This is a genomic window from Trinickia symbiotica (assembly GCF_003028655.1).
GTDB lineage: Bacteria > Pseudomonadota > Gammaproteobacteria > Burkholderiales > Burkholderiaceae > Trinickia > Trinickia symbiotica_A.
Genome location: NZ_PYUC01000025.1, coordinates 1 through 57367, shown reverse-complemented (window position 1 = coordinate 57367; position 57367 = coordinate 1). Strand labels below are relative to the sequence as shown.

Here is a 57367-nt window from a genome sequence, read left to right as displayed (position 1 = left end):
GAGCGGCGTCGGGTTCTCATAAGGATGCGCCGAGTTGGCATTAAAGAACCCGCCGCCATTCGTGCCGAGCATCTTGATCGCTTCTTGTGATGCGACCGGACCCATCGCGATGATCTGCTTGTCGGCCTTCACGTCCTGCATCACCGGATTGCCCTTGGCGTCTTTCACTGGATTGCCCTGGGCGTCTGTCTTCGGCACTTGATAGGTCGTCACCTGGACAGTGGAGACTTCCTGATAGGCCTTGAAGTTCTGGATGGCGCCCTGACTCACGAAAACCAGCGCTACCACGATCGATAATGGCGCGAGAATATAAAGCGTGATACGCGTCAAGTCGACCCAGAAGTTGCCGATCGTTTTCATGGTATGACGCGCAAAACCGCGAATCAGAGCGACCACCACTGCGATACCCGTCGCCGCCGACAGGAAGTTTTGCACGGTCAGGCCAGCCATCTGCGTCAGATAGCTGACCGTCGCCTCCGGCGTGTAGTCCTGCCAGTTCGTGTTCGTAATGAAGCTCACCGCCGTATCAAACGCGGCGTCAGGTGTCATTGGGCCGAACCCCTGCGGGTTCGCGGGCAGCCACTGTTGCAGGCGCAGGAAACCATAGACGACGAGCGCGCCAAGCGCGTTGAATAGCAGCACCGCGATCGCGTAATGCTTCCACGACATCTCCAATTGTGCGTCGATGCCGGCGATTTTGTAGAGGAAATGCTCGATCGGTCTGCCGATTTTGCGCACGACGACTGACGAGCCGTCGAGCACGGCCGTCATGTACCAGCCAAGCGGAATGGCGAGCGCAATCAGGACGACGATGAAGAGCACCGTCTGGAAAAGGTCGTTGGCATTCATTCAAGGTCCTCCGCACGCAGCAGGGCGTACACGAGGTAAGCGAGCAAAATCAACGTCGAGGCTCCGGCGAGCCACATCATCCATGCGATCACGGCCGACCTCCTGGCGCACGGCTGCGCAGTTTCTCGCAACCGGCGGCAAGTGCAATGGTGAGCCCGAGAAACACGGCGATGCCTACCATATAAACGAAGTCCATTCTTGTATTCTCCGTAGCGGATTTGGACAGCGTGAAGCATAGACGAGGCGGGATAAACGCCGCGATAAAAGCATAGGCAGCGATATAAAGAACGCGTAAAAATCGACGCTCGAAGCGTTTGTGGGGATCAGCGCACCACGCTCATCGTGAGCTCCTCGGCGAGCGGGCCGAGCGCGAGCGCAGAGCCGCGACGGGTGGAAGCATCGATACAAGGTCCGAGGCTGGCCGGTACGGATTGTCGTCGCCTGCGCGGCCATTGCGATCGCGGCGCCAGTGTTGATCGCCACCGGCGAATGGCTGCAATGCTCTTGTCCTCGGGCGTTTGTTCACCGAACGACGCGAGAGCGGCGAGCCGTTTCAGCTCGTTTTCGTCGGCGGTCCCGAGCGGAACGAAGGCGGACGCGCGGCGACTGCCAACCGTGATCGTGCCGGTTTTATCGAGCACGACGGTGTCGATGTCGCCCGCGCCACCATCTGGCCGGCGATGAACACGCCGATGATGAGCAACAGCAGCAGATCGATCATGCCGGCGCCTTTGCCCCCGAAGACGCAGTTGATCCACATCCCGATCATCGGCGAGAGGCCTGCGAGCGGATTGGGGCTGTCGTGCTTTCGCGAGGCCGAGGGCCTATGCCCAGCGGTGCCCCCGGTTCGGGATCAGAGCCTCGCGAGCGATCTGGATGTTACGGGGGCTGTTGGTCTCGGACCCGCCTGAGTGAGGCCGGGACGATCAGTCCCTGGCGGCCTGACCGTCTCGCCATCGCGCTGCGGTGAATCTACTGGCCTGCGGGATACGCAGGAAGTTCGTCATAACGCTTCACGCGGTAGACGACGAACGACGCCACCCACGCGAAAACGAATACGCCGATGATGATGAAGCCGAGATTATTGAAGTTGTCGTTGAGGGTGCCGATGACGTCCCAGAACGCCCCTTTCAGACTGAACTGGTCGGCAAGCAGACCGAGAGTCTCGATGCCGCCTATCAGCAATGCGACGACGACGGAGACCAGCGTGATCGTGAGGTTGTAGTAGAGCTTGCGGATGGGTCGCACGAAGGCCCAGTCGTAAGCGCCGAGCATCAGGATGCCGTCGGTTGTATCGACGAGCGACATGCCGGCTGCGAAGAGAACCGGAAACACCAGCACCACGCCCATCGACACTCCTTGCGCAGCTTGGCTCGCCGAAATGCCGAGCAGGCTCACCTCCGTCGCAGTGTCAAACCCGAGGCCGAACAGGAAGCCGAGTGGGAGCATCCACAACGGCTTTGAAACGAGACGGAACAACGGACCGAAGAGTCGGGCGAGTAATCCGCGACTGTTCAGCAGCAAGTCGAGGTCGTCATTGTCGTAGGGTTCGCCGCGGCGGACGTTGTCGAACGCCCGCCACACGCCGCGCAGGATGACGGTGTTCATCGCCGCGATGAGAAACAGAAAGAGCGCAGATACGCTCGTGGAGATGACGCCGCCAAGAGATTTCCATGCGTCGATACGGCTTTCCAGGGCGGCGGCTGTCGCGGCCACGGCAGCCGAAACCAGCAGGACCACAGCGGAGTGGCCGATCGCAAAGAAGAAACCGACCGTGACGGGACGCTGGCCGTCCTGCATCAGCTTGCGCGTGACGTTGTCGATGGCGGCAATATGGTCGGCATCGACCGCATGGCGCAAGCCGAAGCCGTAAGCGAGCAGACCGGTGCCGAGCAGCAGAGGGTGCGCATGAAAGGCGATGAACGCCCAGATCCAAGCGCCGATATTGAAGACCGCGAGAACGAAGTAAATGCCGGCGATGCGGCGGCTGAGCGCTCCCGGAGCGGAAGCGATTTTCAGAACGGTGGACATGTGATAGATCCTGAGGTCGGGCTGTCCTTGCAACGGGCGACACAAACATAGTGGCGCTTGCGCACCGGGACACCCCGCCCGTTGCGGCTGCTTGGACCTCGGTTGATGGCAGGTCTCCTGGCTTGCGGGTCGCAGCCCGATGCCGACCTTCCCAGTTGCCCAGTGGTCAAGAATGGCACAGACTCGCCGCTTACAGTTGCGGGGGCAGCCGCAGACTCGAAGCGTCGCCGCTTCTCTACTGCGTTCCCTTTTGATCCCGTCGCCGGGAACCATCAGGGCGCAAGCGTACCGATTTGGGATGTGGTCAGTCAAGCACTATGGCGACTCAGCCTGAGTAGCTGGCGCGATGCATTCTTTCGCAGCTAACAATCCGCAACGAACTTGCATTCGTCTTGCATTCTTCCTACGCCAAGCGTTCACGGCGTGCATTTCAAATGTCGCAAAATCCGAATCTTGAGGGCACCCCGAAACTGAATCGCCCTATGCGGGCTCCCGGCGGACGGTCATGAACGCTTGCGGATCCGCAAACGGGTCGGTATCAGCGCCGTCACTCCTGGCACAGTAGCGTCACACCGGTCGCACGGCGCTGGTTCTTCTATATCACAATAGCTGTTGCGGTTATTGGCCCTTGCTTTCGAGTGCGACGGCAAGCGCTTCTAGCTGCCCGAGCATCCATTGCTGGAAGGTCTTGCCGGCCGGCTGAGTTTCGGTGACGCTGACTCTCGGCACGCCCGAGCTCTGCGCGAGCTTGAGCATGCGCTTGCTCAGCGCCCCGGTTGCCTGGCTGTTGTAAATCAAGACGCGCACGCGCTTGTTGCGCAAGTCGCGCTCGAACGCGGCGATGTCGGAGGCGCTCGGTTCCGTGTCGTTTATCACAGCGAGCTGGAAGCGCGGATTGCGCATCTCGAAGCCGATCGCATCGGCCATGTAGCCGAAAACGGGCTCGGTGGCTGTGACGGGCACCCCTTTATAGCGCTGGCGCAGCGCAGCAACCTTGTTGTCGATCGGTTTCAGCGAGTCAAGGAACTTCGCGAGGTTCGCGTCGTAGTCGGCCTTGTGGGGCGGATCGGCAGTTACGAGCGAGGCGCCGACCGCGCGTGCGACAGCCGGCATCGTCGCCGGGTCGTACCACAGATGCGGGTTGTCGCCGCTCTTTTTGCCGACGAGGCTCGCGGCGACAATGGTCGTGCGCTTCTCGGTCTTCGTGGCGGCAAGGAGCTTATCCATCCAAGGATCGTAGTCGGCGCCGTTGTAAACCACGAGGCTCGCATGCTGTAACGCGCGGGCCGTCTTCGGGCTTGCTTCGAACAGATGCGGATCCTGGTCCGGGTTGCTTAGGATGCTGGTCACGTCGACGTGCCCGCCGCCGAGTTGCTTCACGACATCGCCATAAAAATTTTCGGCTGCGACGACCGGGATGCGTGCTTGCGCGAGCGCAGTGCCAGCGAATACGAGTGCCGTGGCGCCGGCCACTACGAACTTCGACAGTTTCCGCGCGTGGCGTGCGATGCCTTCGAACGACTCGATTGTGTTCATTACTTGCTCCTATGCTTTCTTGTAGCGCGACGAACGCCGCGCATCAGGTTGGATCCTAGGGATCAAAAAACAGGGCACATCGCTCAATCCACATTGAAGTGCACACGCACGTCCTGGTGGCTCTCCACCGGGTGCCCCGCTTCGGTTGCCGGAACGAAACGCCATTCATGCAGCGTCGTCATCAATATTTGGTTGAGCCGCGCGTTCGGTGTGGCCTTGATCAGCTCGACGTCGAACGTTCCGTCCGCGTGAATCACAAAGCGCGCGATTGCAACGAATTGATAGCCTTCTTCCCGCATATCGTCGGGCAGTTCGGGCAGCGGCTGTGCGATGAGGCGGGCGGGCCCGCTTGCCAGCGCGTCCGAACGGCCCGCTGTCGGTCGCTCTGTGGCTGAAGGCGACGGCGCGCTTGTGCTCGAAAGCGCGTCAGCCGCTTCCGCCGAGCGCTGCGACGCGGCGGGCTTCGGGGGAGGCGGCGGCTGCTGGACCGTTTCGGGCGTGCGAGGTGGGACAGGCGCGGCGCTCTTCGGCACCGGCATCCGCACAACGTCGGCTCGGCGTGGCACGACATGCGTGGGTCTTACCGCCGCACGAGCAGCTGGTTGCGGCGCCGTTTTCTGTGGCTTCGCGTTTGTGCTATTCGCGGCAGTGCTTGATTGGTTATTCGGCTGGTGCCATTCGACGAGCCGCACATCGAGCGGTTCATTCCGGTGCGCGACCGGTTCGCTTGCCGAGAGCAGCCATCGCGCGTGCGAGAGGAAGAATGCCCACGCCGCCGCGGCGAGCAACGTCGCACCGGCGAGTCGCCACGCGCTGCTGCGACGTTTCGCGGCAAGCGAAACCAATCGCCTATTCACGATGGACAGCAACGAGAAAATGCCTGGCGCCAGCTTTTCGCGCCCCGAGCATGGCTTGAACGACGATGCCGTGCGATGCGCCGTCATCGGCGGCCACCACGAGGTTACCGTCAGGGCCGATGAAGCGCTTCAAGCTGCCACTGATTTCTTCGAGCGCGACCGGCTGCCGATTGATATAGATCTGATTGGCGCGATCGACCGATAGCGCCACCGGCCGGTCCGCCGGCATCTGCTGCGCTTGCCCGCGCGGCAAATCGATGCGGACCGAGTCGAGGCGATGCATCGCAAGCGACGTCAACATGAACGTCGCGAGCAGGAAGAACATCACGTCGATCATCGGAATGATCTCGATGCGCCCGCGCTTCGAAACACGGGAACGGCGCAGCTTCATGATCGCCCACCAGCGTCGCCGGTCTCGCGAGCAAGACGAATCTCGCTGAGCCGTTCGTTCGCGAACGATTCAATCTCGTCCATCAGCCGGTCGACGCGCCGCGAAAAGTAGTTGAACGCGAAGAGCGCGACGAGCGCGATGATTAAACCGATCGCCGTGGCGACAAGCGCCTGCGCGACGCCGCCCGACACGCCGACCGGGCTCACGAGACCGTCGCCGCCGATCAGCCGGAACGAGCGCATCATACCGACGATCGTCCCCAGCAGGCCGATCAGCGGGGCGGCTGTCACGATCGTTTCGAGCAGCCAGAGGCCGCGGCTCATGTCGCGCTCGATTCTCGTCGCTGCCGTTTCGATTCGCGCTTCGGTTCGCCAAAGCGGCGCCTCGTCGTGATCGGAGAGAAGCGCGTCGATGCGGCTCAAAAGATGTCTTTCCGGCAGCGTGCGGGCGGCCGAGCGGGTCGTTCCGTTCCCACCGTTTCCGCCATTCCCATTTTCGCTCGACAGCAAGAACGCTTCCGGAATGCGCGTATAACGCCAGAAGACATACGCACGGTCGATCATGATGGTCAACGCCGCGATGGCGAGCACGCTGAGCGGATAGACGACCCAGCCACCCGCACGCACCGCTTCGGTGAAACCAGTCCAGTCGTTCATGAGATTTTTGCTCCGGGAGATGCCTTAGAAGTGCTTCGTGATGCCCGCGTAGATCGCGCGTTGCGGGCCGTACTGCGGCGCCTGTACGCCGATGCCGGAGCCGTCGCGCAACTCGTAGACGCTGTTGAACGCGTTGATGAGCACGAGCCGGCCATCGAACTTGCCGATGAGCGGTGCGTTGAAATGCTCGATCACGCCGAGGTTGAGCTGCCAATACCACGGCAGCTTGTCGGTATTGGCAAAGCCGCTACGCAAACCGCTGCCGACGATGCCGTCGAGCGTGAACTTCGTTCTGCCGAGCGCATAGGCACCGCCGAACGAGGCTGTGACGCGCTGATTGTGATCGAGATAGATCCAGTTGCCCGCGGCGTACGCAAGCTCATCAGTGCCGAAGTTGAACTGCGCGGACTCAATGTTCTTGCCCTGCGCGCGGCTCCAGGCGACGTTCGCATAGGCCGAGATATTCTCGTGCTTGTAGTTCGCCGTGAGCTCAAGGCCATAGACGCGGCCGTACTGGTAGTTGAAGGCCGTATAGATGCGTGCGGTTCCGAATTGGCCTTCATCGATGAGGTCACGCGCGATCTTATAGTACGCATCGAGGCCGAGCGTGAGGTCAGACGTGACGCGCTGCGAGATGCCGATATCGAAGTAGTGGCTGCGCTCAGGCTTCACCGGATCGTTTTGCGAGTTCGCTGCTTGATTCGTCGTGCCGTTGAAGAGACCGATCGTCGAATCGGACACGAGCTCCATAGGCGGTGGCGTGAAATAGCGCGCGTAGCCCGCATGTAGCGTCGTTGCATTGGTCGGCTGATAAACGAGCCCAATACGCGGACTCAATTGCCCTGCTTGAACGAATTCGTCCACGCGATCGTAGCGCACGCCGTAATTCAACGTCAGCTTGCTCGTAACCTTCCACTCGTCTTGCAGATAAAGCCCATAGAGGTAACCGGTCCTGCTGTTCGAATCGTTGATCGTAAACGACTGATCCGAAAGCTGATTGCCGTTCGTGTCGACGGGGAACACCGCCACGCTGTTGTTGAAACTGGCGTGTTCCTGCTCGAACATGATCCCCGCGCGGACGGTATGCTTGTCGCCGAGCCGGTACGTCGTATCGGCCTGCAGCCCGTTGGCCTGATTGCTGTGAAAGTCGCTCGACGCGACCCCGTTGAAGATCAGATCGCCCACCCGATCGGGGTTGAACTGCGTGCGCGTATAGCGTGTGTAAAGCGCGACCTGATAGTCGAGCGCGGCGCCGTTCGTGCCCTGCAAGGCGACGACGGCAAAGTTGTTGAGTTCGGACTGCGTTTCGCCGAGGTTCGCCGAATTGAATGCAGGCGTCCCGTTCAACGTGAAGACGGGTGTCAATCCTGGCGTATTCGGAATTTGAAAGTGATTGGCCACGGCGCCGAACATGACGCTGACTCGCGTGAGCGGGTCGACCATGTACGACAGATAGCCGAAGCCGTTACCCTGGTGCGTGTGATCGTGCAGCGGATTGGCGTCGGAAGTGGGCGCTTCGATGCCCAGATTGTTTTCGCCGAGCGTGCCCGTGAAGTAATAGCTGAGCGGACCACTCGAGCCGAAGACTTCACCGCTCGTCTGGATGGTTTGATGGCTGCCGCCGTAGACATCGATCGTGCCGCCGTTGCCCGCGTTGCCCTCCTTCGTGCGAATGTCGACGATGCCCGCCGTCCGGTCGCCGTACTGTGCGGGCAACGCACCGGTTACGAGGTTGACCTGATCGATGATCCGCGAATCGAACGATTGGCCGAAACCGCTGATCGGCTCCGGGATCATGATTCCGTCGATTCGATATTGCAGATTCGCATGCTCGCCGCGCACGTGCAGTTGCCCATACGAATCGTTCGCTACGCCGGGCGCCTGAAGCAAGACTTGATTCAGCGGTGTGTTTGCCCCCTGCGGCATGGTGTCGATATCAGATTGCGTGATCCGGTAGACGCTGCTCCCCACTTCGGGCAGCAGTCCGTTGCGGGCGCGCGATCGAGGCGCTTCGCGTTGACGGTGACGTCGAGGCTCGTTGCATCACCCTGCTGGGTATTTGCATTCGAGGGCATTGTCCGGCCTTGCGTGCCGCTGGCGGCATCGGCCGCCGCGGCCTGCGCATGAGCGACCAGCGTGTGCGACCACAGAAGCTGCGCGACCACCACCGCGCAGGCTCGGGCTATGCGTGAGCGTTCCATCTTCCTCTTCTCGTTGTGCTTTGAATGGGGGGAAGCCCCTTACGTCGAGCGCTTTTCCGGCAATCCCGCACGACGCTCGACGCAGATTGGCAATGATATAACGTATCACTATGGGCGCGAGATGATATAACGTATCAACTGAGGTCGCAAGAACCTGTGGTCAAGAACCTGTGGTCATGGGGGCTGCGGTTTCCCGCGGCCTCTTCGACGCGGGGAGCGGATGGTGGCTTCGTGCTTTTCGCGGAGGAATCACGCGCTTTCGTCGATTCGTAGCAACCTGCCGGCGTTGGCGATCACGACGAACGTGCCGACGTTGTGCAAAATAGCCACCCACACCGCGCTCAACGGCCCTGCCGCCGCGAGTGCGATGACCCCGACCGTCCAGGCGAGGCCAATCGCGGCGTTAATCGTTGCGGTGCGCCTGCATCGCCTGCCTAAACGGATACATGTCGCGATGCGCCGCAGATCGTCGCTGAGCAGTACGACATCGGCAGAAGCCACCGCGATGTCGATACCGCGCTCGCCCATCGCGATGCTGGTCGCACCCGCCTTGATCGCGAGCAGATCGTTGAGGCCATCTCCGACGACGAGCGGACGATGGCCCGCTTTCATTTCCTGCGTGACGAAATCGAGCTTGTCGTGTGGCAAGGCCTGTGACACCACTGTCTCGATTCCGACCTCGACCGCGCGCCGCCTGGCCACTGGCGCGCGATCCCCCGTCAGGAGCGCTTGGCGCGCCAGCCCCAGCGTGCGCAGATCGGCGAGCGCATCGCGCGCTTCGGCGCGCAGGGCATCAGCAAACGCGAACCACGCGAGCAGCTTTCCGTTCAGGGCGAGGCCCACGCAAGGCCCGTCGACGTGCTCGGGAGGTGGCGGCAAGCCCTCGACATGCTGCTCGAGCAGCGCTTGACGGCCGAGCACGGCGACGCCTGCCGGCGTGTCACTCAGGACTCCGAGCCCGCGCAACTCACGAGTGTGCTCGAAAGGCTCGCGATCGAGGCTGGACGGCGCCACTGCCGAGGCATAGCGCACGAGAGCCCGACTCACGGGATGCGCACTGCTTTCGCCAAGCCGAGCAGCGAGTTCGACCACACGCGCCGAATCGACGCCTGGCTGCAAGAGCAGTTCCGCAACATGCAGCTCGCCGTACGTCAGCGTACCGGTCTTGTCGATCACAAGGGAATCGATTTCTGCGAGCTTGTCGAGAAACGCAGCACTCCTAAACAAAATGCCGTGCCGTGCGCCGACGGCGATACCCGCAATGGCCGTCGCTGGCGCCGCGAGCACCAGCGCGCACGGACACGCCGCAACGATGATGGCCAACATCGTCATCGCGTTCGAAGATGTGAACCAGACGATCGCCGCGATCACGAGGACGAGTGTCAAATAGCCGCCCATGTACCGTTCAAGAACCTGCGTGATCGGCGGCTTCGCTCGCTCGGCGCGTTGCATGAGCTCGATGATCTTGCCAAGCGTCGATTGCTTTCCCGCATGCGTGACCTCGATACGCAGCGGCCCATCGAGGTTCATCGCTCCACCGAACACGGCACTTCCTTCGCTCGCGTCGAGCGGCACCGATTCGCCGGTAATTGGCCCATTGTCGACGCTCGACACTCCGTGCCGCACGACACCGTCCGCCGGAATACGCGCACCGGCCACCACTTCGACGAGGTCACCGGCACATAGCGACTCGTACGGCACCTCCTCGACAATGCCAGCGGCGTTCACCCGGCGCACGTTGCCCGAAGTTAGCCGTGCCAGCGCCCGAATCGCCTCTTGCGAGCCGAGCACGCTGCGCTCTTCCAGTGCATGGCCGAACGTCATCACGATCGGCAGCAGCGCCGCCGTCCTCATATCGCCTGTCGCCCATGCGGCGAGAATCGCCAACGCAATCAGGCGATCCGTCACGCCATGCAGGCTGGGGCGTTGGAGACTTATCCACGCACTCGCAAAGACGGGGCCCGCGACGATCAGCGACGCCAATCCCGCAAGCACCTGCGAAACCGACTCTTGCGTCGCGCCCAGGTATTCCGATGCAAACGACAACGCAAGCAGTCCGCCCGCGATCAGTGCAAGAGCGATTCGCCGGGTCACGGCACGGCGTTCGGCCGCCGATAGCGCGATCGACGTAGCTTTTTCCGGTGGCGCCGCTTGCTCGTCGGCTACCCGTTCCAGGATCGGCTCGACCTCGGTGCTCATCGAATATTCCCAGGCAAGATCAGATGCGACGCGTCATGCGGATCGATCGTCGTCACGTGAGCCGCTTTCGCGAGAATCCGCTGGATGCGATCGCGATAGGCGCGTGCGGTCAGTCCGGGATCGCCATGACCTTGCAGCGGGACCTCGAGCTGCTGGATGACGGCCGTGCTGGCTTGAGCCGTGGCGACGCGCTCGGCCCCGCTTGCCCGCGCATCCTCGGCGATCCGGTCGGCGCTTTGCTGCGCCTCCTGTCTTCTGTGCTCGGCCGCCGTACGAGCTTCCGCGATATCGCGCTCGGCTTGCTGCAAAGACGTCAGCACGGAGTTGAACGCATCTGCCGCCGCTGCGGGGAACGCAGCTTGCACGTCGACGCGCGATACGTCCACTCCGAGTCCCGCATGCTCCGCCTCGAGCGCACGCAAATGCTGCTCAATCGCCTGCGCAAGGTCGTCGCGCAATCGCTCTCGCTCAAGTGCCATCGTTTGATCCGAGCGCAGCGCTTCAGGGCGCGCGACAAGAATCGCGTCGAGATCGCGCCCCACCACGATCTCTACGGCCGAAGCCGAAACGATCCGCTCAAGCGCCGCGTCGAGCCGGTCCTTCTGCAAGATATAGGCATACGGATCGGCAACGCGGTAATACAACGTCGCGCTCAATTGCACGACGCCGTTGTCACCCGTGAGCAGGTAGCCGGAGCCGGCCAACGCATCGGGCAACAAGCCACTGTCGGTTGCCGTCGTGTTACCGGTCTGTGCATTGGCATCGGGCGATGCATCATCGCCCGGCTCAGTTGCCGGTCCCATCCGTGAATCCTGCAACGCGTCGGCACTTCTCGCCGGATCGGCAGCGCGTGCCCGCGGGTCGCGCTCGAGCGACTGAATCTGCAGCGCGAGCACGCTCGCCCCGCCCGGCACGAGCGCTACGCTCTCGAACGGGCGCGGCCACGCGATCACGAGACCGGCATCCTGTGTCCGCACGAATGCACCGAAACGCGTGACGACAGCACGGCTATCGGCGGGGATGCGGCGCACGTTCGACGTGCCCCACGCAAGCGCCGCAAGCGCCGCGAGTGCGACGATGAACCAGAAAGTCAAGCGTACTGCCTGCGCGCCGGGCCCTAGCTGCGACGTATTCGCATCGGAGCTCATGGTCTATGCCCGGCTCGCTTGGTTGCCGGCGATGCGCCCGCCGTCGCAGGCGCCTGCGGCGTATCGGCGCCCAACGGGCCTCGAACGAGCACGCTGAACGGTGCGGCATCGGCGCGCAAGACCAAATTGGTGTTTGCATTGATGACCGAATCGAGCGTGTCCAGCGAACGCAGCATCGTATAAAGCTGCGGATTGCCGGCGTAGGCTTTGCCGTATATCGCCGCCGCATCCTTGCGCGAAGCCGCTTCGATGTTGGCGGCTTCGACTGTCGCGTCGGCCACTTTGATTCTGGCTTCGCGGTCCGCGTCCGAGCGAATCTGCGCCGCTTCGCGCTTGCCATCCGCCATGCGCTGCGCAGCGACCGTTTCGCGCTCGGCGCTCATACGCTCGACAGTGGCAGCAAGCGTCACCGCAGGCAGCGTCAAGCGCTCGAGTCCGACTTGAACGACCTGAACCCCGTAAGCCGCGTGCAGTTGCGCGTCAATCTGGCGGCGCAATGCGTCCTCGAAATCGGCGATCCGCACCTTTCCCGGATCGGTGTTCACGAGTGAGCGAAGCTCAAAGCCGGCAGAGGTCGTCTGCAACGCAGAGCCAACGAGCGAGCGGATCTGTCGCGCGGCTTCATCGGGCTCGTTACGCACGGCGCGCACGAAGCGGCCGACGTCGTCGGGATCGGCCCCGACGCGCCAGGCCACATAGGCCTGAACGATGATTCTCGAGCCGTCGCGCGTGCCAACATCCTGCAGGCCACTTGAGGTCGTATGCAAGCGCAGATCGACGGGCATCGCGGCTTCGATCGGCGCAGGCAACCGCCACGCGAGACCAGGATCGAGCAGCACGCGAACGGGCTGGCCAAAGCGCGTCACGACAGTGGCTTCGCCTGCGCGTACCTGAATGAAGCTCGCCACAGCTGCTGCAATGACGACACATAGCAATGCAATGGCCACGCGCAGACGGAAACGGTTGCCGCCCGACGGGGCGCCCCGGTGCTCGTGCGCATCGTGCTCGCGATCATGAGCCTGACCGTGCGAATGGGAATGGGCGTCCCAGAAGCTCACGGCCTCACCTCGCTTCCGGCTGCCGGCTGCCCGGCGATATGTAGCGCCTGCGCATGTCGTCGAAGCTCATTCGTTGCGTTGCGCGCCGGCCAGATCGCCGGACGGATAGACACGCAGATCGATGGTAGCGCGATCGCCTTCGGCGAGCCTGTCGTCGATAACCGTGAGATGCGCATTTTGCAGCCCTTTCTGAAGCTTCTGCAGGTAATACTCGAAGAGAAATGCGGGACCGCCGAGCCTCGACGCGTCGAGGTCGGCCTCGAAATCGACTTGCTGCACGCGAGCGCGAGCGAGCGTATCCGCGGCCTCGGCGCCTGCGCGCGCGACGTCTTGCAGCGCCTGCTCCTGCGCATCGCCGAGTTCACTGGCGGCATAGGCGCGCGCGAGCGCCACACTTGCCTGCGCGCTCAGCTGCGCGGCTTGCACGCTGTGGTAAGCAGCGGCCGCGCCCGCCGGCGGATGAATGCTTTCGATCACGACAGCCAGGACTTCGACGCCGGCGCCGAGCCTGTCGAGCTGTCCCTGCACGCCCGCGCGCACGCTTGCCGCCATGGCGGTCTGACTCGCTTCGAGCAACGACTCGAGCGTGTGCGAAGCGAGGTATCGCACGACCTCGCGATTGGCAATTGAGCGCACCGAGGCCTCGACGTCAGCGGCGCGATAAAGCGCGGCGCGCGCGTCGGCGTCCGAGGCCCCGACTCGATAGTCAAGTCTGACATCTGCACTGACGACCTGAAAGTTCTGCTGCTCACCGCTCGCGCCCGCGATGACCTGAGTCGTCTCCCACGGATGGGCGACGTCCCAGAGCCGGTTCAGTTGCTCGGGTGTACGGTCGTCGGCACGCGCAAAAGGCGCGGCGATGCTGCTGTCGTCGGCACTTCCCGAAACGATGACCTGATGGACCGCGCCGTTGTCGACGAGTCGCGCCGCACCGAACGGCCATGGCAGCCCGACGTGCAGGCCCGGCTGCAAGACGGCGACGGGTGCGCCGAATCGTTCGTAGACTGCGCGCTGATCGGGCCCGAGGATAACGACCGAAGTGAGCAACCACGCGCACGCGCCGATTCCGGCTAACGTCGCCGGCAAGAGGCGCACGAAGCTCTGCAGCACCCAGTTTTGCCGGAAATCAACGCCGTACTGGTTGCGTAGTCCGGCCGCAAGCGCGGCGAACGGCGACGGATGCAAGCGAAGCATGCCGGCCAACGCACTCGCCGGCACAGGCGGCGAGCCTGTACGCGAGGCCTTCGGCAAGAACCAGAACAGCGCGGCGCGCACCGCCAGCTCGAGCGCGATCACCGCATTGAACGCCGCAACTGTGCGCAACGCCCAATCGAGCGCGGTGTGGCGGTACGCAAGCCATGCGCTCGCCGCGGCGGCGGCAAGCGAGGTCAAAAGCACAACACGCAGCATGCGCGCAAGCGATGCCGCCATCGGCGACCCCTCCGCTTGTGCCTGAAAGAAGCGTTCGGCAACGAGCACGAGAAACGCGTGAACGAGCAGGAATGTGCCGGCGACGACGGCGGGCGCCGGCGAAATCGCCGCGCGAACCAACGCAGCAGGGCCGAAGAGCCGCCAAGCCACTGCAGCGATCGCCACCGATGCGCACGCGAACGCACATGCACCCCATGGCTGCCAAGGAATCGAACGAACAACGACGAAGAGCGCCACTCTGCCGCGCTGGTGACGTACGGATCGCCACAGCGCCTTAGCGAGAAGGCGCCAGTCGCGCTTGCGTGTCGGTCGCGCAACGCGGTGGAAAAGCGCAAGACGCGCGCCGTTTGCGACGACGAAAGCATTGAGCCACGCGCTCGCGAGCGGCGCGCCCCAGCGGACGTCGACCGGCAGAGCGCCGGCGAGGCTTGCGAGCGCGAAGGCGACCCCAAGTCCGGCCGCTATTCGTCCGGCCCACTGGTAGTCGGCGATCTGCCGATGCTCATGCGTTCGTTCATGCCTCGCCAGTAACGACATCCCATCCCCTTTGCCAACGTTGCAAACGGTGTGCTTCGCGGCGCCGGAAACCGCGCGTGACGCCGAATGTAGCTTGCCGGCAGATGGAACTCAAGGTTCGGAGCGAGCTGGTTACTCGGAGCCCAGGATTGTAACGTCGCTCGATCAGCCTCCGAAATCGACGAGCGCGCACAGGATTAAGCGTTCGGCCTCGTGCGGTATGTACGCTGCTTGGTGGGCGCCTCAATCGTTATCGGTGCGCCGGTGTTATACATCGTTAGCAGCATCGCATGATCACGTCGTTAGCACGGGTCGAGAGGTCAGGAGCAACAAGAATCGCTTGAATTTCGGGCCGCGACACTGCAAGGATCAGACGACGATCGACACGTTTGGTTGGGATCGACAGGACGGACGTGTCCAAGCCGGCAAAAATCCCGACTGGATTTAGTGAGCCCGCCGCCGTCGGCATAGTACCCAGGATCGATTTCGCTCGCGACGCGCAGAGCGCTGAGGGGATGCAGTTGTCTGGACCGGCCCGCCTCTCCCCCAACACGAGATCCGCAAGAGCGAGGTTGTGGGCTCTTCTCGATAAGCCGAACGCCCTCACCAGCCCGGCGCGGCTCCTCTGCCCGAAGGTTTGCTCACGAAGAACGGACACTGTACTTTGTCCTCGATCCGAACGCGAATGCGGCCAACACGGACGATTGACAAACCGTAGCCAGTAGACTACAGTTTGAACATGATCGAACTGCGCAAGACCCCTGAATTTGCCTGCTGGCTTGATGACTTGCGGAACCTCCGCGCGCGTGCCCGCATTCAGGTCCGTCTCCAGCGGCTCGCGGACGGCAATCCCGGCGACGTCAAGCCGGATGGCGAAGGCGTTTCGGAGTTGCGCATCGACTACGGCCCCGGATACCCCGTGTACTTCACACAGCGGCGCGGCGTCTGGATTTTGCTGCCGTGCGGCGGCGATAAGCGCACACAGGACAGCGACATCAAACAGGCGCTCCGCATGACTCGCGAACTGGAGGTTTGAAACATGGCAACTACGACTACGCGATACGACGTTGCCGAACATCTGCGCAACGAAGAGGAAATGCGTCTATACATCGAAGCCGCATTCGAAGAGGCGGGCGACGATGCCGCGTTCATCGCCAAGGCGCTCGGCGACGTAGCCCGCGCGCGTGGTATGACGCAGGTTGCCCGCGATGCGGGCCTTTCCCGCGAAAGCTTGTACAAGGCGTTATCCGGCGAGCGAAGCCCCGACTTCTCGACCATGCTCAAGGTTATACGCGCACTCGGCTTACGTCTGCATCCTGAGCCATTGTCCGCGTGACGTGCTGCAGAACGCCTACGCACGAGCACTCGTGAAAGCCGATAGGCCTATGACGAGAGCGACTAGTGCATGCCTGTCGCACGTCCGATTCCGGGATGCGGCGGAAGTGAGCACCGGCTTGCGCTATGTGATTGGTATTTTCCTAGTCGCAAATCGCGATGATCTGATTCAACTGCTCACATGCAGCCGCGAACACCTCGTCCGGCACGCGCTTCCAAGGATGCGCTTTCGCGCCCCGCGCTCGCCAGTCGAACGACTTCGGCTGATGGCCTAGCACGTAACTTGTGACGTTTTTCGGCCCTTTGAACTTGATCGCAAACGGGTTCGTGTCGTTGAACTCGGCGGTCGTCATCGGGAGTCCGATGACGATGCCCGTCCGCTCGTTGAACACCTTGGGCGACAGGACCAGCATGGGATGCAGATCAATCATCTCGCGGCCCACGTGGGGGTTGCAGTCGATCCAAATGATGTCGCGACGATCGGGCGCCCACAAAGCTCCCGCCATCAGAACACCTCCGCACCGATGCGGCCGGTGGCCATCGCCTCGCCACCATGCTTCACGGGGTCGAACTTCGCCAGCTTCTCCTCGAGCGTCAGCTTGCGCGGCCCCACTGGGCGCACCGTCACGCCGATCTCATCCGCCGAAACCTCGACCTCCTGATCCACCTCGAAATGCGCAGACCGCGCGACTGCCGCAGGAATGCGGACTGCCAGGCTGTTTCCCCATTTCTGGATCGTAAGCGTTGCCGTTTTTGCCATGATGCAAACCTCCTTGTAACGTCTAAACAAGTCTAGCAACGCGTCTAAACGTCATTCGTAGCGACGTCGCGACCATGGCGGCCACACGCAATCTCTACCCCCAACTGATGGGGCGATCGTGCGAGTGGCGCTGAGAGGAAGCAAGAAGATCGCCCCCCCAATTCCCCCGTCCGGCAAGGGTTTGAGAGATTGTCTGGGATTTGGCGAGAACGCCTGAGAAGCTTGACTGGCGGAGAGAGGGACAGTCAAGTAACGTCCGGAAAGCCCCGTCAGTTATGGATTCCACTTCAGGCAGACGCCCTTACCCACAAACCTACCCCCAAACCCAAAATCGGCTCGCGTCTTGCGGAAATTGTGGGAAAAGCGCTGACTGATTTGCGTTTGGCGACGACCGCGCTGCTGCCGCGTTCATGGCAAGGCGCCTGGGTATGTCCCTGGCGCGATGTGAGCGAGCACCGCGGCGGCAGACAGGGCGCCGAGCATAGCGATCGCCTCGGCCCTTAAGATGATCAAGAACGAATTAGTGGCGCCTCCTCCTACGTTTCCTCGTATGCGCGGTAGATAGACGTACCTATTGACGCCGCCCAAGACGGTCGCGACCGCGACAAGAACAAGTTTGACGTCGAGAATGATGCCCCACTCGCTCCGTCCGAGTGGCGCGAGAGAGCCCCCAAGCCCGCGATCGGCATTGTAAATGCCCGTCACGATGACCAGCGAGAAGGCAACGAGAGCGACGCGGGACAATTGCCCGACGAACCGAGAGAGAGCTTCGCCGGGCGACGCCGCGCGTAGCGTGGGCAATATGGAATACCCACTGGCGATCACTAGCCCGGCCCAGGCAGCGGTTGCGCAGAGATGCACCCAGTGAATCCACTCCGGCATAGCGAAGTCGCCGGCATCGGCCGCATGGCTCGACGCCGCCTTGCTGAACGCGAAGACTGCGGCGGCGAGCAGCGCGACGCTCATCGGGGCTGGCCGTCCAAACCACGGTGACACGGCCAGCAACCCTGCCCAGACGATGAGCGCAACAAACCCGGAGAGCCACGCTGCGCCAAAATGCGATTCAGTCAACACCGGCACGATCAATGCAAACGCGACACGCAACGCCGACCCACTCATCAGTGCTGCTTCCAGGACCAAATTGGCGACATCCGCAACGATCAGGATCGCGACGCCAACGATCGCAAACCATCGCAGCCCCCCGCGCGTGAGCGGCGACGCGCCGTGCAACATCAGTCCGATGAGACACGCACCAACGGCGAATGCAAACGACATGTTGGCAGCGGCCGCCATGATCGACGCGAACATCGACGCCGCATCCATCACTTCACTCTGAACGAATAGTCGCCATGCGTTCGATGCCCGTCCGAGGCGACGGCCACCCAATACACGGTGTACTTGTCGGGCGGCAACGCTGGTGGCGCAACGCTAATTGACTTCTTGTCGTTCGGGTCAATTGCGGACTTGGCCGTGTTGACTTGCTTGCCCGTCGAATTGCTGACCGTCAGCGAACTGAATGTGGGCTCGAGTGTACCGTCAAACACGATCGTCACGTTTGGGGGCGCCGCCACTTCCGCGCCGGCCGGGGGCGTCTGCGTTTGCGGGAACACATGCGCGAAAGCTGATGACGCGGTCAGGATGCCGATTGCGATGGCCACTGCGCATGAGCCGCGACGAAGACGCTTGAATTGAGGCATCGCTATTCTCCCTTTCCGAAAAGCGGTTTGCCGATGGTGTTGGGGAACACGTCATCGAGGTAAAGATGCGCCTGCAGCAGGACGCCGACGCCCGTTCCGCTTGCATGATTGACCGGAATCTGCGCCTCCACGCCGAACTGGCCCCAGCGATTGAGCCACATCACGCCGGGATTGATCGTCCCGGTCGTGTGGCCCGAACACGGGCTGGCGGTACAGGTGCTCATCGGAAACTCGACGACCGGGATCAGGTACTTGAACGGCGCCTTGAGTCCCACGTCCTGCACGAAGGTCTGCAGATACGGCAGGCTGTATTGCACGGTGACGCCCCAGCTCAACGAATTCGGATCGGCGCTGTTCAACGTTATGCGCGGGCCGACGGTCCCCGTGATTGCCAGCGGCTTCAGGTATTTCAGGCTATCGGGCAGGTCGCCGAATCCCTTGCCGAGGTAAAGCGTCGGCGTCACGGCCGAGTGCGGATTGGCGATCGAATGTGCGCCGGTCCCGCCAAGCTCCGCGAACGCACCGAGCGAGGCCATGAACTCGTGTTTTTCATTCACGTAGAAGCGGTACTTGGCGCCGACTTGCCAATTGTCGAAGCCGCGCGCCGAGCCGCCATTCGGCGCGTTGATATTGACGTAAGTGCCTGTCACGGAAAGCTGGAAACTGGGCGTGATCCGCTTGTCCCATTCGAGCGTCGTCGTGTTGTTGTTCTGCTTGTCGCCGTCACCCGTGTCGGATTGGAGGTGGCCGAAATCGAGGTTGAGTTCATCCCCGACGCCGGGATCGTCGACCGCCATGGTGGCCGGGAATACGCGATCGCCTGCCACCGCATGGGCTGAGGCATCGAATGAAAAAAGGCAAGGAGCGAGCGCGCACAGCGCTGCGGCGCCCCGTTTGAGAGTGGTTCGCATGTTCAAGTCCTGATTGAATGAATGACATGTCGCCGCGAAAGACGCGCGACGGCTCCGAGATGTCGTTTGCCGACCTCGCGGGAAAGGCGTCACCAAAGATCAGGACAAGGCGGGTGGCGCGCGCGGTTGAGCCGTCGTCAGGACCGTGTACGGACGGAATGCGGCGGTTGTGACGGGCGGGGGGAACTCAGTGCGCTGCGCCGCAGCGCTGAGCGCCACGCGCACGCCTGGCAACGCGGGCGTGTGCGTGATGAATCCGCAATATGGGCACGCGTCGCAAAGCGACGACGAATCGGAACCGTGATGGTGAGTAGGGGACCCTGCGTGGCCAAGCGGGGTTTGGGCCGCCAGATGATGCGCGTGATGCCAGTGATGCGAGGGGCGCTCAGTGTCGGCATGCGCGCGAAGCAGCACCTGAGATACCGTCGGCGCGGCCATGCTCAGCAGGATGGCGAGCATCCCGAGTAAAGCCCCGATCTTCTGACGGTGGCGGCTGAGCATGACGGGTCAACGAGATGTCGACGGAAATACTCTGGATAAAATTCCCGACAGCTTAGCTGCGGCTTACGACAGATAAAACAGTGATATCCCGCCTCGCAATACCCGTGAATTGCTCTCCGGTCGATGGGGGTTCCAGTCCGACGAACGGTTACCGTGTCGGTCACGATGTCGGCTTAGTACGGTCGATCTCGACAGCGCGCCGGAGGGCTCTGGATCGGCGCCCTCCGGCAACGCCGGTTACTCAAGGACTCACAATACGTGCGATTGCGGTTTGAAATGTGAGCGACAACGGCATACCGCGCTCCGAGCGACAGGCCGTCCGTGCTGTAACGCTGATCGGCAAAGCGCTCGTTGTTGTAACAGAAGCCGAGCTTGTACGCACCCGGCAATCCGCCCGCCTGCGCGGGTGCGCGCTTGCCGGCGGCTGATTGATTGCGTAATGCACTTGGATATGACATCAGGAATATGGCGGAGCTGTGAAGCCCGCCCCGCTTCGTTAAAACCACCAGCTCAGACGTAACGCCCCGTCGAGTTCGCTACCGGTCGACGTGGCGACCAACATCGCGACGAGCGCGACGGCTACGACGATCACCGCAAGAATGGCGTAGCCAGTGGGCGTCAGCGGACCACCGATATAGACAGCCCGTAGCGCGGCACGTGCCGCCGTCTTGGCGGTCCCACAGACGACAGACGGCGCAACCAGAAGATGCGCGCGGGCGGCATATCCGACGATCCGCGCGGCCCAATCCTCGCGTGCACGCCTCGCTTTAGTCGGGTTTGTCACCTTCCGGCATAAAGGAGCCGGGTATTTCCGGCATATAGGCGCCAGTAGAAGCGGGTAGAAACGAGCATCTTTGTGGGTTCAAGAATGGGTGGTTTAGCTGCCGTTTGCAAGGTTCAAGTGATGCTCTGGAAGGTGCCGCGGGCTTCGCTCGCATCTCGGGCGTCTCTTTATCCATGGCGCTAGCAGTTCCTCGCCGCTGAATATGGGCAAGTTGTCCCGCCCCGCTCGAGTCTCGCCACACCTTCCGCTACGTCAGCAGCCAGCCGTCCGCCCGCGTCATCGTCATCTTTTTCATTCTTCTACCCTCGTTGAGTCGCAATGCATTGTCCTGCACGACTCAGCGTACGTCGAGCGCGTTGGCGGTTATGTCAAATTCGTTACACGCCGCACACCCGGCGCACAGTCCAACAACGCTCATCCGCCCGAGCTTCGATGCGCCTGTGGCATCGGCTTGACTTTTACTCAATATTGAGTAGATTACTCAAGATCGAGTGAGGCGGCCATGGGCCTGAAAAAAGCACGTACCGAACTGCGGTTGACGCAACAAGATATGGCCAAGCACCTGGGCGTATCACAGCAATCGATCGCCCGATGGGAGGGACCGGGGGGCAAGATCCCGGCAAACCATCTCAAGGACCTTGCCGTACTTATTGGATGCAGCGTAAATGACTTGCTGGGCAAATCGCGCAAGACATTGGTTGACGAGGATTCGGACATCCCATATGGGACGCTTCATATTCGGTTCCGTCCATGCGCAGCATCTTTTGATCTGCGACGCAGGCGCGATCCCGAGGCGTCAGCTAGCGAAGTTTCCGAGCGGGACCGCTATTTCCCGATCACCGCTGGTGAACGACGGCGGCTTTCGTTGGTCCTCAATGGTGGAGGGGTGAGTTCAAAGGGTGTCGGCTGGTTTTGCTTCACCAGCCTCGACAACCGACAGGTATTCGTCAACGCCCGTCAGATAGAGCGGATCGCACTGGTTAGCGACGATATTGAAGCAATGCCTTCGTACGAACACGAAGAAGTGTATAAATTGGCGCGCGAGCTCGCCATCGGGGACGAACTGAGCGAAGAGGAGCTAGAAAATGAGTCATCGCCTTATTCGAAGTCGCTCTTACAGAAGGCCCGCGGCGTACTTAATGCACTAGGTGGCGAAGACAAGGCATGGCTCTGGTTTGACGGAGTTGCTGTCGACACTGCTAGGGGCGAGCGCGCGTTTTTTGGGCTAGAAAACGAGACACTCTCGGATTTGCATTGCCTTGAACTCGAGGGCGAACATGCCCACAGCGATACATTCGTGAACCTGTACTCACAGGGCTACCGTCGAAGCACTCTCTTTCGGCTGGGGTCGCTCAGGTCAATTGATGTGGCTTGGAATCGGTACTCCGAGTGGCTGGCAGAGAATGACTGATATGTACTCAACTCAAAGCCCCTCTACTTCGGCGCCGTGCTCGGCAAGCCATGTTTTTCGTCGGTCAAAGTCCGGCATCGCTCGTTCAACTCGCCGCCAGAACTCGGGGGTGTGATGGGGCTCATGCAGATGGGCCATTTCATGCACGACGACGTACTCGGCAATGCGCGCGGGCAGGAGGATCGTCTTCCAGTGAAAGTACAGTCGTGAGCCCTTGCCGCATGAGCCCCAGCGGTAGCCGAGATCCTGTACGCGCACGCTGGCCGGGTTCACTTCCATCCGGGCCGCATACTCCCCCACCTTCTCCGACAGCCAACGTGTCGCCCGATCGCAATACCAGCGGATCAAATGCTGCCGGCCTTCCGCGACGAGCCGACTAGACATCAAGAAGCGACCGCTCTGTAGCTTGACTGCTACATCGAGTTCGGGAACCAGACGCAGCCGATAACTGCGCCCGAGATACAGAAATCCCTCGCCGTCCGTGAATTCTTTGCGTCGTACCTCGCGGCTGAGCGCCTCCCTGCGCGCCAATTGCTTGTAGACCCACATGCGCTTGCGCAGTACGAAGTCGCGGAGTGCAGCCTCGTCAACTCCCGGCGGGGCAGAGAGAATGAGGTCACCGTCACGATCCAACGTAATTTCAAGCGATCGCCGCGCAGCACTGCGGCGCACTTGAAATCGCAGATCGTTCACCGACAACGTCTTCATACGCTTACCAACTGAGCGTGGTTCGCGCGGGCCAGTTCCATGAGCTTGTCGACCAGCGCTTCGATCCCGGGTGTCGGTAATAACCGCGACCGCATCAGTAGCTCGAAGATACGGCTGCTCAACGCATCCTGTGCTGGGCGTCGCGTCGGGCGCCAAAAGTTCGGCGTCAACTCGGCCGAGATCATGTCCACGGCCTCGACCGCCAAGTCGACGAGGCGCTGGCGTTCGGCCTCACTCAACTCATCTTCCCCGACGGCCGCGTCCACCATCAGACGCAAAAAGGGACCGTAGTGCTCTGGGAGATCGGGCAAGCGATCGTCATGTGCAGCACGCCCGCTCTGGATCTGATCGATCAAGCCTTGCAGGGCAGCGGCAAGCTCATCCCACTGCTCGCCGACTTGGTCGAGTAGGTCGCGAAGCCGTTCACTGAGCTTCCGATACGTGACCGGGTCCTGATCCATGTGCTCTCGGATATGCGCACGGATCGCATGCTCCATCTCGGACGCCTTGGCGCGGTCGTTGGGTTCCCGGGCGACCTTGGCCGCAAACTCCGCATCGGTCAACGACACCGGTGGGATTTTCGGGTCGACCCCCATCGACAGCACATGATCGTCGATCAGCTTGCGTACCTTCGCCCCAACGTCTTTGCCGAGCACCGGCGTGTCGCGGTAGCGATTACGGGCGCGCGCATAGATGAAGGCGAGCAGCTTGGCGTCAGGGGCGAACGGCAATCCTTCAGGGCGCGGCAGCACGACGTCGAGCATCTCGAGGAACTGCTTGAGCTTCACGGTGAACTCGGCGCGCAGGCGCTCGTCGTTTAGAACCTCGACGCACGACTCGTGATCGGCGAGGTTCTCGATCCCGCGTTGGCGGAACAGATCGACGACGCGGATGTGACGGTCACGCAGCACCGGCAGCTCGTCCTTCAGGCTTTGCAGCGCGCCCTCGATGTCGCCGGCGGCGTACACGGCGAGCGCCTCCTTCAGATGGTGCGCGAGCCCAAAATAGTCAACAACGATGCCGAACCGCTTGCCATATCCAGTGCGATTCACTCGAGCGATCGTTTGAAGCAACTCAGCTTCGCGGATCGGGCGATCAAGGTACATGACGCCTTCGATCGGTGCGTCGAACCCCGTCAGCAACATCGATTTGACGATCAAGAATGCGAGCGTGTCGGTCTTGCTGGGATCGGCATGAAAGAGAGGTCTTTTGAAGCGCTCGATGCGCGTCTCCTGCGCCGAGCCATCGGTCCACTGCTTCCATGCCGGGTCGTCGTTGTTGCTGCCCGAAAAGATGGGGGCGAATTCGAGGGCCTGCAATGTTTCGCGGTAGCGCCATGCCTGCACCTGCGCCTGAATGTCCCGCGGCCGGCTGCACAGCGATTCGTCGTCGAGCGCTTTGTGTTCGGGGCTCAGTGCTTGCGCTTGGACGAGCAGCTCATCGCGCGCGGCCAGGAACGCCTCACGGTATCGCACGACTGCCAGCCGGCTGTATGCGACCACCTGCGCCTTAAAGCCGTTCGGCAAGATGTTGGTGACGTAATGGCGCAGCATGTCGCGCGCCTTGTCCGCGATGAGCGCGGGCGCTTCGAAAATCTGCCCCTTGGTGGCGTATTTCTGCCGAATGGCCTCCAGTTCCTCGGGGGTTTGATCGCGAAACAGGTCTTCGAACAGCTCGTCGAGGTTCGCCCCGTCTTTCACCACGCCATGTGCTGTACGGCCTTCATAGAGGATCGGGACGATCGCGCCGTCGGCCTCGGCCTCGCGAATCGTGTAGCGATCGATAAACTCGCCAAAAATCTCGTGCGTTCGCTTCTTCTCCCCCATCAGGATGGGGGTGCCGGTAAAGCCGATGCGAGCGGCATTGGGAAGGCCCGCTTGGAGGCAGCGTGCAGATCACCCGCCTGGCTCCTGTGCGCCTCGTCGATGAGCACGAGAATGGTGTCGTCGGCGTTGATCACATCCTGCGTCGCCATCTGGGGCACCTGGGCATGACCAAGTGGGTCGTCCGCCGACGCGGAATCGCTCGCCATGTCGCCGCCGCGCTGCTTCTGAATCATCCCGAACACGAGTCCTGGTCCGTGGGCGCGTAGCAGCCGCCGCAGGCCATTCGCGGTCGTCGCCTTCTCTACCGTCTCGTTCGTCAGCGAGGCTGTGCCGGAGAGCTGTTTCTCGAGGTCGGTGCGGTCGGTGACAATCACCACCTTAAAGCGGCGAAGCTTTGGGTCGGTGCGCAGTTTTCGCACGAGAAACACCATGGTCAAACTCTTGCCTGATCCCTGGGTGTGCCAGATGATGCCGTCGCGGCGATCATATTCACCGTCCTCGAGCCGTGTTTTACCCGTGCGAAGACGCTTGATCGCGTGCATCACGGCGCGGTATTGCTGGTAACGACACAACGCCTTGACTGTTTGTCCGTCCACCTGCATGAACAAAATGAAGTGGCGTACCACGTCCAGCAGGGTTCGCTTGTCGAGAAGGCCGGCAATGAGCCGCTCCTGCTCCGACAGCTGCGGTTTGCTGAGCGCAGCAGCGACTTCCTCTTCTGTGCGCGGGACTACCGTTTTCCACGCCGCATAGTGGCGAAACGCCGCGCCAATCGTCCCGACGCGTGCCTCGTCAAAGCTCGTCGCGATCAGCAGCTGGTTCGTGTGAAAGAGCGTCTCGTTGCCTTCGTTGTCGTCGACTTCGTGATCTGCGTGGCGCTGGTTCGTATAGCGTCGCAACTGGTCGACTGCCTCGGCTAGCGGCTCGGGAATCGACGGGCTTTTGCATTCGACGACCACCAGCGGGATGCCATTCACCAGCAGCACGAGGTCTGGCACGATGAATGCCTTGCCGCTGTTGTAGCCGGGGGGACAGTCCACGCGGTACTGGTTGACGACCGTGAACTCGTTGCGTTCAGCATGTTCCCAATCGATGTAATGAATGGTTTGGCCGCGCCCACCATCCCACCCCGGCAGACCCTCGGCCGTCACGCCCTTGATCAGCAGCTCAGTGGCCTTTTGATTGGACTCCATTAGCTTATGTGTCCCGAGCCGAGTGAGGACCGATACAGCTTCGGAGACGCGCGCCTCGTCAAGCCACGGCTGGCCCCCGGGGCCGAGATTCAAGGCGTGCAACTGTTTGCGCAGCACACCTCCTTGAATGACCTCAGCAAAACTGGTCCGACCGCTGAGGGCCGGGTCGTCGATGTCGCCCTCCAGGTGCGTCCAGTTCAGTTGCTTGAGTTGGAGGACGAACGGTTTTTCTACTTCTTCGAGTTCCCAGCCCATAAAGATCCCCGTCGTGTGTTCGTTTTATTGCTGCTCCAGCAGCGGTGTGACACGAACCCGGCCTGTGAGTAGGTCGTCCATTAGGGCGGATTTAAATGCGCGGAGCTTTTGTAGCTCACTTTGCTCCGATGACACCCGCCCGTCCACGGAATCGAGCTTCTCCATAATTCGGTATTGTTCCGGCAAACTCGGACACTCGATTGGAAAGGCTTTCAACTGCGTCGAGTTAATCGAGGCCAAATTCGTGGACTGCTTTGAAGAAAGGACAAAGAACGCCTTGCCTCGCGGCGAGGCCGAATACGCCGCGAGGTAGTCAGGTACTAAGACCTCTCGATTGCACCGAACTCGAAATACGTGGTTCTGGTGAAGGCAAGGATTTATCTGCGCCCGCCAGACAGTTCCGCGCCCAAGTTTGTCGTAGTCGCCGCCCTCATTCATCAGAACATCACCATCGGCAAGCGCGAAGCGTTCAATTTCGTCACGAAGAACCACCACCGTCTTGATATCGCTCAGGTCGACATAGCCATCCTGAACGTTTGCCACTCGAAGGTACGGCAGTTCAATGGCCCCGTGACCGGTTAGACTTCTTCCTAGCGTTACGCCGCTGTTGATAGCAGCGACATCCCCCAGATTCAAAACCCCCCACTCGTTCGGAATCCATCCCAGCGGCGACTCTTTGTAAAGATGCGGCGCCTCGGAGGGGGGCAGGCGCAGTTCCCCGTTCTCGTCGACCCCGCGCGTCAGCAGGTCGTGCAGCAGACCCTGCTTGACGAGCTTGAGCTTATCAATGATCGCATCGGTTTCGCGGATGGCGGTGGCGAGGGTGTCGAGGATTTGCGCGATCTTGCGCTGCTCGCTCGCATTCGGCAGCGGTATTCTCCTTGCCCGAACGGTTGCGCCGTTAATGTTTGCCTGCGTGGTCTGGCCAGAAAAACGGACCCAATCCGGTCTGATGTACTCGAGATGGTGGTACAGGTAATCGGGATGACAAGAAAATGGAGGAATCAGCGCGCACAGCGCTTGATTTGCTGCTAGTTCGCATGCCGTAACTTTGGTCGCTCCGATGGTGCCGTACATAGAGACCAAGATCGTGCCGATTGGGTACCTTTTGGCCGCAGACTCCTTTAAAGCAGAGGCTGTGATTTGAAGCTCGCACTGCTCGAGGTATTTCGATCTAGCCCGAGTTAAATCCTCAGTTTTCGCGAAAGGGATACCGTTGTGCTCGGTGTAGTAACGCGGACTCCCCGACGTCGGAGTTCCCCCGCTCGTGACATGTCGCGCGATATCTGCCAACGGCATAGCTGGCCAGTCATCTGGCCATTGGTGTCGCGGCTCATACATACCCCAGCCCCTTCAAGAATCCTTGCAATGCCGTCGCCGCCGCATCGCGCTCGCTTTCGATCTCGGTCAGGGTCACCCGGTATTTGTCCCACCAGTTCTCGAAAGCAGCGACGATCCCCTTGCGACGGGCAGCGATGTAGCGGTCAACGATCGCATGCATGTCGTTGTGCAGGATGGTCAACAGTAGCGCGCCAGCTCCGGCCTCGTCCAGCGCGTCAACGGCCGAGTTCAGTTGATGCACGAAGCCCTGCTCTTTGGCCTTGAGTTGCTTTTTCAGCTCCGCCAGTTCCCGTTTCCACTCCCTGACCTGCGCTTCATCGACGGTTGGCTCAGCGTCATTGTCGTCAGCCTCATCGCTGTCAGCATCTGAATCCACATCGGCCGTCGCGGACTTGATCTGTGCGTCCAACTCTGCCTTCCTTGCATCCAGTTCCGCGAGCGCTTCGATGAAGTCAGCCATCAGGAATTTCACGAGCTTGTGCTCGTGAGGGTTATCCTTCGACTTGTCGTCATCTAGCGCCGTTAGGATGCTAGTGCGCCACGCGTCGACGACCCCCTTGAAGCCGCGGGCCATCAGCGTGAGAAACTCGTACTTCGCGCTTTCCCAGAAGCCGGCAATGATCCCCGCCACCTGGAATCGATCGAGCATGCCGAGCGGCTCGAGCGCGGCACTGAAGCTTTCCAGGAGATCGTTGCGAACAGCGACGAACCCCTGCCCAGTGGCCAACGAGCGAATGCGCGGGCTATGGTCATTCCACCAGGCATTGAAGGTTTCGCGAACCGCTTTTTCTCGCGCCACGACGCCTGGATGCTGCTCGATCAGGGGTTTGATCGACTGACGACTCGTGAGTTCGGAACGGAAATCCAGGTATCCCGCGCTCTTTCCGTCGTCCCCGCTGGGGATCAGCAGTGCCCCAAGGTCGAGCCCGTGAGCCGCAAAGAGCATAGCTCTTTCTTCGACCTCGGACTTTGGCACACCACCGACAAGATGCGCACGGACGTCATGTGGCTCGGGCTGCGGCGCATTATCCGCGTAGCGACGGATGTTCAGGTTGTAGTCGTTCTCACGCAGCGTCGCGATGCTGACGATCGCCGAGAAGCCCGGCACTTCGGCGAACGCGTCGAATGTGCTGACAATTTTCTCGATGTGCTCGGGCAGTAGGTAGTTCTGCGCACGGCCCTCGAAGTATTCCCGGTCCGCATTGATGAACAGCACTTTGCCTTGGCGGTCCCCTGGCTTGCCGCTTGCGTTCCCGAGCCGCTGACGCAGAACCAGGATGCATGCGGGGATGCCCGTCCCGTAGAACAGGTTGGCCGGCAACCCAATCACCGCCTCGACCAAATCGGCCTCGATCATCGCCTTGCGGATAGCGCCTTCCTCGCCGCCCCGAAAAAGCACGCCATGCGGCATCACTGTGGCGAGCTGCCCCCCGTCCCGCAGCACCGCGACCATGTGCTGCAGGAACATTAGATCCGCCTTTTTGCTGCCGAGCGAGACTTCGCCATACTTGAACCGTTCGGCGCGAAATTTGGGCGCCCAGACCGCTTGACCGGCCCGGTCGGTGTCCGTGGTCCCCCAGTTGATTGAGAACGGCGGATTGCTCAGAACTCGGTCGAACCGCATCAACTCGCCGCCCTCAACGTGCTGCGGCTCAGACAGCGTGTCCTCGTTTCGCAGATCGGCAGTGGCGATGCCGTGAAGCAGCATATTCATCTTGGCGATCGACCATACCGTACCGTTGGCCTCCTGCCCATACAGTTCCGCTCGGCTGCCGTCTTGCCCGTGCTCGTCGATGTACTCCTTCGAGAGGATCAACATACCGCCCGATCCGACGCAGGGGTCGTAAATGCTGTGGTTCTGCTGAGGCTTCAATAGGCGGACCATCATGCGCACGACCGACCGGGGGGTGTAGAACTCGCCGCCCTTTTTGCCCGCTGAGTCCGCGAACTCCCTGATCAGATACTCATACGCCGCACCGAGCAGGTCGGGAAACTCGAAGTCATCGTTGCGCAGCCGATGCACGCTGAAGTGCGTAATGAGCTGACGCAGCTTGATGTCGGGGATCTTCGCCTGCCCGACCTTCCGCGAGAAGTCGATATGCTCAAGCACCTCGCCCAAGCTGCTGTTGTTAGTCTCTAGCCCGGCAAGAGCGCGGTTCAAAAACCCACCGACGTCCTGATGTGCTTCGTTGACGAGGTAGTCCCACCGTGAATGAGGCGGGACATAAAACGACTCGCCGTACCACCGCTTCAGCTCGGCACTCTTGGCGGCGTCGGCCTCAGTCTTGCCTCCCTCGAGTTCGTTGAGGATGACCTGCTCCCGCCGCTGGTCGAAAACGTCCGAACATCGCTTCAGGAACAGCATGCCGAAGATGTATTCCTTGAATTCCGAAGCGTCCATCTTGCCGCGCAGGATGTCAGCAGCCTTGAAGAGATGTCGCTCGAGTTGGGAAAGTGTAAGGGGCATGTCGTTGCTTTGATAGATTTCAACTGGAGGACATTTTGAGATGGCGAAATTGTACCGACTCACGCCGCCCGAATCGACATAGCCGCCACGCGCCAGTTCGGTGGCCGCGCGCGCTTAGCGCACGAAGCGCGTCCCCCGGCACCTGTCATGAAAGCGCGCGATTTTCTGACACCCCCATTCGCCGGAAGCGGCCAGCGCGGAGCGGCTGGTTTTCGCGCTTTGCCTGCTTCGCGGTCAAGCAATGCGCACTGCGTGTATTCAACTGGATTTCCCGAGACAATGGCAAAAACGGCCCTTGCTCTATATGAGGTGCGTCAAGAGGCCCCCGGGGGTACCCCTAGCGGGTCCATACCCGCCCCCTACCCCTGTACCCCACTCTATCAACCGCTACTCCACAGCCCGCGCGGTCGCGTGATGGATCCGGCAACATCAAGGGCATGGCTCGGTATCTCACGGCGGTACGCTAGCCGTGGCGACGTATCAGCCAAAGGCGATCGTCGAGACGCTTGAACTTGCTGAGGGCGAGGTGTAACGTCCCTAAACATCATCGCGCGACCGGAAGCGGCGCGTGGATGGTGGGATAAACGGTGGGAAATGCGAGTCGCTCTGGGTTAGAGCCTTGTCCGACCAGGGGATGACGGCGATTACTGGCGGAGAGAGGGGAGACAAATGTCGGCCGCAAAGGCGCGCCGCGTATGGATTCCAGTTCCGCGATTCCCTTCTACCCACAACACGAGAGCCGCACGAGCAGGGTTCGAGTTGTCGGCTCTTGTCGATAAGCCGGACACCCTCCGCAGCCCGGCGCGGCTCCCCTGCCCGAAGGTTTGCTCGCGAAGAACGGGATGCTGAAGTCTTTCCTCGATCCGAACATGAATGCGGCGAATACTGACGATTGACAGACTGTAGCCACTAGACTACAGTTATGACGATGATCGAACTGCGCAAGACCCCTGAATTTGCCTGCTGGCTTGATGACTTGCGAGACCTCCGCGCGCGTGCCCGCATTCAGGTCCGTCTCCAGCGGCTCGCGGACGGCAATCCCGGCGACGTAAAGCCGGTCGGGGAAGGCGTTTCGGAGTTGCGCATCGACTAAGGCCCTGGATACCGCGTGTACTTCACGCAGCGGCGCGGCGTCTGGATTCTGCTGCTGTGCGGTGGCGACAAGCGCACACAGGATAGCGACATCGAACAGGCGCTCCGCATGGCTCGCGAATTGGAGGTTTGAGACATGGCAACCACTACTACGCGATACGACGTTGCCCAACATCTGCGCAACGAAGAGGAAATGCGTCTGTACATCGAAGCCGCATTCGAAGAAGCGGGTGACGATGCCACGTTCATCGCCAAGGCGCTTGGCGACGTAGCCCGCGCGCGTGGCATGACGCAGGTTGCCCGCGATGCGGGCCTTTCCCGCGAAAGCTTATACAAGACGTTATCCGGCGAGCGAAGCCCGGACTTCTCGACCATGCTCAAGGTGATACGCGCACTCGGCTTACGTCTGCATCCTGAGCCATTGTCCGCATGACGGATTGCGGTGGCGCAAGCGCCAGCGGCATCTTGCGCGCTTTCACGAAACTCAGATTCGCCGGGAACCCTGGTTGAGCGAGGCCTCGCGGGATCTCGCTCCACGTGGCACCCGCCCCCGGCGCAAAACCCCCGCGGGTTGTGATCGTGAGTGGGTGGCTACCTCCCTTCGGAAACGCAACGGCGTAAATTCGCTGCCCCGCCCCCACCTCGCGGCAGCGTCATTGGAAGCACGATCGGGGATTCTAGGCGGCGTCTTGCTCCACAACCTGGCCAGCGGACTCGAGAGTGCCGCCTCGCGATGGTCTTGGCTTCCCAGCCTTATCCGCGAGCCAGTCGTCGATATCGCTCTCGATCCAGGCAGTGCGGCCGCCACCGAGCGAAAACGGCCTCGGAAATTGCCCTTTGCTGATCATGCGATAGATCGTCGATTGTCCAAGGTTGACCTTTTCAGCGACTTGCTTGATTCCGATAGCCTTCATCGCCCACTCCATTCAAAATGCCCTGGCCGTACGCTTGCACTGATGTATAGCGGATGCTTTGGGCTGCCGTCACGGTTCAATCCAATGTGGCAAAGGTTGCCGCGCACGCCGGCATCAACAAGCACGTGCAAGACTTCCTCGGCGCGGCATGCGGCCGCCGGATGCTCGCCCCACGCGCAGATCACCATGATTGCGCGCGTTGTTTCCTCGATGATGGCTGCATCGGTCTCACCCCTTGGCCCGACCGGATCGGGGTGACTGAGCAACTCGATCGGGTCGGTCGCGGACAGCGCAAAGAGGTTCACGACCTGGAGCCGCCCGAACCACGCTTTCATCCCGCGAGCCAGGCATCGAGCAATCGTCGGATCGTTTGTCCGCTCATCTGCCGTCGAAGGGTTGAGCATCATAAACGCGAGCGTTGGACGAGACTCGTCCCACTGGCGGAAGGGGTGATACCGATACGTACGGCACACACTGAACTGCGCGCCACCAACCATCGCCAAATCGCTTGTCTCGGTCAGGCAGGGCATGCTGTGAATATTCCCGCGCCCCCCCGCGGCGTCTTCGCCTGTGCCCGGACGAGATGGCACGCCTACGACAGATGGCGGTCTTGGACCTATAGTTGGCGTTCCCATGGCATCCAACTCAATGAAGCGTGCCGGTCACGCGTGGCCAATCGAGGATCCAGTCCGATTGTTGCCACAGCGCATTACGGTAAAGGATGCGCAGATGTGCTCGGCGGACGAGCCGGCTCTCACTCGTCCAGGCCTGCACCTCCCAGGACAGGTATTGCTCACTCGCCCTGCCGATTGCGACCGCGGTCGAGACGGTGTCCGTGATGAGCGTCTGAAGCGTTTTGAGCTCACACGAGGTCGGATTCTCGATGAGTGTGTTGGCTTCCTGCATGATCGAACTCCCTTGCACAGCAGATGAGGAGGCACCGCTGCGCGCAAACGTATATGTCGTGTCCGGTTTCACGCGTGCCGGTAGTCAACTGTCTCACCCAACGACGGGGCAAAGATGGAAGACGGCCGGCACGACGGCGTCAGCGATCGAACTCGGTTGCACCGACCGATTCGTTAACGGGACCGTCCCGTTCAGTTCCTTCAACCGTGCCGCCAGACTCATTGACGCGGCGGGCACGGAACACCACCTGCTCGATGCGCACGAGGTTCAGCGCGATCGAATCGGCGTCGATATGCACGCCTGACTGCGGATCGTTCTCCCGTGTCACCCAGGGGTTCACGTAAAGATCGCCTTTGACGACGACGCTTGCACCGGTCTTGATGTGCTGCATCACGCGCTCCGTGTGCGGCTCATTCCAGATCGTCACGTCGACCGGAAACTTCTTGTCGTCCTTTTGCTCAAGCGTGCCGTCATCCAGCCGCCGGTATGTGGCCGACATCACGCGCAGTTCGACGATGCGCTTTGGCCCGTTCGGGGTGTTGACCTGTTTCATCGTTGGCGACGTCAGCACGTTGCCAACCAGTTCTGCGTAGATTCCCATCGCTTCACTCCATTCAAAAACGATTCCCACCGCCCAACTGAGCAGTCTTAACCCTGGAGTTTTCGCGCTTCATTGCTGCTTGCCGGGTTATACCCGACTGTTGTCTGTCGCTTCTCGCGATCGCCGTTGGCGTTTTCGAGTGCGGCAAGACTGTTCAGATGCTGAACAGCCTTTCGCTCCTATCGCGTTCATGGCGGTCGCTTCGGCCATCGCTGCCCTACTCGCAGCGCCGTGCCACCGCCATTGAGCTTGACGGTGCCGTGAGTAAGGTACATCTCGAGCTGGCTGGCTGCATACCGAAAGATCGCTTCCATCGCATTGAGCTCCTGCGCACGTATGTGACATGCCTCCACATACGCGTGAAGCGGCGCCGGAATCTGCCGAAAAGACTCGCGCACACGTTCGATGGGCACGATGTGCGCGTCGCCGCGCATGCGCCAGAACAGGCGCTCTCGTACTGCACCGCTGGCAAGACGCACCCGGCGTACTTGAAGCGTAGCCGGCAGCCGCGCTTCGGCAAGTTCGCAAGCAATCTTGTGCATCTCCGCCCGCGCTTGGTCGATGAGGTTGCGGTAGTGCTTGAGCAACCCGCGAAAGGCTGAGCGGCCGGTAAGTTGCCTCACCTCGAACGCAGAGGCTGGAACATTGCGTTTGATTGACGTCATCGCTCGTGCCTCGCCGTGCTCAATGCAACAGGCTCGTCAGGAGCTTGTCGTTCGAGAGCCCCAGATACTCTTCGGACTGGGATTGCACGGCCGTAGTGCGCGAGATGAGCGGTTTCAGGTGCAAGAGGAAAGTGCTCGGCGTATTGCCGCGATGGCCAGGCTCGTAGTCGATGAGACGCCAGACCAGCAGGCGCCGGATGGTCGTCGCAAGACCCCGCCAGCTGCGTGCAGATCTGCCGGTGCGAGGCGCATAGCACCTGCTCGTGCGCGCCACACGCGAGTAGATAGCAGGCGAAGAACGTTGCCTTCAAGTCGAGATCCAACTCGTAGAGCAGCTCCACAAACGGCCGCGGCGTCAGCGGTGGCAGGCCCTCGTCAGCCGGGTGTCTCACTGGCGCAGGCTTCGTTGCCGCAACCGGCCGCTCCGTCTTTCGCAGCAGTGCGGCCTCCATCGTGTTGAACGCGTTGATATACGCCACCTTCCAGGCCATCGCCTTACGCCCTGTAAAGCTCATCGCGATGAGCGCAAACCCGTCTCGCGTCATCCGGTAGGCGCGCACCTGCCGACTAGCTTCCTTGCCGGCGAGAACGCTGCGGATCATCGGCTCAAAATTGAGCCGATAAAAACCCTCCGGCGCCTCTTCAATGGCGCGGTCAATCGCGCGCAGTGCGTTCTTATGCTCCTTCCCGAAGTGCTCGGCCACGACGAGCGACGTAGTCGTGACACGCCCGTCCATGAGTGTGATGTGCGATTTGCAGGCCTCAGCCCCAACATCCATGATTCGCTCCTATCTGATGAAGACGATTCTGCTTCTGTGTAACCCGCCCGTTGCGCGGGCGCCCGTAATGCCCGCTTCGGCCAACCGGGCAAGATTGCATGAAAAACGCAGGCAGGTCCCTTCGTGCCCGCCACCGCTTACCTGAGCTGACATCACACACCGCCCCTTACCCTTAAAGCCTTTGCGACACCAACCAAGATGAAAGCCGGACAGTCGCCAAAACGCGAACGATTTGCCCCAGACACAACAGCCCTGCGCCACGGATTCGTCGCAGCCAACTCCCGCTCGTCGCAATCGGTTGCCGCAGTGCGCGAATCGCATAGAACGTTGCGCCAGGTCGAGGAAGCAGGCCTGAAAGCGGCAAACCCATGCACGTTGCGGCCACTGGTCAGTCCACCAATGGCAGCGACGCGTCCCCTGTCTCCGCCAAGGGCACGTTGTTCAACAGCTGCAGGTCCGCCGCCGACAGTTGGGGCAGTCGGCGCTTGCTGTGGCGCGGTTGCTTCTCACCCACGAGGATCTCCGGCGGTACCATCCCGAGCGACGTGCGCACGCCCTGAACGCGGCACTTGGCCTCGTCGCTGGCATTGGGCAAGAAGTCGGTGCGCGAGAGCCTGACGAGCTCGGGTCGGGTTAAGACGATCTGCCAGCGCACTGCGAAATGAAAGACGGAGAGGCACTGGTGCTTGAAGCGTCGGATTTCTTCGCGGCCAGCGATCGAGCCGATGAGGTCGCGCAACACGGCCGACTTGACCACACGCACGAGGAAATCGAATTCCACGAGCAGCAGCGCCACCATGTAGCCATAGGGCGACGCAAAGCCCAACGTCAGCTCGGCCGGCTCGCGCGACTGCAAAATCGCGTAGTCGAGGCCCTTAGCCTTCATGGCCTCGAGCTGCGCCAGGATCTCCCCCTGTTCGGTTTCGATCTTCCCGCGCAGCTCGGCGACGCGCTCGGTGGCCTCTATCAAGGCCCAGTCCGCATAAGGGTTGTCGTTTGCCGAAAGCGACCACAGCGCACGCAGGGCTGCCGCGACGCGCTTGCCACCGGCCATCGGGTGGCCAGCCTCGCCAGGTTTCACCGAGCGACCGAGAAAGAGCCGCATTGCGTCGCGCGTATGCAGACGCATGCGGTCGCCGCCGTCGCTCGAAAGTTGACCCATGCGCGGGAGCTTCGAGGCTTCAGCAAACGGCACGGCCGAGTCCGCCTCCTGGCGCAGGGCATAGAGCCCCCGCTCGCGTTCGAGCGTCTCGACACGCTCCAGGTACCGCTGGTAGCGCGTAAAGAGCGGATGCGTGGGATCGGGGTCGTCCACGGCGATGAGGTCAGCCAGCAGCGCGCGCTCGGCATCGAGATCGGCGATGTTGGGCAGGGCGTCGAGACGGCTCTCGCGCGTAACATGCGCGGGCGCAGCCGTTTCGTCATGCTCATCACGACGACTATGGGATTTCAGGCGAGGCAAAGTAGCCATCAGGGCCTCCAGGTCCATGAGAAGGCCGGTTCATCGTCGATGCGGCCTTCGGGATGTCGACAGGCATGGATGGTCGGGGTGAGCCCTGCGAACGCGCTGAAAGTCGTGTGTCTTTTTTGGGTTGCCAACGACGGCGCAAGCCGTCGAGCAGTCCGGCCAGTGCCACGCGCGCCGTCTCCGGCGACGAGGCCTCGGTTTCTATGGGCGAAGTGCCCATGGCGCCGGGTGTGCTGCGAGATGCGCCTACCCTTCCAGGCGCGGCTACATTTGCCCGAGTTGTCGCCCCGAGTCGCTGCGCGAAGCTCGCCTCCTGCTCCCGCAGCGCCGCTTGCCGTGCGGCCGCCAGTTGCCGGTGCGCGCGCTCCCGGTGCGCCTTGGCAGCGACAAATTGGCCGGATAGGTATCGCGTAGCCAGTCTGCCGACGTAGGCGACGGGAAAGCGGACCGCTTGCTCGCGGTGGCTGGCTGCCATTTCATCGATAAGGACTTGCCGGTCTGCCGCGGGAATCGGCGCGAGATAGCGCTCGATGCCGGCGCGCTCAGGCGGCGAGATGAATGATGGCCAGACGAGCGCGATGTCGCGGGCAGCGGCCATCTCCCGATTGGACCCGGCGCCATGATCCGAAGCGTCCACCCCTTTCCTGGCGCGCGTAGCGGCCGGCCGGATTTCGTTGGGCACGGCGATCGGTGCGATGTTCGCCGGCGCCTCCCTTTGCGCGAGTTGCACTTGAGGCGCCACACCGCACTTCTCGCAGCAGCGGCTGCGCGGGACCGGCTGCGGCGATGGCATTTGCCCGTTCGGCACGGTGCGGGTTCGGGTCAACCGCTGCACCGCCTGCTCGCGCACGCCATGCGCTTGCCCTCGGCATCGTTGCCGCGACTTCACACCCACCACCACCGACGCGCAATCGCGCGGCTTGCCACTCGCATCCACGCTTCTCGCCTGCCGCACCGGCTGGCAGACGGAATTGGACGAAATGAACGTTGGCGGCAGGCAGGCTGTAGTCGTTGATGTAGTCGTACTTGTAGTCGTATACATAATGGAACTGTACGAAAGTCCCCGCCAAGCGTGCACGAAACCCGCCGACAGCCATGGATGTTTCCCGCCGACTTTCGAGAGCCGCGACCATGAACGTTTATCGCCGACTGTGAGCGCGCACGTCCCTACGTCCGTTTGGCCAGTTGGCGACTTTTGTACAGCGTCGGAAGGTGCACCCGCAGGCCGCGGTTGCGCTTGGGATGCAATCGATCGGTGGGCCTCGGGCCGATGCGCTGTTGTTGCCCGCGACGTCGCATCACTCGCTGGCGCCGGCGCGCGAAAGCTCGAACTGCTCGCGGCAACCGGGCGAACCCGGCGAACTTTGTCGCGGGCGCCATCCTGTTCCTTGCGGACCGCTTCATGCAGATGCCGGTCGATGGCGGGTTCGAGCAGCGTGAGCAATCGGAGTGGATCGACCTGGCTACGCAAGCGTTTGACGCCCTCGCGTAGCGGCACCTCACGTATGAGGCCCAGTGTGCGTAGTCGCGCTTTGGCGTTTTCAAGTTGTCGACGGTGCAAGGCGAGATCGCGTGCCCACTCCTGCGAGGTCACGGTAAACCAATCCCAGTCATCGGCGTCGAGCGTGCTGCGCTGCAACTGGATCATGCGCGATAGCAACAAGGCGGCGTTCACGCTGCCTGTTACTTCCACCAACACCCGGTAGAACGCCATGGTTGCCCCGATCGTGCCCTGGGTGTTGCGCTCTTGCGCTCTCAAGAATTCAAGCGTGAGCTGAAGCGGCTCGCGCACCGCCTCCCGTTTGTCGAGCTCGGCCGACAAGACGTCCGCTTTCAAACGGAAATGCATGCGAGCGGGACGTCCGCCGCGATGTTCCTCGAGGAGGTTCAGGCGCATGAGCCGCCGCCGCGCGTTCTCCTGCTCCTCACGCGAGAGCCCCACCTCCACGCCCCACGCTTCGCGCGTCTTGTGGATCCAGCCTTGCGCGTCCTCGACATCGCGCCCGTGACGCGTCCAGTAGACGAGTTGGGAGAGCATGAGTGCCGCCTTCGGGTGCCCAGTGAGTTGCGCGAAGCGAAGCGCGAAGGCGATCGGCCGACACTTCTTCAATAAGAAGTACGCTCGATCGAATGCTTCGCGATATGCGCGGCTCATTGGTGCTGTCCTTTGTGAGCGTCCCGGCGAGATCAGTGACTGCCCTTGCCCCAACCTATCCCCAGGGGCGTTTCATTCATCTCCGCCTCATGCCGGTCACCCGTTTGACCCATGGCGTAGGATTCATCCAGCCACGCGCGAATTGCACGCCCGACCTCCCGGCTTCGCCCTTGCTCGCACGCGCTCACCCATTGCTCGAGCGTGGTGCGATCACGCGCCTCATCTGTCGTCGTACACGCCGCACGTTGACAGGCTTGGGCAAACCGCTCGAGCGCAGAGCACGAGCCGGTCACGCTGTGATACCGCTCACGGCCAATGCATGCATCGAGCATGACGGCCATCCCCGCTTCGCGCGCGAGATCGAGCACGCGATCCTTGCCAGCCGCGCGTCGCGCCTTCGATGCCGCAGGGTTTCCTGGCCCCGCCCCCGATCGATCAATGGCATTCATGTGTGACACTCCGTCCCTCGCCTGTCTTTCCTGGTAGCGCCTCGCCGCACTCCGTTAGCTTCTCGATGACATTGATCGCGCGCCGCTCTCCGATTCGGCGCGCGCCTTCGTCGACTCTGAGCGCGGCAAAGAGTGTGGCGAGCGTATAGCGCCCGCCACACCGCTCGTGCAATTCCACGTAGCGCTCGCGCTCGTCAGCCACTGTCTTCTGCAACTCACCCCACAGGTCGAATACCTGTGCCAGCTGCACATCGGTGAGCGCAATAGGCTTGGTCGGGGGCACAACGTTGAGCTCCCGGCGCAGCCGCTCGACGCGCGTGCGCGAGACATGCCGAAAGAGCGCCTGAATCATCGCGGCGCTCGCATACGCGCCGACGAAATACTGCAAGAGCGCGTCCTCCCACCACTGGCGCTCGATGCATTCGCAGGCATGCGCCAGCGCATTCAGATCGAGCTTCAGTCGGATGGCGTTGACGGCGACGAGCCGCGAGATCACGTTCTCGACACGCTCGTCCGCAAGCACCACGCGCACGGCCTCGGGCAATGGGAACGCATTGCCGGCTACCCGCCCTTCGCCCGAGATCGATCGCACGTCGCCTGTCTTGGCCCGCTCAATCAATTCGCGAAGCACGGTTCGCTGAAGCTCGATGCCGCACAACGAAGTCAGATGCGCATCCATCTCATCCCTCCAATTCTTGCAACTGATGCTTAATGACCTGCTCTTCGACACCCTGCCTGCGCCAGAACTCGACGTCGAAACGGCTGCGGTTCCGTTCGCGAAATGCGCGCGCAGCACTGAGCAGATCGAGAAACGCCCCGCCCCACTCGTCGTCAGCGTCGAGAACAGCCCGAAGCAGAGAATTGAATCGATCGCCCGACAGCGGCTTGTCGGCCCACGTATGAGAGGCTCGCGCCCATGAGCCCTTTGGCTCGAGCAGGTTCGACAGCGAGCTTTCACGCAGCACAGCCAAGCCCGCCGGCGTCCTCTGTAGCGACAAGTTCGCGAGCCACCACCAGCCTTGATAGCGGCGTCGCGCGCTCAGGTCCTCCGCGGATTGGCCGTTGAGCGCAGTTTCGTCGGCAGACAAGTCGGGCGGCTCGACCCTGAATCCGTAAGGCAACATCAACGCCTCGCGCAGACACGGCTCAAGCCCGCAAATACGGGCAAAGAGCGTGAGCGCCGCCCAGAGAGACTCATCGGCACATCGTTCGACGGCGGAATCAGAGGCCTGGCTACTTCCCCCAAGAGCGGGTCCGTCGGGGCCGCCTGCATACTGACGGGTGCGAACACCGGCCGGATAGCTGGCGCACCCACGCTCAACAGCCAGTGCTGCCGGAGCGCTCGGCGCGCCCTCGAGCGGTTCGCGACTGGAGTCATCGCTTTGAGTCTTGCCCGCGACAACTGAGGCGGCAGTGGTCGTCGGCTCGTCACTTGACTCGCCACCCTTCCGCCCCGCATCGCCGGCGACAACTCTTGCACGTGGGGCTGGCAGGTCGGCCGCCGGGGCTGGCTCATTCGCGGCCGCCGGAGTCAGGAGGCTCGGCTGCTTCGGCGGTGTCACCGTCGCGCGCAATTGCACCGAGGTCACATCGGGCGCCTTCTCCAGGATGCCGAGCATAGTGGTCAGCGCCGATCGATTGACCATCAGTTCATCGGCGCACCGCTCATGAAACCCTTCAACGCATCGTTCAACATCGAGCGCCCCGGTTCGTTCGAAGGCCGCGCGCGCCAGGTCGAGCTCCGGCTCGATGAGACGCTGCTGCACCCATACGTCGCCGTGACCAAACTTGGCCGCGAGGCGCATCAGCGCGCCCACACGCGGTTGAATGCGCGAGGCCACATCGCGACCGCTCAAGAGCGGTGCCGCAGGGCCGAGCGTGCTCAACCGCTCGTGCGCAAATTTGAAGGTCGCGAGTAACACGTGGCCAATCTGTGTGCCCTCGTCGGCCAACATCTTCGAGAACTCGCGTAGCGACAGTGCCCTGCCGGCTTCGCTCTCGAAAACTGCCTTCAGCTCGAGGTAGCCGCGCGACTTGTCCCAGAAGCACAGGTCGGCGCGCTGGTCGTTTTCGCGCAGGTGGGCCGCGAGCAAAGCAGCTTCGCCCGGATAGTCGATCACGAGGAAGTCGCGATACAGATACGCGACGTCCTTCGTCTCGTCGTAGAGCGATTGGGCCGCCAAAAGCCGCGTATTGCCGCCTTTCGCCACGACGTAGCGACCCTCGTTCGGGCGCTTCGTCACCGTGATGATTTGCTCGATGCCATTGGCGCGAATCGAGTCCTTGAGCTCGAGGATGCCCTCGTGCGTCGCCCGCCGCGGATTGCGCTCATAAGGCTTGACCTCCGTCACCTTCAGGCGGATCGTGGAGGCCAGCCCGGCGCCGACTGAGCTCCCACTGCCGAGCGGCGCCCGAACATCGAGTCGCGCGGATGCGCGCTCGAGTTGCTTTTGCGCCAGCTGCCGGACCTCGGCGGCCGTCATCTTGGTACGTGTCGAGGCTGTCATGGCGCTCCCCCGTCTTCGCTCGTGCCCGCCCCATCGTCATGACTGTCGGCACACACATCGTCCACGTAGATCTCGGTGAGCGTCGGAAAGAGCTCCCAGACGAGCCGGTGCATGACATGCCAGGCAGAATTGCTTACCGACAGACGTCGGTCGTAGCGATGCACGGGCAACTGCGCCGTGGCCGCTGCCGCATACGCCGCCGCCGATGGCACGACGGTATCGAGCACCCTCACCTTCTTGAAGCCCGCGAACTTTTGCCGAATCACCGTCGTGAGCGTGCGCGCGTTGTTATTGCGCTCCTGGGCATTGATGAGCGCATAGAGATCGCCCGACTGAAACGTCTCGCCGAAGTCGGCCAGGCGATTGAGGTCATCGAGCATCGCGAGCGTGCCGCTCGAGAACTCGCCGGCCGAAAGCGTGTCGGGCTTGATTGGCGAAATCATGTAGTCGGCGGCCATCGCCGCCGTCTTCTGCAGCTCGCCCACCGCGCCTTGCGTGTCGATTATGACGACGTTGTAGTGCTGCAAGGCGGGGCTGGCCATCGCACGCCGCATGATCATCAGGCGGTCTTCGCGGTCCTTCAGCCACGTCTGCAAGGACCCGTCGGGCGTGTCCGAATAGATAAGGTCGAGGTTGGACAGCGCTGTTCGGCTGATGCAATCGGGTTGGACGTTGCCGCCGCGCATGACGATGGCGCGCAGGCCGCACGGCGCTTGCTCGAGGAGCGGGTAGAACTTCGAGAGGCTCGGTTGGATATCGGCATCCAGCGCGAGCACCCGCATCCCGTAGTCGGCAAGGATGCCGGCGAGATTGGCCGCCAGGGTGGTCTTGCCGACGCCGCCCTTAGTGGATACGAACGAAATAACGGTAGGCATGCGCGTCTCCATGGCCGGTTGCTCCGGACGGCATACTCGCCGCCCGGAGAAAAACCGGCATGCGGTCCGTGAGGTGAGCCTCAGTCGCCTACCAGACGGACTGCAGAAGAAAACGCGCTTTTCGTATAATGGGGTTAGCCATGGGGGGTGCCTCCAAGGTTGCACTCATGGTTAGGCTGGTATCGGTGTTGCACCACCGGTATCAGCCGCTTCTCTTCTCGCAACATCACTGCCGCGCGAGAACCCAATCCCCGATTTCGACGAAGAACGCACGGGCGTTCGGACAGTTTTCCTGCGCGAACGCAATTGCGTCATGCAACTGCCGCCATCCCTTCGTCTCACCGCGCGTTGTGTCGATGTCGTAGACGCGGTGCTTGCCACCAATGTGGACTTCCATCTTCCAAAAGCCGCTCTCCGTTTTTCTTACCCACACGTCGTAGTCGTTCCTGTGCGTTTCGGCAACTAAAGCCAGCTCGCGCTTCGTGAGCCCCATCGATCCCCCAACGGGCAACAAAATAAGCCTTTTTGCCACAAGGCCGGGGAACGCGCTACAGATCGGACCAATCATTCCTCATATTACGAATTTGATCGTCAAAACGCAAATTTGCGATTCGACGGCATGCTTCGCGGTCACGCGCCATAGGTCCTCCCTTCGCGGGCGGTCCCGGCACACGTCGCCGGACGATCCAACGCTCAAATTGTCGAGCGACGACTAGGGCGGTTTGGCGAACGCAAGCGCGTAGCGCGCTCTCGTTTGGAGCCGCCGACTTCCCACCGAAGAACATCGAGCAATCGAACCATCGAGCCATTCCGCCTCCGTCATGTCGCTGCTTGATTAGCCGCGGCCTTGCGCGCGCAGACGCGGAAGAATGGCGCAGTAATGGCCGAGAAGCGCGCAAGATCTCGCGTCACAATTCACGCACTAGCTCAGGCAGGAAGGAGAAGCGAACGACCGCTCAGCACGACCTTGAGACGGCGCGCCGAATGCCCGCGCCGCTGCAGCCCGCGAAGGGCAACAGCGACCATCGACGCATTGCATGCGGTCATTTGCAGCATGAGCCCGCGAACGCTGTCAACTACGCGCGCTCGATGGCTTTGAGAAATGACGACCCTCGGAAACCCGATGTCGCCGACGATATCAGTGGGAAATTGGCATTCCCCACTCAGCTCAAAATGAACCCCGGAGTCCAAAGGACCTGCGGCTTCCAGACATCGGACGGAGACTGGCCGCATGAGTACCGCTGACATCGCCAGAGCGCTATCGACACTCCGAGCATGCTGTCATGCCTGCATAGGATAGGCGGATCGTCCGGGAAATCAAGTGCCATTCACCATCGATTAGCGCGATGCATATTGAAAATAACTCATGCAAGCCATGTGTCGATTAGCATAGTCCGGCTAACCACGAATTCCGCAGGCACTCATAAATGCCTATCGCCACGCGACGCCCCTAACCTTCCATCACAATCCTCCTTTGGCCTCTTATCCGTTTGCTCTGCATGGTCTTCGTAAGGACCATGCAACTGGCCTCACGCTTCCCCTCGCCGAGCAACGACCACGATACGCTTTCGCAGACCGCCGAACCTCTCTACTCATTTCGTCACTTCGCACCAGAAGACACTAGACCCGCGTGCTTCAGCGGCCGAACTGCCACTTTTGCTTTCGCAAGCTCTGCACGAATTTGGCTGGCGAAGCTAACCGCATGCAATCCGTCTCCGTGCAAACACAGCGTCTGAGGCCTGATGCTGACCCAGCTGCCGTCCACTGCCCTGACACGCCCATCGCGCACCATACTGATGGCCTGCTCGCACGCTACCGCCTCGCTTTCGAGCAATGCATTCGGCTGCGAGCGCGGCACAAGTTTCCCTTCCGGCGTATATGCGCGGTCAGCAAAAGCCTCCTCGATCGCATCCAGTCCTTCGTCACGCGCGATCCGCACGAGTTGTCCACCCGCCAGACCGACGATCGCCAGTTTGTGATTCATGTCGCGCACAGCGTGCACGATCGCGCAGGCAAGTGCAGTATCCTCCTCGGCCTGGTTGTACAGAGCGCCGTGCGGCTTCACATGCGTAACACTGCCACCCAGCCCTGCCACGACGGCAGCCAATGCGCCGACCTGATATTGCACATCGGCATACACCTCATCCGGCGAAAGGTCCATTGCCCTCCGGCCAAAATTCTCGCGATCCGGATAACTCGGATGCGCGCCAATTGCGACGCCCTTGTGTATCGCCTCAGTCGTGACACGGCGCATGGTCAGCGGATCGCCAGCATGCCATCCGCACGCGACGTTGGCCGATGTGGCGTAATCCAGCAGTTCGCTGTCATTCCCGAAGCCTTCGCCGAGGTCAACGTTCAAATCAATTGTCTTTTCGGGCATGAACTGTTGCCTCCTTTCCCAGTCCACAACGGCTGCGAATGCGGACCATGCTGTCACCGATAAGCACGCTGTCAAAGTCACACTGACGGTCCCCGATGCGCACGTGCAGGGACCAGACAGGCGCGCCAATGTGCCTCCACGGCAACAAGACATCGGCACGCTCCGCGGGGGACATATGAGCAGTACCTAAAACAAGCAGCAGAGCGTAGACGGTAACAACCGCGATGATGGCTACGGCCTGGCGGGCGCCCGCTGCTATCCGCGAGTGCCGTGACTGGCATCGAGCATGTTGAGTGGACATCTGTCTTGCGCCACAGGCGCCCCTTGATTCAGAAACGCTTTCATGATCCCGGCCTCCTCGGGCGGCGCTCGCGACAGCCATTTCTCCACGCGGGCTTCACCGGCCTTGCGAAGTCGCACGCTCAGCCCGGCATCGATCGACGTGTTGACGACCACGCCCGCCTGCTGCATCTGCGCGTAATTCGCTCGAATTCGTGCTGGCAGTGAAGTCCATTGCTCCCGTTCGGCATCCGCGGCAGCTTCATCCAGCTGGCTCCTGTGCTTTTTGGGCAGCGCCTCATAGCGCGACTGACTCACCACCACGAATGACACTGGAAATGCATAGTGAATGGCATTGAAATTCGACAGATCCGCCTGAAGAGATCTGCCCACTGCCCCATCGCCGGACGAAAGGACCGCATCAAGCCCACCGATGTGCAGGAGCGGCTCGACATCTCGAACAGGCAGCACGACTGCATGGGCGCCGAGCGCCCTGAGCACTTCGGCCGACGCTGCGTCATAGGTTCGTATCCGCAGGGTGGCGATGTCGGCAACCGTCATCACGGGCTGCCGGGACCAGAGCCCCGTAGGTGGCCATGGCGAAATGAACAGCAAGTGAAGACCGGCGCGCGATAACGCGCGCCGGTACGCTGGTTCTGCCAGGCATGCCAGTCGCCGGGCTTCATCAACCGAATGGACTTCGAATGGCAGCGTTGGCAATTCGAAAATCGGATCGAGATGCGTCAGTGATCCAGAATACACGCCCGCCACTTGCACGCTACCATCCTGCACGGCCTCGACCAGATCGGCTTCCACGCCACTGAACCCGAATTCAGTCGCGCCTTTAAGAGCGCCGCCGGTCCGCCTTGACAACGCTGCTGCGAACGAGGCAACCGCTCTGCCTGACACCGTATCGGCCGGATAAGCCGATGCCATCGTCCAAGTCTGTCCTGCGCGCACGCCATGAACGTCCTGAGCGCTGACCAGCGCAAGCGCCAGCACAGTGCGCGCGATAAGCTGTCCGAATTTGGTGTGCATCATGGTCAAGTAAACCGCGACTGGGTCGTGATCGCGCCCAGCGTGAAGCTCCGCCAGGTTCCAGTGTCGAGGTAACTTTAGTGAAGAAAGCGATGTCAAAACCAAACGGGTTTTGACATTCCCAAGGAGGACTTATTTTTCTATAATTACGCGTTGCGCCGCCGAAACTAGCGCTTTCTCATTGAATCAGCCCTCTGGCCGTCGCAGCGTCAACAGCGCGCGCGATATGCGAAACGCCCAGCTTTTGGTTGATTTTACGGAAAATGACGTAGGCGGTTCTCTCCGAGATTCCAAGATTTTCCGCCACATTGCATGCGGTCCGCCCAGCTCTCAGAAGGCGCAACACAGTCAGCTCACGTTGGTCGAGATCGAGCAGGCTGGCCTCTTCCTCACGCTGTGTGGCGATGCCCCAGTCGAGGATTTCGTCCGCCAACGCCCGCAAAAGCACGCGATGTTGCCAAAGCGTAGGCTCACCCGTCGACTGCTGCAGTTCATTGCCGACCTGCAGGAGTCCGATCAGTGCACCTGAAGGCGGATGCGCCGGGCAGACGAGCATGCTGCGAAAACCATACCGGTCCGCGAGTTCGTTGGCCCACTGATGATCCCCGACCGCATCGATTTCGCTGGCAAGCGCTGGGCCGCCGTTCCTACGCGCATAGTCGACGAAAGGATCGTTACGGTACCACTGATGCCTGATATATGCGTGCACCCATCCGGGCTGACATCCTACAAGGCAGCGTTGTCCGGTAATGGCGCCGGCCCTTTGGTCGACGTGCAACCAACGATATGTATAGCATCGTCCTCCGAGTTGGGTCAGTATGCGGCTCGCGATCGTCATCAATTCTGCCTCGTTGGCGCACGTGCGTAAGCGACCGATCTGCTCGAGCGGATCGATGTTGGCTGTCAGGGTCTTCCGCCGTGCCGATTCAGAGCTCAGTTGCTCACGGTGTATGCGATCAATCGATTGATATTGCACACGCAGATGGTCGCCGTACGGATCGGCGGTCATGAAATCGCGCAACACGTCGCCATCAACGATGGGTAGGATCTGTGTGAAAGTAACCCCATCGCTTCGTACAAGGCGTCGCTCCAGCAAGCAGGGAACATTCGGATGCTGCGATAAACGCAGCACGACCCGCTCTCTCAAGATGCGCACGTCTGCCTCGAACAGGATCTCGCCGCGGGGATTCGCGAAGCGACCGACGTCTACATTCTGCACGACCGCGTCCTACGCCGCCCTGCCGACCCGAATGGTAGTCGGCGCCACAGGACGACCAAAATAGAACCCCTGAACTTCGATATCTCCGAAACGGCGCAGCCAGTTGACCTGCTGCTCGCCCTCGACGCCCTCAATGACCAGAGTGAGACCGAGGTCACGCGCGAGCGAAATCACATTCTCGACCATGGCGAGCGCGGCGCGATCGTCAGGTATTCCACGCGTAAAACTGCGATCGATCTTTACACCATCCACCGTCAGGCTGGTCAGCTGGGAAAGTGACGAATACCCAGTTCCGAAATCGTCCAGCACAACCCGGACGCCAAGCAACCGTAGCGTCTTTAAACTGCGTTCAACGGCGGCAGAACCGTCGAGAAGCGTGGTCTCGGTGATTTCGAGTTTTAGTCGCCGCGGATCGATCCCGTGTTGGTCCAGACATCGGCGCACCACGGTAACCAAGTCGCCATGGATAAGTTGCACAGCAGATACGTTCACCGACAGATACAACGGCCCCGGTTCGCTTTCCAGCCACTCGCTGAACTGGGCGCAGGCCGCCTCGAGGATCAGTTCACCGATCGGCACGATGAATCCTGTGCGTTCAGCAAAGGGAACGAAATCGACCGGCGGGATGACGCCTTTCTCGGGATGTCGCCACCGTACGAGCGCTTCGAGGCCTTGCGTCTCCCCCGTCGTCAGTGAAACGATCGGCTGATATTCGAGGAAGAATTCGTTGTTCTGGATAGCGTATTGCAGTTCTTGCTGACGTTCAATGTCGCGCATCGCGCGGGTCGACAGGTCGGGCGCATATACCCGATACCGACTTAAGTTCGCCGGTTTGCCCTCCTCCTTCGCTGCATACATCGCCAGATCGGCCCGCCTCAGGAGGTCGTATTCCGCCTCAGTGTCTGCGTCATAGACGGCAATCCCAATGCTCGCGCGCATAACATAGCTGTTGCCACGCAAACCAAAAGCAATTTCGAACGCATCAATGATGGAACTGGCCAAGCTTTGTGCTGCGGCGAGAGCTCTAGCCCCCTTGATGACAAGCACGAATTCGTCACCCCCGACCCGCGCGAGGAAAGACTCGGCACCCGCAACCCTCGCAAGGCGCCGCGCTACATTCTGAAGCAGCTCGTCGCCGGTCTGATGGCCGAGGGCATCGTTAATCCGCTTGAAGTTGTCGAGGTCGACGAAGACCAACGCCAACTGGCCGAACGGTTTTTCACGTTCGATGCATTGACGCAGGCTTTCAGTCAGCAAATAGCGGTTTGGCAAGCCGGTCAGAGCGTCGGTCTCAGCAAGGTGTTGCATCTTCGCCCTTGCCGCTGCCAGTCGCGCCATTGTTACCGTGATGAACGCTGCCGCCGTCAGCAGCACGACAGTAAGCCCCCCTGCCAGCAGGAGATACAGATTACGGGCATGCCAGTAACCTGCCAAAGCATCGTCTTCTGACATGCCAACCAGCACCGCTACCGGGTAACGAGCGGAATGCCGGTAAGTAACGAAGCGCCGCATACGATCGATAGGGTCGGCGAATACGCCACCTTTGACATCCAGCATGTCGCGATACTCGGGCGCAGGCGCTTCGACTGGCGAAGCGAGCTCGCCGGCGGCGAGGCGCGAGAGCAGATTGCCGCTATCGGACAGGACCGCAAGCATGCCGCCCACACCCAGTGCATCAAGGTTATAGAAGCCCGTGGTAAGAAAGGTGGGGTCTTCCGACACAACAACTACGCCCGCAAAGGAGCCGTCAGGGTTGTTCAAACGGCGGGTGAACTGCAATGACCAGTGATGGGATATACGGCCCAGGACCGGCAGGCTGATATAGAGACCAAGGTTTGCATTCGTCTTGTGCGCGATAAAGTGTGGGCGGTCACTCAGATCGACCGGCTGCGCGTCGGGGGTCGTCGTCTGCAAAACCTCGCCGCTTGGCCCGACGATCGTGACCTGCAGCGCGGTATCGGCCGAAACCAAGGCCTTGTCCTTCAGTGTGTCGATATTGAACGTGGACGGCGAACGTTCGTACTCGTACTTGACCCAACCCACAATCACGTCGGCATCGTGCACCGTTTTGTCAATGTGGGCAGCAAACGAAGAAGCGACTTGCGAAGTGGCGCTCGCCACCGCCGTGCGAGCTTCCCTCCCCTCTGTCTGGATACGGGTGAGCGCAGCGAGCCAGATTCCCAGCACGAGTAAAAGGGTGCCAGTCGGGATCCAGGCAATGCACGTTGCGGGCGGCTGCAATCGAAAGCAGCATCGGCGGATCTTGAACCGCCCTGGGCTCTTTCTGGATTTCTCGACCACCATGAGGGCACCTCCTCGCACGTTGCCGCGCCACCAATTGGTCTGAGGGATACCTGAATGACACTACAAAGGTTTTCCTAAATATTCCGTTACAGTGTGTTACACGCAGCGATGTTGCCTCCGGACCCGATAAAGCGCTTTGCCCCGACAAATTGCTCGGCGGCTCCTGAGGCGGCAGCTGACGTCTGCTCTATGCCTTGCCGCGCTGTCGCGCAAGAAAAAACACTTCACTGGCTCAAACGACGTTTCGCGCTTTCTGCTTGTCCGTTCATCACTAGTTGCCGCCCCGGCGCCCTCTTCTCGTGTCTTTCGCGCCGCATAGTAGTCCGCGGCTTCGCGCATCATCCGTTGCTTTTTCGCCTGCACGTAAATCGTCGTGGTTTGCAGCGAGCGGTGCCCGAGGATCTTTTGAATGACGTGCAGCGGCACCTGGGCGTCCGCCGCCTGCGTGCCGAAGGAGTGGCGCAACGGTCGGACGCAAGCCCGTCTTCGGCGAAAGGCCGCCAGCGTGGGCTCGAGCGTGGCGCGCGCGGGCCCACGAAGGGCTGCGACGGTGCCTTCAAGAAATCCCTGAAGGCTTCGCAGTCGGTCGAGCAAGTCGCTCATCGCTTTGCGCCGCTCACAGATGCATCAAAGCAGGAAGCGCTTGAGCTATAAGCGCTTAACGCCTTCGGTTGATCGCGGCACCGATGCAGGTACGCACGGATCGCCTCGAGGTCGTGGTGTGCTGCGATGTAGGGAAACGCTGGCGCCCGATTGGCGCCAGCCCGCTGGGCCATGTGCGAGATACTCGCAGACCACCGTCGCCACGGCGTCTTGCGTGCCGATCCAATGCGTCCCAACCGCGATTTCTGCCGCCCTGGCGCCTCCGCTACAATCCTAAGTGGCATCAATGAGCACGCGCCTCTAAAGTTATCGTGGCCGCTTTTCGGGGGACGGGACTGCCGCCGACATCCCGCATGGCGTGCGCAAAGGTCCCACGACCCTCGGCTCGGAGTAACCAACTCGCTCCGAGGCTTGGGTTCCATTTCCCGTCAAGCTACATTCGGCGTTACTCGCAGTTTCCGGCGCCGCAAAGCACACCGTTTGCGACGTTGGCAAAGGAGATCGGATGTCGTTACGGGCGAGGCGTGAACGCACGCATGCGCATCAGCGGATCGCCGACTACCAGTGGGCCGGGAGCATAGCGGCCGCGCTTGCCGTCGCCTTCGCGCTCGCGAGCGTCTCTGGCGTTCTGCCGGCCGACGTCCGCTGGGGCGCGCCGCTCGCGAGCGCCTGGTTCAATGCATTCGTCATCGCAAACGGCGCGCGTCTTGCGCTTTCCCACCGCGTTACGCGGCCGACGCGCAAGCGCAACTGGCGCCTTCTCGCCAGGGCGCTGTGGCGAGCCGTACGTCACCAGCGCGGCGTGGTGGCGCTCTTCGTCGTTGTTCGTTCGATTCCTTGGCAGCCGTGGGGCGCATGTGCCTCCGCGTGCGCTTCCGTGGCGATCGCTGCGGCGTCCTGGCAGCTCTTCAGCCCCGTCGCGTTGGTTCGCGCGGCGATATCGCCTGCGCCCGCCATCGCCGCAGGCGCATTCCTGCTCGTTCACGCGTTTGTCGTGTTTGTTGCCGAGCGCGTTTTTCAGGAGCAAGCGCAACGATCGCCGATGGCGGCATCGCTCGCGCGCATGCTGCGTGTGGTGCTTTTGACTTCGCTTGCCGCCGCCGCGGCGAGCGCATGGCTTGCGTACCGGCACACCGCGCTCGATTGGCCGCTCCATGCGGCGGCGGTGTTCAACGCGGCGATCGCCATCGAGCTGGCGGTGCGCGCCGCCTTGCTCTGGTTCTTGCCGAAGGCCTCGCGCACGGACTCGCTCCGTGTGCCGGCGAGTGCGCTGGCCGGCATGCTGCGCTGGCGCCCGTCGCCGTTCGCCGCGCTTGCCGCCGGACTGCGCAACCAGTACGGCGTCGATTTCCGACAAAACTGGGTGCTGCGGAGCTTCGTGCGCCTGATGCCGGCGACGCTCGTCGGCATCGGCACGTGCGCGTGGCTGCTCACTTCGATCGTTATCCTCGGGCCTGATCAGCGCGCGGTCTATGAGCGATTTGGGGCGCCCGTCGCCGTCTGGCGGCCTGGCCCGCACGCCGGGCTGCCCTGGCCGTTCGGTGCGGCGCGACTCGTCGACAACGGCGCGGTCCATCAGGTCATCGTTTCGGGAAGTGCCGACGACAGCAGCATTGCCGCGCCTTTCGCGCGTGCCGACGACCGTACGCCCGAGCAACTGAATCGGCTCTGGGACGTCGCCCATCCGTGGGAGACGTCTCAGGTCATCGCGGGCGCGAGCGGTGGGCAGCAGAACTTTCAGATCGTCAGTGCGGACGTCAGGCTCGACTATCGAGTCGGGGCCTCGGACGCCGACGCGCGCGCCGCGCTTTATCGCGCCATAGACGTCGAAGCCACGGTGCGCTCGATTGCCAATCGCGAGGTCGTGCGATACCTCGCTTCGCACACGCTCGAGTCGTTGCTCGAAGCGAGTCAGACCGCCATGGCGGCGAGCGTGCGCGCGGCCGTGCAGCAGCAGCTCGACAGGCTCGGCGCTGGTGTTGAAGTCGTGGCTGTCGTCATCGAAAGCATTCATCCACCCGCCGGCGCGGCCGCCGCCTACCATGGCGTTCAAGGCGCGCAAGTGAGGGCGCAGGCAAGCGTGGCATTCGCGCGCGCCTATGCCGCCAGCGCGCTCGGCGATGCGCAGGAACAGGCGCTGCAAGACGTCGCGCGCGCGGGGGCCGAGGCGGCAAATACGCTCTCGCGCGCTCGCGTGCAGCAAGTCGATTTCGAGGCCGACCTCGACGCGTCGAGGCTCGGCGGTCCCGCGTTTCTCTTCGAGTATTACCTGCAGAAGCTTCAGAAAGGGCTACAAAATGCGCATCTCACGGTTATCGACGACAGGCTCGCCAAAGGCGATCGCGCCACGATCGATCTGCGCGCCTATCCGTTCGGCGATTTGGCCGGCACCCAACGCAACGAATGAGCTTGAACGACCTACGCGAGCGACGCGGATCGCCGGGCAGCCGGCAACCGGAAGCGAGGTGAGACTGTGAGCTTCTGGCACAACCATTCCCATTCGCACGGTCACGCCCAGGGGCACGACCATCATGCTCATGGGCACGACGCGCATGAGCATCGGGGTGCGCCGTCGGGCGGCAACCGCTTCCGTGTGCAAGTGGCCATCGCATTGCTATGCGTCGTCATCGCTGCGGCCGTCGCGAGCCTCATTCAGGTACGCGCGGGTGAAGCCACCGTCGTGACGCGCTTTGGCCAGCCCGTTCGCGTGCTGCTCGAACCTGGTCTCGCATGGCGGATGCCTGCGCCGATCGAGGCCACCACGCCCGTCGATCTGCGCCTGCATACGACCTCGAGCGGCCTGCAGGATGTCGGCACGCGTGACGGCTTGAGAATCATCGTTCAGGCCTACGTGGCGTGGCGCGTCGCGGCCGATCCCGACGACGTCGGCCACTTCGTGCGCGCGGTGCGCAACGAGCCCGACGAAGCAGCGCGCCAGATCCGGTCGCTCGTCGGCTCCGCGTTGCAGACGACCTCTGCCGGCTTTGAGCTTGCCTCGCTCGTGAACACCGATCCGGGAAAGGTGCGGATCGCCGATTTCGAGGACGCATTGCGCCGCCAGATCGATGCGCAACTGCATGCGGCTTACGGGGTCCATGTCGTTCAAGTTGGACTCGAGCGTTTGACGCTACCCGCGGTGACGCTTGCTGCGACTGTCGAGCGCATGAGCGCCGAGCGCGAAACGGTCGCAGCGCAGCGCATGGCGGACGGCAAGCGCGAAGCCGCGCAAATTCGTTCGGACGCGGACCGTGAAGCCCGGATCGCCGTCGCTGACGCGACGGTCGAGGCGGCGAACATCGAGGCGGCTTCGCGCAAGGACGCGGCGGCGATCTACGGCAAGACCTACGCCGGGAATCCGCAGCTATACACGATGCTGCGTTCGCTCGACACGCTCGACTCGGTCATCAATGCGAACACCAACTTGGTGTTGCGCGCTGACGCCGCGCCGTTCAGTGTGCTCGTGCGCGGGCCAATGGGCGCCGCGCTGCCGCAGGGGCCCGCCAGCGCGGGGCCCCCTACGACAAAGCGGGGCGGGCATAAGCCATGAGCTCCGATGTCGATATGACGCGGCTCGGCCCCGGCGCGCAGGCAGTACGCCTGTCGTTCCGGTTCGTTGTTGCGCTCGCTGCGCTAGCAGCGCTCGCGTGGATCACGTCGAACGTGCGCCGCATCCCCGCCGATAGCCGTGCTGTCGTCACGCGTTTCGGCGAGTTTGTGCGGACACAGGATGCCGGGCTCGTGATCGCGTGGCCGCGCCCGTTCGAGAACGTCGTGCTTGTGCCGGGCCGGGCGAGCGTGCTCGCGCTGCCGATTCAGTCGCTCGAGCGCGACCCGCGGGCGCGCGCTGCCGACCCGGCGACCAGCGCCGATGCGTTGCCCGATACCCGGATGAGCACGGCGGATGCGACAGGGGGGGATTCGCCGGGGGACGATGCTCCGTCCGATGCGAATGCGACGACCGGCAACGCTGCGCCGGCCGACGACGGCTCGTTGCCCGATGCGTTGGCTGGCTCCGGCTATTTGCTCACGGGCGACAACGGTGTCGTGCAGTTGAGCGCGACGTTGTATTACCGCGTCGCCAATCCGTACGCCTACATGCTGCAGAAGGACCGGCTCAACGCGGCGCTTGAGCGGGTCGTTTCGGCTTCGGCCGTGGAGGTCGTGGCGGGTCGCGATCTCGACGCGATCCTTGTCGCGCGCCCTGAAGCGCTGCGCTCGGATCCAACAATGGCGCTCGAGCGAGAGCGATTGCGCGACGACCTTGCACAGGCGATCGAGCAGCATTTGCGTGCGCTCGAGGCTGAGCATGCGGGACTCGGCGTGGATGTATCGCGCGTCGATGTGCAAGCTGCGTTTCCGGCAGCGGCGGCGGGTGCGTTCAACTCTGTGCTGACGTCTTTGCAACAGGCCGAGCGCGCTATCGCCGAAGCTCGGACCGCGGCCGAGCGCAGAAGGCAGGAGGCGCAGCAGCGCGCTGACCGGATCGTCGAGGATGCGCGGGCGCGCGCGGCCGAGCGTGTCGCGACGGCACAAGCCAGCACGGCCGTCATCCAGCAGCTCGAGGTCTCGCTGCAAGGCCACGGCGACCCGGGGCTGACCGCGCGCGCCTATCGCGATCGCGTCGAGCGGATTTTCGCGAAAGCGGCTCACGTGACGACGATCGATCCGCGTGACGCGTCACATCTGATCTTGCCGGGGAATGTTCGATGAGCACGGAGGCCGAGCCGATCGTGGAGCGGGTGGCCGAGCAAGCGGCACCACCGGAAAAGGTCCCGTCGATCGCGCTCTCGGCAACCGAGCGTCGTGCCGTGACGCGGCGGATCGCGCTTGCACTGATCGCGGGCGGACTGCTTGCGTTGTCTTTTGCGTGGGAATACATGGGCGGCATGCAAGAGCCGCTTTCGCCGGTGCTCGCGGGATTGGCCTCGCTGATCGTCGCTGGCCCCGTCTTGGCGAGCGCCTGGCAGAGTCTGCAGCGCCCGAGTCTGCACGGCGTCACCGATCGCTTGATTGCCTTGGCGATGCTTGCCGCGTGGGCCACGGGCGATATGAGAACGGCGGCGCTGCTGCCGATCGTGATGACGTTCGGCCATGCGCTCGAAGAGCGCAGCGTGCTTGGCTCCCAAGAGGCGATCCGGGCACTGGCCCGACTGACGTCGGGCAAAGTACGCCGGGTGAGTGCCGCCGGCCTCGTCGAAGAAGCGCCATACGAGTCACTGAGCGCGGGCGATGTCATCGAAGTCGTTCCGGGCGCGCGCATACCGGCGGACGGCGTCGTGCGGCATGGAATGTCGAGCGTCGACAACGGACCGATTACGGGTGAATCGGTGCCGCTCGACGTGAGCGAAGGAAGCACCGTGTTCGGCGGAGGGATGAACCTCGACGGGCCACTGCGCATCGAGGTCACGCACGCGGGAAAGCAATCGACGCTCGGCAAGATAATTGAGCTCATGCAACGCGCCGAGCGGGCGAAGCCGCCGATCACGCAGGTTCTTGAACGGTACATGGGCGGCTATTTGGCCCTCGTGCTAGTGATCGCGGCGATCGTCTGGTTCACGTCTTCGAACGCGATGGCGATGTTGGCCATCATCGTTGCCGCGTGCCCGTGCGCGCTCGTGCTCGCGGCGCCGGCAACGGCCATCGCCGGCATTGCCGTGGGCGCACGGCACGGCATTTTATTCAGGAGTGCTGCGTTTCTCGACAAGCTTGCGGAGATCGATTCTCTTGTTATCGACAAGACCGGTACGCTGACTTACGGCGAGCTACGCGTTGCCGATGTGTTCCTGCAGCCGGGCGTTGCTTCGGCGGCAGTAGTTGCCCTCGCCGCGCAGCTTGGCGAAAGCAGCGCGCATCCCGTGAGCCGCGCGCTCGTGCGCTATGCGGCGGATGCCGAGCCATCCGGCCTCGATCTCGAGCCGTTTGAGCGCACCCGTGAATTGCGCGGACTCGGGGTCCTTGCCGAAACGCCCGAAGGCGTCGCCGTGCTTGGCCGTCAGGCACTGCTCGAGCAGCACGTGGCGGGCTTGCCGCCGCCTCCCGGCGATACGGACGGGCCTTGCGTGGGTCTTGCCCTGAACGGAAAGCTGCTCGCGTGGTTCGCGTTCGCCGATGCCCTGCGCGCCGAAGCGCGCGACGCGCTCGCCGATCTACGCGCGCTGGGGCTGGCGCGGCAAGCGCTCCTGACGGGAGATCGCGCGCCGGTGGCGAAGCGCCGCGCGGCCGACGTCGGAATCGAGACGGTGGTATCGCAGGCGTTGCCGCACGACAAGCTGGACTTCGTCACGCGGGAGATGAAAGCGGGCCATCGTCCGCTCGTGGTCGGCGACGGCCTCAACGACCTGCTCGCCATCAAGGCGGGCGCGACGAGCATCGCGATGGGCGAGCGCGGCATCGACATCGCGGCTGCTTCCGCCGACGTCGTGCTGCTTAGCGATGACCTGCGGCGCATCGCGACGTGCATTCGGTTAGGCAGAAGGTGCCGACGGACCGCGACGATCAATGCGGCGATCGGCTTGGCGTGGACGGTCGGCGTCATCGCACTCGCGGCGGCAGGGGCCCTGAGCGCGGTCTGGGTGGCAATATTGCATAACGTCGGCACGTTCGTCGTGATTGCCAACGCCGGCAGGTTGCTGCGAATCGACGAAATCGGTTGATTTCCGTGAACATGGAAGTCGACGAGCTCTTCGATGCTGCGCTCGTCGGCTTCTATCGCCGCGAAACGGTCACGATTCCAGCGCTGCCTGACGCGGGCCAATGGGACGCCTGTGACTGCAGGCGATGCTGCCAAACCTCCTGCAGCCGCACGCGGCCGAGCGTGATCTGAGTCCTCGATAAGTAACGGCGCGTCGACCATCCCCTCCTTCCTCGAGGCGGCGACAGTCGCACTGCTGTGCTTCGTGATGGGAATACAGAACGCGATGATCACGAAGATCTCAAAGGCGGAAGTAAGCACCCGGTGAAGGCATCCTGGGCCCAAGGTGCGGGCAATCAAGCCGCAGCAGGCGCCCAACGATGCGGTAGAAGCGCGGCGATGTCGTCGGCTCGATGGGTGGGCAATCGATTGAGCACGTC

50 protein-coding genes, 4 pseudogenes and 1 riboswitch (1 of these 55 cut by a window edge) are annotated in these 57367 nt (G+C 62.1%); of the genes and pseudogenes, 10 read left to right on the top strand and 44 right to left on the bottom strand.

Features of this window, described 5'->3' with window-relative positions; translation table 11 throughout:
• The 15 genes and pseudogenes from kdpA to hflK form a co-directional block, all read right to left on the bottom strand.
• On the bottom strand, positions 1–849 hold the 5' portion of the coding sequence (gene kdpA / locus C9I57_RS30570; RefSeq protein ID WP_107154259.1) for a potassium-transporting ATPase subunit KdpA. It extends 960 nt beyond the left edge of the window; the window shows 849 of its 1809 coding nt (coding positions 1–849); its start codon is at positions 847–849; the stop codon falls past the left edge of the window.
• Positions 846–938, bottom strand: a complete 93-nt coding sequence (gene kdpF, locus C9I57_RS30565; RefSeq protein ID WP_107154267.1) for a K(+)-transporting ATPase subunit F — start codon at positions 936–938, stop codon at positions 846–848. The genes kdpA and kdpF overlap by 4 nt, the downstream gene beginning before the upstream one ends.
• The gene (locus C9I57_RS33870) at positions 938–1045 is read right to left on the bottom strand and encodes a potassium ABC transporter ATPase (protein ID WP_440130259.1); all 108 of its coding nucleotides are present in this window, start codon (positions 1043–1045) and stop codon (positions 938–940) included. The genes kdpF and C9I57_RS33870 overlap by 1 nt, the downstream gene beginning before the upstream one ends.
• Before the next feature lie 127 nt (positions 1046–1172).
• Positions 1173–1490, bottom strand: coding sequence for a hypothetical protein (locus tag C9I57_RS32940; RefSeq protein WP_181322015.1), 318 nt, complete (start codon positions 1488–1490; stop codon positions 1173–1175).
• Positions 1403–1609, bottom strand: coding sequence for a potassium-transporting ATPase subunit KdpA (locus C9I57_RS33525; RefSeq protein ID WP_258187912.1), 207 nt, complete (start codon positions 1607–1609; stop codon positions 1403–1405). Before C9I57_RS33525 ends, C9I57_RS32940 begins: the two co-directional genes overlap by 88 nt.
• Before the next feature lie 212 nt (positions 1610–1821).
• A complete protein-coding gene (locus C9I57_RS30550) occupies positions 1822–2880 on the bottom strand; it encodes a HoxN/HupN/NixA family nickel/cobalt transporter (protein WP_107154258.1) in 1059 nt (352 codons plus the stop codon).
• A gap of 90 nt (positions 2881–2970) precedes the next feature.
• A riboswitch (cobalamin riboswitch) is annotated at positions 2971–3168 on the bottom strand.
• Between the two features lie 330 nt (positions 3169–3498).
• Positions 3499–4416, bottom strand: a complete 918-nt coding sequence (locus C9I57_RS30545; protein ID WP_107154257.1) for a metal ABC transporter solute-binding protein — start codon at positions 4414–4416, stop codon at positions 3499–3501.
• An 83-nt stretch (positions 4417–4499) separates the two neighbouring features.
• Positions 4500–5273 (bottom strand): energy transducer TonB, encoded by a 774-nt coding sequence (locus tag C9I57_RS33520; RefSeq protein ID WP_258187911.1) that lies wholly within the window; start codon positions 5271–5273, stop codon positions 4500–4502.
• The gene (locus C9I57_RS30535) at positions 5266–5664 is read right to left on the bottom strand and encodes an ExbD/TolR family protein (RefSeq protein ID WP_107154256.1); all 399 of its coding nucleotides are present in this window, start codon (positions 5662–5664) and stop codon (positions 5266–5268) included. The genes C9I57_RS33520 and C9I57_RS30535 overlap by 8 nt, the downstream gene beginning before the upstream one ends.
• Positions 5661–6320 carry a MotA/TolQ/ExbB proton channel family protein gene (locus tag C9I57_RS30530; RefSeq protein WP_107154255.1) on the bottom strand — a complete coding sequence of 220 codons (660 nt, stop codon included), beginning with the start codon at positions 6318–6320 and terminating at the stop codon, positions 5661–5663. Before C9I57_RS30530 ends, C9I57_RS30535 begins: the two co-directional genes overlap by 4 nt.
• A 24-nt stretch (positions 6321–6344) precedes the next feature.
• Positions 6345–8521, bottom strand: a pseudogene (locus tag C9I57_RS30525) (TonB-dependent receptor).
• A 249-nt stretch (positions 8522–8770) separates the two neighbouring features.
• The gene (locus tag C9I57_RS30520) at positions 8771–10720 is read right to left on the bottom strand and encodes a heavy metal translocating P-type ATPase (protein ID WP_107154254.1); all 1950 of its coding nucleotides are present in this window, start codon (positions 10718–10720) and stop codon (positions 8771–8773) included.
• Positions 10717–11868, bottom strand: coding sequence for an SPFH domain-containing protein (locus tag C9I57_RS30515; RefSeq protein ID WP_107154253.1), 1152 nt, complete (start codon positions 11866–11868; stop codon positions 10717–10719). The genes C9I57_RS30520 and C9I57_RS30515 overlap by 4 nt, the downstream gene beginning before the upstream one ends.
• Positions 11865–12926 (bottom strand): protease modulator HflC, encoded by a 1062-nt coding sequence (gene hflC, locus C9I57_RS30510; RefSeq protein ID WP_107154252.1) that lies wholly within the window; start codon positions 12924–12926, stop codon positions 11865–11867. The genes C9I57_RS30515 and hflC (C9I57_RS30510) overlap by 4 nt, the downstream gene beginning before the upstream one ends.
• 66 nt (positions 12927–12992) lie before the next feature.
• Entirely contained in the window at positions 12993–14894 is a 1902-nt protein-coding gene (gene hflK, locus C9I57_RS30505) for a protease modulator HflK (RefSeq protein ID WP_107154251.1), read from the bottom strand.
• A gap of 718 nt (positions 14895–15612) precedes the next feature.
• Between hflK and C9I57_RS30495 the strand changes: the two genes are divergently transcribed.
• Positions 15613–15909, top strand: a complete 297-nt coding sequence (locus C9I57_RS30495) for a type II toxin-antitoxin system RelE/ParE family toxin (RefSeq protein WP_107154249.1) — start codon at positions 15613–15615, stop codon at positions 15907–15909.
• 3 nt (positions 15910–15912) lie between these two features.
• Entirely contained in the window at positions 15913–16209 is a 297-nt protein-coding gene (locus C9I57_RS30490) for an addiction module antidote protein (RefSeq protein ID WP_018440900.1), read from the top strand.
• A gap of 142 nt (positions 16210–16351) precedes the next feature.
• On the opposite strand, the gene C9I57_RS30485 is transcribed toward C9I57_RS30490, so the two are convergent.
• The 7 genes from C9I57_RS30485 to C9I57_RS30455 all read right to left on the bottom strand — a co-directional run bounded on the left by C9I57_RS30485 (position 16352) and on the right by C9I57_RS30455 (position 20861).
• The gene (locus C9I57_RS30485; RefSeq protein ID WP_107154248.1) at positions 16352–16714 is read right to left on the bottom strand and encodes a type II toxin-antitoxin system PemK/MazF family toxin; all 363 of its coding nucleotides are present in this window, start codon (positions 16712–16714) and stop codon (positions 16352–16354) included.
• Positions 16714–16968 (bottom strand): AbrB/MazE/SpoVT family DNA-binding domain-containing protein, encoded by a 255-nt coding sequence (locus tag C9I57_RS30480; RefSeq protein ID WP_107154247.1) that lies wholly within the window; start codon positions 16966–16968, stop codon positions 16714–16716. The genes C9I57_RS30485 and C9I57_RS30480 overlap by 1 nt, the downstream gene beginning before the upstream one ends.
• Positions 16969–17376: 408 nt before the next feature.
• Complete coding sequence (locus tag C9I57_RS30475) at positions 17377–18276, bottom strand: copper resistance D family protein (RefSeq protein ID WP_181322014.1); 900 nt, start codon at positions 18274–18276, stop codon at positions 17377–17379.
• A 14-nt stretch (positions 18277–18290) separates the two neighbouring features.
• On the bottom strand, positions 18291–18665 hold the full coding sequence (locus C9I57_RS30470; RefSeq protein ID WP_107154245.1) for a copper resistance CopC family protein: 375 nt from the start codon (positions 18663–18665) through the stop codon (positions 18291–18293).
• 2 nt (positions 18666–18667) lie between these two features.
• Positions 18668–19576, bottom strand: coding sequence for a hypothetical protein (locus C9I57_RS30465; RefSeq protein WP_258187909.1), 909 nt, complete (start codon positions 19574–19576; stop codon positions 18668–18670).
• Between the two features lie 99 nt (positions 19577–19675).
• On the bottom strand, positions 19676–20077 hold the full coding sequence (locus C9I57_RS30460; protein ID WP_107154243.1) for a DUF2946 domain-containing protein: 402 nt from the start codon (positions 20075–20077) through the stop codon (positions 19676–19678).
• Between the two features lie 496 nt (positions 20078–20573).
• Positions 20574–20861 (bottom strand): hypothetical protein, encoded by a 288-nt coding sequence (locus C9I57_RS30455; protein WP_107154242.1) that lies wholly within the window; start codon positions 20859–20861, stop codon positions 20574–20576.
• Positions 20862–21363: 502 nt separating this feature from the next.
• On the opposite strand from C9I57_RS30455, the gene C9I57_RS30450 reads away from it, so the two are divergent.
• Positions 21364–22272, top strand: a complete 909-nt coding sequence (locus C9I57_RS30450; RefSeq protein WP_107154241.1) for a helix-turn-helix domain-containing protein — start codon at positions 21364–21366, stop codon at positions 22270–22272.
• Positions 22273–22284: 12 nt separating this feature from the next.
• Here the strand turns inward: C9I57_RS30450 and C9I57_RS30445 are convergent, their stop codons facing one another.
• The 4 genes and pseudogenes from C9I57_RS30445 to C9I57_RS30430 all read right to left on the bottom strand — a co-directional run bounded on the left by C9I57_RS30445 (position 22285) and on the right by C9I57_RS30430 (position 30062).
• On the bottom strand, positions 22285–22980 hold the full coding sequence (locus tag C9I57_RS30445; protein ID WP_107154240.1) for a M48 family metallopeptidase: 696 nt from the start codon (positions 22978–22980) through the stop codon (positions 22285–22287).
• Positions 22980–26195: pseudogene (locus tag C9I57_RS30440) on the bottom strand (type I restriction endonuclease); the annotation flags it as partial. The pseudogene C9I57_RS30440 and the gene C9I57_RS30445, both read right to left, overlap by 1 nt.
• Positions 26196–26278: 83 nt before the next feature.
• The gene (locus C9I57_RS30435) at positions 26279–27553 is read right to left on the bottom strand and encodes a restriction endonuclease subunit S (RefSeq protein WP_440130260.1); all 1275 of its coding nucleotides are present in this window, start codon (positions 27551–27553) and stop codon (positions 26279–26281) included.
• A 34-nt stretch (positions 27554–27587) separates the two neighbouring features.
• Entirely contained in the window at positions 27588–30062 is a 2475-nt protein-coding gene (locus C9I57_RS30430) for a type I restriction-modification system subunit M (RefSeq protein WP_107154238.1), read from the bottom strand.
• A gap of 928 nt (positions 30063–30990) precedes the next feature.
• On the opposite strand from C9I57_RS30430, the pseudogene C9I57_RS30425 reads away from it, so the two are divergent.
• Together C9I57_RS30425 and C9I57_RS30420 are read left to right on the top strand one after the other, a co-directional pair.
• Positions 30991–31287 (top strand): annotated as a pseudogene (locus tag C9I57_RS30425) (type II toxin-antitoxin system RelE/ParE family toxin).
• A gap of 3 nt (positions 31288–31290) precedes the next feature.
• The gene (locus C9I57_RS30420) at positions 31291–31587 is read left to right on the top strand and encodes an addiction module antidote protein (protein ID WP_107154237.1); all 297 of its coding nucleotides are present in this window, start codon (positions 31291–31293) and stop codon (positions 31585–31587) included.
• 244 nt (positions 31588–31831) lie between these two features.
• Here C9I57_RS30420 and C9I57_RS30415 read toward each other — a convergent pair whose 3' ends face one another.
• The 18 genes from C9I57_RS30415 to C9I57_RS30330 form a co-directional block, all read right to left on the bottom strand.
• Positions 31832–32068, bottom strand: coding sequence for a helix-turn-helix transcriptional regulator (locus C9I57_RS30415; protein ID WP_107154236.1), 237 nt, complete (start codon positions 32066–32068; stop codon positions 31832–31834).
• The gene (locus tag C9I57_RS30410) at positions 32065–32598 is read right to left on the bottom strand and encodes a DUF1643 domain-containing protein (protein WP_258187908.1); all 534 of its coding nucleotides are present in this window, start codon (positions 32596–32598) and stop codon (positions 32065–32067) included. The genes C9I57_RS30415 and C9I57_RS30410 overlap by 4 nt, the downstream gene beginning before the upstream one ends.
• A 115-nt stretch (positions 32599–32713) precedes the next feature.
• On the bottom strand, positions 32714–32974 hold the full coding sequence (locus C9I57_RS30405; RefSeq protein ID WP_107154234.1) for a hypothetical protein: 261 nt from the start codon (positions 32972–32974) through the stop codon (positions 32714–32716).
• A 139-nt stretch (positions 32975–33113) separates the two neighbouring features.
• Complete coding sequence (locus C9I57_RS30400) at positions 33114–33575, bottom strand: single-stranded DNA-binding protein (RefSeq protein ID WP_107154233.1); 462 nt, start codon at positions 33573–33575, stop codon at positions 33114–33116.
• A gap of 188 nt (positions 33576–33763) precedes the next feature.
• A complete protein-coding gene (locus C9I57_RS30395; protein ID WP_107154232.1) occupies positions 33764–34240 on the bottom strand; it encodes a hypothetical protein in 477 nt (158 codons plus the stop codon).
• Positions 34237–35019, bottom strand: a complete 783-nt coding sequence (locus C9I57_RS30390; protein ID WP_107154231.1) for a Rha family transcriptional regulator — start codon at positions 35017–35019, stop codon at positions 34237–34239. The genes C9I57_RS30395 and C9I57_RS30390 overlap by 4 nt, the downstream gene beginning before the upstream one ends.
• A gap of 388 nt (positions 35020–35407) precedes the next feature.
• Positions 35408–36490, bottom strand: coding sequence for a PFL_4669 family integrating conjugative element protein (locus C9I57_RS30385; protein ID WP_258187907.1), 1083 nt, complete (start codon positions 36488–36490; stop codon positions 35408–35410).
• Positions 36459–38642, bottom strand: coding sequence for a hypothetical protein (locus C9I57_RS30380; protein ID WP_107154230.1), 2184 nt, complete (start codon positions 38640–38642; stop codon positions 36459–36461). The genes C9I57_RS30385 and C9I57_RS30380 overlap by 32 nt, the downstream gene beginning before the upstream one ends.
• 32 nt (positions 38643–38674) lie before the next feature.
• Entirely contained in the window at positions 38675–39091 is a 417-nt protein-coding gene (locus C9I57_RS30375; protein ID WP_146166297.1) for a hypothetical protein, read from the bottom strand.
• Positions 39078–39770: a hypothetical protein gene (locus C9I57_RS30370; protein ID WP_107154228.1), complete on the bottom strand. Its 693-nt coding sequence runs from the start codon at positions 39768–39770 to the stop codon at positions 39078–39080. Before C9I57_RS30370 ends, C9I57_RS30375 begins: the two co-directional genes overlap by 14 nt.
• Position 39771: 1 nt before the next feature.
• Positions 39772–41598 (bottom strand): ParB N-terminal domain-containing protein, encoded by a 1827-nt coding sequence (locus C9I57_RS30365; RefSeq protein WP_107154227.1) that lies wholly within the window; start codon positions 41596–41598, stop codon positions 39772–39774.
• The gene (locus C9I57_RS30360; RefSeq protein WP_181322013.1) at positions 41595–42473 is read right to left on the bottom strand and encodes a ParA family protein; all 879 of its coding nucleotides are present in this window, start codon (positions 42471–42473) and stop codon (positions 41595–41597) included. Before C9I57_RS30360 ends, C9I57_RS30365 begins: the two co-directional genes overlap by 4 nt.
• A gap of 226 nt (positions 42474–42699) precedes the next feature.
• Positions 42700–42966, bottom strand: coding sequence for a hypothetical protein (locus C9I57_RS30355; RefSeq protein WP_107154225.1), 267 nt, complete (start codon positions 42964–42966; stop codon positions 42700–42702).
• A gap of 1107 nt (positions 42967–44073) precedes the next feature.
• Positions 44074–44853, bottom strand: a complete 780-nt coding sequence (pxpA, locus tag C9I57_RS30350) for a 5-oxoprolinase subunit PxpA (RefSeq protein ID WP_107154224.1) — start codon at positions 44851–44853, stop codon at positions 44074–44076.
• 255 nt (positions 44854–45108) lie between these two features.
• Positions 45109–46173, bottom strand: coding sequence for a TRAP transporter substrate-binding protein DctP (dctP, locus tag C9I57_RS30345; protein ID WP_107154223.1), 1065 nt, complete (start codon positions 46171–46173; stop codon positions 45109–45111).
• A 175-nt stretch (positions 46174–46348) separates the two neighbouring features.
• Complete coding sequence (locus C9I57_RS33515; protein WP_258187905.1) at positions 46349–47389, bottom strand: helix-turn-helix transcriptional regulator; 1041 nt, start codon at positions 47387–47389, stop codon at positions 46349–46351.
• Between the two features lie 9 nt (positions 47390–47398).
• Positions 47399–49693, bottom strand: a complete 2295-nt coding sequence (locus C9I57_RS30335) for a bifunctional diguanylate cyclase/phosphodiesterase (protein ID WP_107154222.1) — start codon at positions 49691–49693, stop codon at positions 47399–47401.
• Positions 49694–49789: 96 nt separating this feature from the next.
• Positions 49790–50296, bottom strand: a complete 507-nt coding sequence (locus tag C9I57_RS30330) for a tyrosine-type recombinase/integrase (protein ID WP_107154221.1) — start codon at positions 50294–50296, stop codon at positions 49790–49792.
• Between the two features lie 505 nt (positions 50297–50801).
• On the opposite strand from C9I57_RS30330, the gene C9I57_RS30320 reads away from it, so the two are divergent.
• The 5 genes and pseudogenes from C9I57_RS30320 to C9I57_RS33510 all read left to right on the top strand — a co-directional run.
• Complete coding sequence (locus C9I57_RS30320) at positions 50802–52703, top strand: SPFH domain-containing protein (protein WP_107154220.1); 1902 nt, start codon at positions 50802–50804, stop codon at positions 52701–52703.
• Positions 52704–52769: 66 nt separating this feature from the next.
• Positions 52770–53843 (top strand): protease modulator HflC, encoded by a 1074-nt coding sequence (hflC, locus tag C9I57_RS30315; RefSeq protein ID WP_107154219.1) that lies wholly within the window; start codon positions 52770–52772, stop codon positions 53841–53843.
• Complete coding sequence (locus C9I57_RS30310) at positions 53840–55006, top strand: SPFH domain-containing protein (RefSeq protein WP_107154218.1); 1167 nt, start codon at positions 53840–53842, stop codon at positions 55004–55006. Before hflC (C9I57_RS30315) ends, C9I57_RS30310 begins: the two co-directional genes overlap by 4 nt.
• On the top strand, positions 55003–56949 hold the full coding sequence (locus C9I57_RS30305; protein ID WP_107154217.1) for a heavy metal translocating P-type ATPase: 1947 nt from the start codon (positions 55003–55005) through the stop codon (positions 56947–56949). Before C9I57_RS30310 ends, C9I57_RS30305 begins: the two co-directional genes overlap by 4 nt.
• A gap of 219 nt (positions 56950–57168) precedes the next feature.
• A pseudogene (locus tag C9I57_RS33510) lies at positions 57169–57249 on the top strand (DUF1275 domain-containing protein); the annotation flags it as partial.
• Between the last annotated feature and the right edge of the window lie 118 nt (positions 57250–57367).

What these genes read in the sequence shown, in the direction of transcription:
- C9I57_RS33870 (WP_440130259.1), bottom strand. Translation starts at nt 1,045, where the DNA reads ATGGACTTCGTTTATATGGTAGGCATCGCCGTGTTTCTCGGGCTCACC.
- C9I57_RS33525 (WP_258187912.1), bottom strand. Translation starts at nt 1,609, where the DNA reads ATGTGGATCAACTGCGTCTTCGGGGGCAAAGGCGCCGGCATGATCGAT.
- C9I57_RS30550 (WP_107154258.1), bottom strand. Translation starts at nt 2,880, where the DNA reads ATGTCCACCGTTCTGAAAATCGCTTCCGCTCCGGGAGCGCTCAGCCGC.
- C9I57_RS30545 (WP_107154257.1), bottom strand. Translation starts at nt 4,416, where the DNA reads ATGAACACAATCGAGTCGTTCGAAGGCATCGCACGCCACGCGCGGAAA.
- C9I57_RS30535 (WP_107154256.1), bottom strand. Translation starts at nt 5,664, where the DNA reads ATGAAGCTGCGCCGTTCCCGTGTTTCGAAGCGCGGGCGCATCGAGATC.
- C9I57_RS30530 (WP_107154255.1), bottom strand. Translation starts at nt 6,320, where the DNA reads ATGAACGACTGGACTGGTTTCACCGAAGCGGTGCGTGCGGGTGGCTGG.
- C9I57_RS30520 (WP_107154254.1), bottom strand. Translation starts at nt 10,720, where the DNA reads ATGAGCACCGAGGTCGAGCCGATCCTGGAACGGGTAGCCGACGAGCAA.
- C9I57_RS30515 (WP_107154253.1), bottom strand. Translation starts at nt 11,868, where the DNA reads ATGAGCTCCGATGCGAATACGTCGCAGCTAGGGCCCGGCGCGCAGGCA.
- hflK (WP_107154251.1), bottom strand. Translation starts at nt 14,894, where the DNA reads ATGTCGTTACTGGCGAGGCATGAACGAACGCATGAGCATCGGCAGATC.
- C9I57_RS30495 (WP_107154249.1), top strand. Translation starts at nt 15,613, where the DNA reads ATGATCGAACTGCGCAAGACCCCTGAATTTGCCTGCTGGCTTGATGAC.
- C9I57_RS30490 (WP_018440900.1), top strand. Translation starts at nt 15,913, where the DNA reads ATGGCAACTACGACTACGCGATACGACGTTGCCGAACATCTGCGCAAC.
- C9I57_RS30485 (WP_107154248.1), bottom strand. Translation starts at nt 16,714, where the DNA reads ATGGCGGGAGCTTTGTGGGCGCCCGATCGTCGCGACATCATTTGGATC.
- C9I57_RS30480 (WP_107154247.1), bottom strand. Translation starts at nt 16,968, where the DNA reads ATGGCAAAAACGGCAACGCTTACGATCCAGAAATGGGGAAACAGCCTG.
- C9I57_RS30475 (WP_181322014.1), bottom strand. Translation starts at nt 18,276, where the DNA reads ATGTTCGCGTCGATCATGGCGGCCGCTGCCAACATGTCGTTTGCATTC.
- C9I57_RS30470 (WP_107154245.1), bottom strand. Translation starts at nt 18,665, where the DNA reads ATGCCTCAATTCAAGCGTCTTCGTCGCGGCTCATGCGCAGTGGCCATC.
- C9I57_RS30465 (WP_258187909.1), bottom strand. Translation starts at nt 19,576, where the DNA reads ATGCGAACCACTCTCAAACGGGGCGCCGCAGCGCTGTGCGCGCTCGCT.
- C9I57_RS30460 (WP_107154243.1), bottom strand. Translation starts at nt 20,077, where the DNA reads ATGCTCAGCCGCCACCGTCAGAAGATCGGGGCTTTACTCGGGATGCTC.
- C9I57_RS30450 (WP_107154241.1), top strand. Translation starts at nt 21,364, where the DNA reads ATGGGCCTGAAAAAAGCACGTACCGAACTGCGGTTGACGCAACAAGAT.
- C9I57_RS30445 (WP_107154240.1), bottom strand. Translation starts at nt 22,980, where the DNA reads ATGAAGACGTTGTCGGTGAACGATCTGCGATTTCAAGTGCGCCGCAGT.
- C9I57_RS30435 (WP_440130260.1), bottom strand. Translation starts at nt 27,553, where the DNA reads ATGCCGTTGGCAGATATCGCGCGACATGTCACGAGCGGGGGAACTCCG.
- C9I57_RS30430 (WP_107154238.1), bottom strand. Translation starts at nt 30,062, where the DNA reads ATGCCCCTTACACTTTCCCAACTCGAGCGACATCTCTTCAAGGCTGCT.
- C9I57_RS30420 (WP_107154237.1), top strand. Translation starts at nt 31,291, where the DNA reads ATGGCAACCACTACTACGCGATACGACGTTGCCCAACATCTGCGCAAC.
- C9I57_RS30415 (WP_107154236.1), bottom strand. Translation starts at nt 32,068, where the DNA reads ATGAAGGCTATCGGAATCAAGCAAGTCGCTGAAAAGGTCAACCTTGGA.
- C9I57_RS30410 (WP_258187908.1), bottom strand. Translation starts at nt 32,598, where the DNA reads ATGCCCTGCCTGACCGAGACAAGCGATTTGGCGATGGTTGGTGGCGCG.
- C9I57_RS30405 (WP_107154234.1), bottom strand. Translation starts at nt 32,974, where the DNA reads ATGCAGGAAGCCAACACACTCATCGAGAATCCGACCTCGTGTGAGCTC.
- C9I57_RS30400 (WP_107154233.1), bottom strand. Translation starts at nt 33,575, where the DNA reads ATGGGAATCTACGCAGAACTGGTTGGCAACGTGCTGACGTCGCCAACG.
- C9I57_RS30395 (WP_107154232.1), bottom strand. Translation starts at nt 34,240, where the DNA reads ATGACGTCAATCAAACGCAATGTTCCAGCCTCTGCGTTCGAGGTGAGG.
- C9I57_RS30390 (WP_107154231.1), bottom strand. Translation starts at nt 35,019, where the DNA reads ATGGATGTTGGGGCTGAGGCCTGCAAATCGCACATCACACTCATGGAC.
- C9I57_RS30385 (WP_258187907.1), bottom strand. Translation starts at nt 36,490, where the DNA reads ATGGCTACTTTGCCTCGCCTGAAATCCCATAGTCGTCGTGATGAGCAT.
- C9I57_RS30380 (WP_107154230.1), bottom strand. Translation starts at nt 38,642, where the DNA reads ATGAGCCGCGCATATCGCGAAGCATTCGATCGAGCGTACTTCTTATTG.
- C9I57_RS30375 (WP_146166297.1), bottom strand. Translation starts at nt 39,091, where the DNA reads ATGAATGCCATTGATCGATCGGGGGCGGGGCCAGGAAACCCTGCGGCA.
- C9I57_RS30370 (WP_107154228.1), bottom strand. Translation starts at nt 39,770, where the DNA reads ATGGATGCGCATCTGACTTCGTTGTGCGGCATCGAGCTTCAGCGAACC.
- C9I57_RS30365 (WP_107154227.1), bottom strand. Translation starts at nt 41,598, where the DNA reads ATGACAGCCTCGACACGTACCAAGATGACGGCCGCCGAGGTCCGGCAG.
- C9I57_RS30360 (WP_181322013.1), bottom strand. Translation starts at nt 42,473, where the DNA reads ATGCCTACCGTTATTTCGTTCGTATCCACTAAGGGCGGCGTCGGCAAG.
- C9I57_RS30355 (WP_107154225.1), bottom strand. Translation starts at nt 42,966, where the DNA reads ATGGGGCTCACGAAGCGCGAGCTGGCTTTAGTTGCCGAAACGCACAGG.
- pxpA (WP_107154224.1), bottom strand. Translation starts at nt 44,853, where the DNA reads ATGCCCGAAAAGACAATTGATTTGAACGTTGACCTCGGCGAAGGCTTC.
- dctP (WP_107154223.1), bottom strand. Translation starts at nt 46,173, where the DNA reads ATGATGCACACCAAATTCGGACAGCTTATCGCGCGCACTGTGCTGGCG.
- C9I57_RS30335 (WP_107154222.1), bottom strand. Translation starts at nt 49,693, where the DNA reads ATGGTGGTCGAGAAATCCAGAAAGAGCCCAGGGCGGTTCAAGATCCGC.
- C9I57_RS30330 (WP_107154221.1), bottom strand. Translation starts at nt 50,296, where the DNA reads ATGAGCGACTTGCTCGACCGACTGCGAAGCCTTCAGGGATTTCTTGAA.
- C9I57_RS30320 (WP_107154220.1), top strand. Translation starts at nt 50,802, where the DNA reads ATGTCGTTACGGGCGAGGCGTGAACGCACGCATGCGCATCAGCGGATC.
- C9I57_RS30310 (WP_107154218.1), top strand. Translation starts at nt 53,840, where the DNA reads ATGAGCTCCGATGTCGATATGACGCGGCTCGGCCCCGGCGCGCAGGCA.
- C9I57_RS30305 (WP_107154217.1), top strand. Translation starts at nt 55,003, where the DNA reads ATGAGCACGGAGGCCGAGCCGATCGTGGAGCGGGTGGCCGAGCAAGCG.